At 71.0% G+C, this 56,885-nt stretch carries 55 protein-coding genes (1 of these 55 running past the window's edge); 3 read left to right on the forward strand and 52 right to left on the reverse strand.

Annotation, left to right across the window (positions count from 1 at the left end; genetic code table 11):
- Positions 1–125 precede the first annotated feature (125 nt).
- The 30 genes from rplQ to rpsJ all read right to left on the reverse strand — a co-directional run bounded on the left by rplQ (position 126) and on the right by rpsJ (position 16,401).
- A complete protein-coding gene (gene rplQ / locus ACODR5_RS00005) occupies positions 126–722 on the reverse strand; it encodes a 50S ribosomal protein L17 (protein WP_460816967.1) in 597 nt (198 codons plus the stop codon).
- Between the two features lie 38 nt (positions 723–760).
- Positions 761–1,750 carry a DNA-directed RNA polymerase subunit alpha gene (locus tag ACODR5_RS00010; RefSeq protein ID WP_449854606.1) on the reverse strand — a complete coding sequence of 330 codons (990 nt, stop codon included), beginning with the start codon at positions 1,748–1,750 and terminating at the stop codon, positions 761–763.
- Positions 1,751–1,901: 151 nt separating this feature from the next.
- The gene (gene rpsK, locus ACODR5_RS00015) at positions 1,902–2,300 is read right to left on the reverse strand and encodes a 30S ribosomal protein S11 (RefSeq protein WP_261167082.1); all 399 of its coding nucleotides are present in this window, start codon (positions 2,298–2,300) and stop codon (positions 1,902–1,904) included.
- A 27-nt stretch (positions 2,301–2,327) separates the two neighbouring features.
- Positions 2,328–2,702: a 30S ribosomal protein S13 gene (rpsM, locus tag ACODR5_RS00020; RefSeq protein ID WP_449854605.1), complete on the reverse strand. Its 375-nt coding sequence runs from the start codon at positions 2,700–2,702 to the stop codon at positions 2,328–2,330.
- A gap of 144 nt (positions 2,703–2,846) precedes the next feature.
- Positions 2,847–2,963: a 50S ribosomal protein L36 gene (rpmJ, locus tag ACODR5_RS00025; protein ID WP_055821300.1), complete on the reverse strand. Its 117-nt coding sequence runs from the start codon at positions 2,961–2,963 to the stop codon at positions 2,847–2,849.
- 59 nt (positions 2,964–3,022) lie between these two features.
- Positions 3,023–3,241, reverse strand: coding sequence for a translation initiation factor IF-1 (gene infA / locus ACODR5_RS00030; protein WP_029151296.1), 219 nt, complete (start codon positions 3,239–3,241; stop codon positions 3,023–3,025).
- Between the two features lie 152 nt (positions 3,242–3,393).
- Positions 3,394–4,071: a DsbA family protein gene (locus tag ACODR5_RS00035; RefSeq protein ID WP_488982354.1), complete on the reverse strand. Its 678-nt coding sequence runs from the start codon at positions 4,069–4,071 to the stop codon at positions 3,394–3,396.
- A gap of 26 nt (positions 4,072–4,097) precedes the next feature.
- On the reverse strand, positions 4,098–4,940 hold the full coding sequence (gene map / locus ACODR5_RS00040) for a type I methionyl aminopeptidase (RefSeq protein ID WP_488982355.1): 843 nt from the start codon (positions 4,938–4,940) through the stop codon (positions 4,098–4,100).
- A gap of 1 nt (position 4,941) precedes the next feature.
- Complete coding sequence (locus ACODR5_RS00045; RefSeq protein WP_460816974.1) at positions 4,942–5,535, reverse strand: adenylate kinase; 594 nt, start codon at positions 5,533–5,535, stop codon at positions 4,942–4,944.
- On the reverse strand, positions 5,532–6,857 hold the full coding sequence (gene secY, locus ACODR5_RS00050) for a preprotein translocase subunit SecY (protein WP_449854601.1): 1,326 nt from the start codon (positions 6,855–6,857) through the stop codon (positions 5,532–5,534). The genes ACODR5_RS00045 and secY overlap by 4 nt, the downstream gene beginning before the upstream one ends.
- Before the next feature lie 106 nt (positions 6,858–6,963).
- On the reverse strand, positions 6,964–7,425 hold the full coding sequence (gene rplO / locus ACODR5_RS00055) for a 50S ribosomal protein L15 (RefSeq protein WP_449854600.1): 462 nt from the start codon (positions 7,423–7,425) through the stop codon (positions 6,964–6,966).
- On the reverse strand, positions 7,425–7,610 hold the full coding sequence (rpmD, locus tag ACODR5_RS00060) for a 50S ribosomal protein L30 (RefSeq protein ID WP_449854599.1): 186 nt from the start codon (positions 7,608–7,610) through the stop codon (positions 7,425–7,427). Before rpmD ends, rplO begins: the two co-directional genes overlap by 1 nt.
- Positions 7,610–8,317 carry a 30S ribosomal protein S5 gene (rpsE, locus tag ACODR5_RS00065; protein WP_449854598.1) on the reverse strand — a complete coding sequence of 236 codons (708 nt, stop codon included), beginning with the start codon at positions 8,315–8,317 and terminating at the stop codon, positions 7,610–7,612. Before rpsE ends, rpmD begins: the two co-directional genes overlap by 1 nt.
- Positions 8,314–8,673, reverse strand: coding sequence for a 50S ribosomal protein L18 (gene rplR, locus ACODR5_RS00070; protein ID WP_449854597.1), 360 nt, complete (start codon positions 8,671–8,673; stop codon positions 8,314–8,316). Before rplR ends, rpsE begins: the two co-directional genes overlap by 4 nt.
- 2 nt (positions 8,674–8,675) lie before the next feature.
- Entirely contained in the window at positions 8,676–9,212 is a 537-nt protein-coding gene (gene rplF / locus ACODR5_RS00075) for a 50S ribosomal protein L6 (RefSeq protein ID WP_449854596.1), read from the reverse strand.
- 6 nt (positions 9,213–9,218) lie between these two features.
- Complete coding sequence (rpsH, locus tag ACODR5_RS00080) at positions 9,219–9,617, reverse strand: 30S ribosomal protein S8 (RefSeq protein ID WP_449854595.1); 399 nt, start codon at positions 9,615–9,617, stop codon at positions 9,219–9,221.
- Positions 9,618–9,771: 154 nt separating this feature from the next.
- Complete coding sequence (gene rplE, locus ACODR5_RS00085; RefSeq protein WP_488982356.1) at positions 9,772–10,365, reverse strand: 50S ribosomal protein L5; 594 nt, start codon at positions 10,363–10,365, stop codon at positions 9,772–9,774.
- A gap of 2 nt (positions 10,366–10,367) precedes the next feature.
- Positions 10,368–10,727: a 50S ribosomal protein L24 gene (rplX, locus tag ACODR5_RS00090; RefSeq protein WP_449854593.1), complete on the reverse strand. Its 360-nt coding sequence runs from the start codon at positions 10,725–10,727 to the stop codon at positions 10,368–10,370.
- Positions 10,728–10,730: 3 nt separating this feature from the next.
- A complete protein-coding gene (gene rplN, locus ACODR5_RS00095; protein ID WP_449854592.1) occupies positions 10,731–11,099 on the reverse strand; it encodes a 50S ribosomal protein L14 in 369 nt (122 codons plus the stop codon).
- A 3-nt stretch (positions 11,100–11,102) separates the two neighbouring features.
- A complete protein-coding gene (rpsQ, locus tag ACODR5_RS00100) occupies positions 11,103–11,405 on the reverse strand; it encodes a 30S ribosomal protein S17 (protein ID WP_449854591.1) in 303 nt (100 codons plus the stop codon).
- A complete protein-coding gene (rpmC, locus tag ACODR5_RS00105) occupies positions 11,405–11,710 on the reverse strand; it encodes a 50S ribosomal protein L29 (protein ID WP_449854590.1) in 306 nt (101 codons plus the stop codon). Before rpmC ends, rpsQ begins: the two co-directional genes overlap by 1 nt.
- The gene (rplP, locus tag ACODR5_RS00110) at positions 11,710–12,129 is read right to left on the reverse strand and encodes a 50S ribosomal protein L16 (RefSeq protein WP_197220281.1); all 420 of its coding nucleotides are present in this window, start codon (positions 12,127–12,129) and stop codon (positions 11,710–11,712) included. The genes rpmC and rplP overlap by 1 nt, the downstream gene beginning before the upstream one ends.
- Positions 12,129–12,881, reverse strand: coding sequence for a 30S ribosomal protein S3 (gene rpsC, locus ACODR5_RS00115; RefSeq protein ID WP_261167064.1), 753 nt, complete (start codon positions 12,879–12,881; stop codon positions 12,129–12,131). Before rpsC ends, rplP begins: the two co-directional genes overlap by 1 nt.
- Positions 12,881–13,279: a 50S ribosomal protein L22 gene (gene rplV, locus ACODR5_RS00120; RefSeq protein ID WP_449854589.1), complete on the reverse strand. Its 399-nt coding sequence runs from the start codon at positions 13,277–13,279 to the stop codon at positions 12,881–12,883. The genes rpsC and rplV overlap by 1 nt, the downstream gene beginning before the upstream one ends.
- 23 nt (positions 13,280–13,302) lie before the next feature.
- Positions 13,303–13,584 (reverse strand): 30S ribosomal protein S19, encoded by a 282-nt coding sequence (gene rpsS, locus ACODR5_RS00125; RefSeq protein ID WP_067024749.1) that lies wholly within the window; start codon positions 13,582–13,584, stop codon positions 13,303–13,305.
- 11 nt (positions 13,585–13,595) lie between these two features.
- Positions 13,596–14,435: a 50S ribosomal protein L2 gene (rplB, locus tag ACODR5_RS00130; RefSeq protein WP_449854588.1), complete on the reverse strand. Its 840-nt coding sequence runs from the start codon at positions 14,433–14,435 to the stop codon at positions 13,596–13,598.
- A 28-nt stretch (positions 14,436–14,463) separates the two neighbouring features.
- Complete coding sequence (rplW, locus tag ACODR5_RS00135; protein WP_488982357.1) at positions 14,464–14,763, reverse strand: 50S ribosomal protein L23; 300 nt, start codon at positions 14,761–14,763, stop codon at positions 14,464–14,466.
- The gene (gene rplD / locus ACODR5_RS00140; RefSeq protein WP_449854586.1) at positions 14,760–15,419 is read right to left on the reverse strand and encodes a 50S ribosomal protein L4; all 660 of its coding nucleotides are present in this window, start codon (positions 15,417–15,419) and stop codon (positions 14,760–14,762) included. Before rplD ends, rplW begins: the two co-directional genes overlap by 4 nt.
- A gap of 5 nt (positions 15,420–15,424) precedes the next feature.
- Entirely contained in the window at positions 15,425–16,084 is a 660-nt protein-coding gene (gene rplC, locus ACODR5_RS00145; RefSeq protein ID WP_449854585.1) for a 50S ribosomal protein L3, read from the reverse strand.
- Between the two features lie 8 nt (positions 16,085–16,092).
- The gene (gene rpsJ, locus ACODR5_RS00150; RefSeq protein ID WP_449854584.1) at positions 16,093–16,401 is read right to left on the reverse strand and encodes a 30S ribosomal protein S10; all 309 of its coding nucleotides are present in this window, start codon (positions 16,399–16,401) and stop codon (positions 16,093–16,095) included.
- A gap of 1,131 nt (positions 16,402–17,532) precedes the next feature.
- On the opposite strand from rpsJ, the gene ACODR5_RS00155 reads away from it, so the two are divergent.
- Positions 17,533–18,363 (forward strand): DUF559 domain-containing protein, encoded by an 831-nt coding sequence (locus ACODR5_RS00155; RefSeq protein ID WP_488982358.1) that lies wholly within the window; start codon positions 17,533–17,535, stop codon positions 18,361–18,363.
- Positions 18,364–18,678: 315 nt separating this feature from the next.
- On the opposite strand, the gene ACODR5_RS00160 is transcribed toward ACODR5_RS00155, so the two are convergent.
- Positions 18,679–18,894: a hypothetical protein gene (locus ACODR5_RS00160; RefSeq protein WP_449854582.1), complete on the reverse strand. Its 216-nt coding sequence runs from the start codon at positions 18,892–18,894 to the stop codon at positions 18,679–18,681.
- 187 nt (positions 18,895–19,081) lie between these two features.
- Between ACODR5_RS00160 and ACODR5_RS00165 the strand changes: the two genes are divergently transcribed.
- Both ACODR5_RS00165 and ACODR5_RS00170 read left to right on the forward strand, forming a co-directional pair.
- Positions 19,082–20,386 carry a UDP-glucose dehydrogenase family protein gene (locus ACODR5_RS00165; RefSeq protein ID WP_488982359.1) on the forward strand — a complete coding sequence of 435 codons (1,305 nt, stop codon included), beginning with the start codon at positions 19,082–19,084 and terminating at the stop codon, positions 20,384–20,386.
- Between the two features lie 40 nt (positions 20,387–20,426).
- Positions 20,427–22,367 carry an acyltransferase family protein gene (locus tag ACODR5_RS00170; RefSeq protein WP_488982360.1) on the forward strand — a complete coding sequence of 647 codons (1,941 nt, stop codon included), beginning with the start codon at positions 20,427–20,429 and terminating at the stop codon, positions 22,365–22,367.
- 132 nt (positions 22,368–22,499) lie between these two features.
- Here ACODR5_RS00170 and tuf read toward each other — a convergent pair whose 3' ends face one another.
- From tuf to rpoB, 21 genes are all read right to left on the reverse strand, one after another.
- Complete coding sequence (gene tuf, locus ACODR5_RS00175; protein ID WP_449854579.1) at positions 22,500–23,693, reverse strand: elongation factor Tu; 1,194 nt, start codon at positions 23,691–23,693, stop codon at positions 22,500–22,502.
- 162 nt (positions 23,694–23,855) lie between these two features.
- A complete protein-coding gene (fusA, locus tag ACODR5_RS00180; RefSeq protein ID WP_488982361.1) occupies positions 23,856–25,970 on the reverse strand; it encodes an elongation factor G in 2,115 nt (704 codons plus the stop codon).
- A gap of 90 nt (positions 25,971–26,060) precedes the next feature.
- A complete protein-coding gene (rpsG, locus tag ACODR5_RS00185) occupies positions 26,061–26,531 on the reverse strand; it encodes a 30S ribosomal protein S7 (protein WP_067024837.1) in 471 nt (156 codons plus the stop codon).
- 5 nt (positions 26,532–26,536) lie between these two features.
- Positions 26,537–26,905: a 30S ribosomal protein S12 gene (gene rpsL, locus ACODR5_RS00190; RefSeq protein ID WP_449854577.1), complete on the reverse strand. Its 369-nt coding sequence runs from the start codon at positions 26,903–26,905 to the stop codon at positions 26,537–26,539.
- Positions 26,906–27,166: 261 nt separating this feature from the next.
- On the reverse strand, positions 27,167–27,997 hold the full coding sequence (locus tag ACODR5_RS00195) for an SDR family oxidoreductase (RefSeq protein WP_449854576.1): 831 nt from the start codon (positions 27,995–27,997) through the stop codon (positions 27,167–27,169).
- Positions 27,998–28,075: 78 nt separating this feature from the next.
- Positions 28,076–29,773: a chymotrypsin family serine protease gene (locus ACODR5_RS00200; protein ID WP_488982362.1), complete on the reverse strand. Its 1,698-nt coding sequence runs from the start codon at positions 29,771–29,773 to the stop codon at positions 28,076–28,078.
- An 82-nt stretch (positions 29,774–29,855) separates the two neighbouring features.
- On the reverse strand, positions 29,856–31,037 hold the full coding sequence (locus ACODR5_RS00205) for a hypothetical protein (RefSeq protein WP_488982363.1): 1,182 nt from the start codon (positions 31,035–31,037) through the stop codon (positions 29,856–29,858).
- Complete coding sequence (locus ACODR5_RS00210; RefSeq protein WP_488982364.1) at positions 31,034–32,428, reverse strand: DUF5684 domain-containing protein; 1,395 nt, start codon at positions 32,426–32,428, stop codon at positions 31,034–31,036. The genes ACODR5_RS00205 and ACODR5_RS00210 overlap by 4 nt, the downstream gene beginning before the upstream one ends.
- Positions 32,429–32,451: 23 nt before the next feature.
- Positions 32,452–34,932, reverse strand: a complete 2,481-nt coding sequence (locus tag ACODR5_RS00215; protein ID WP_488982365.1) for a transglutaminase domain-containing protein — start codon at positions 34,930–34,932, stop codon at positions 32,452–32,454.
- On the reverse strand, positions 34,929–36,323 hold the full coding sequence (locus tag ACODR5_RS00220) for a DUF58 domain-containing protein (RefSeq protein WP_449854571.1): 1,395 nt from the start codon (positions 36,321–36,323) through the stop codon (positions 34,929–34,931). Before ACODR5_RS00220 ends, ACODR5_RS00215 begins: the two co-directional genes overlap by 4 nt.
- Positions 36,324–36,333: 10 nt before the next feature.
- Positions 36,334–37,299 (reverse strand): AAA family ATPase, encoded by a 966-nt coding sequence (locus tag ACODR5_RS00225; protein ID WP_488982366.1) that lies wholly within the window; start codon positions 37,297–37,299, stop codon positions 36,334–36,336.
- A gap of 40 nt (positions 37,300–37,339) precedes the next feature.
- A complete protein-coding gene (locus ACODR5_RS00230; RefSeq protein ID WP_488982367.1) occupies positions 37,340–43,330 on the reverse strand; it encodes an Ig-like domain-containing protein in 5,991 nt (1,996 codons plus the stop codon).
- Position 43,331: 1 nt separating this feature from the next.
- A complete protein-coding gene (locus ACODR5_RS00235) occupies positions 43,332–44,447 on the reverse strand; it encodes a serine/threonine-protein kinase (RefSeq protein ID WP_488982368.1) in 1,116 nt (371 codons plus the stop codon).
- Positions 44,448–44,595: 148 nt separating this feature from the next.
- On the reverse strand, positions 44,596–45,246 hold the full coding sequence (locus ACODR5_RS00240) for a spermidine/putrescine ABC transporter substrate-binding protein (RefSeq protein WP_488982369.1): 651 nt from the start codon (positions 45,244–45,246) through the stop codon (positions 44,596–44,598).
- Between the two features lie 73 nt (positions 45,247–45,319).
- Positions 45,320–45,799 carry a DUF6121 family protein gene (locus tag ACODR5_RS00245; protein WP_488982370.1) on the reverse strand — a complete coding sequence of 160 codons (480 nt, stop codon included), beginning with the start codon at positions 45,797–45,799 and terminating at the stop codon, positions 45,320–45,322.
- A 65-nt stretch (positions 45,800–45,864) separates the two neighbouring features.
- The gene (locus tag ACODR5_RS00250; protein WP_488982371.1) at positions 45,865–47,091 is read right to left on the reverse strand and encodes an ABC transporter; all 1,227 of its coding nucleotides are present in this window, start codon (positions 47,089–47,091) and stop codon (positions 45,865–45,867) included.
- Between the two features lie 160 nt (positions 47,092–47,251).
- Entirely contained in the window at positions 47,252–48,079 is an 828-nt protein-coding gene (locus ACODR5_RS00255; protein WP_449854564.1) for an ABC transporter permease, read from the reverse strand.
- The gene (locus tag ACODR5_RS00260) at positions 48,076–48,954 is read right to left on the reverse strand and encodes an ABC transporter permease (protein ID WP_449854563.1); all 879 of its coding nucleotides are present in this window, start codon (positions 48,952–48,954) and stop codon (positions 48,076–48,078) included. Before ACODR5_RS00260 ends, ACODR5_RS00255 begins: the two co-directional genes overlap by 4 nt.
- Complete coding sequence (locus tag ACODR5_RS00265) at positions 48,951–49,892, reverse strand: ABC transporter ATP-binding protein (protein WP_449854562.1); 942 nt, start codon at positions 49,890–49,892, stop codon at positions 48,951–48,953. The genes ACODR5_RS00260 and ACODR5_RS00265 overlap by 4 nt, the downstream gene beginning before the upstream one ends.
- Positions 49,893–50,058: 166 nt before the next feature.
- On the reverse strand, positions 50,059–53,934 hold the full coding sequence (rpoC, locus tag ACODR5_RS00270) for a DNA-directed RNA polymerase subunit beta' (RefSeq protein ID WP_449854561.1): 3,876 nt from the start codon (positions 53,932–53,934) through the stop codon (positions 50,059–50,061).
- A gap of 42 nt (positions 53,935–53,976) precedes the next feature.
- On the reverse strand, positions 53,977–56,885 hold the 3' portion of the coding sequence (rpoB, locus tag ACODR5_RS00275) for a DNA-directed RNA polymerase subunit beta (protein WP_449854560.1). The gene runs 601 nt beyond the window's last position; the window shows 2,909 of its 3,510 coding nt (coding positions 602–3,510); the start codon falls outside the window, past its right edge — the gene reads right to left on this strand; it ends in the stop codon at positions 53,977–53,979.

Here is a 56,885-nt window from a genome sequence, read left to right on the forward strand (position 1 = left end):
CGCCGGCGCGGGAGCGCCGGCGCGAGCACGCGAGCGGCACCCGCGCAGCGGGTGCCCGAGCGGCGCAGACGCTTCTGAAAAGAAAAGCCCCGCACCCAAACGGGTGCGGGGCTTTCCCTAGCGGATCACTCCGACTTCTTGTCCTCGTCCTCGACGACGGCGTCCTCGGCTGCCTCCTCGGCGGCCTGGCCCTCCTCGGGCGACTCGGAGCCGGCCTCGGCGGAGGTGTCCTCGGCCGGAGCCTCGGTGGTCTCCTCGACCGTGGTCTCCTCGGCGGGGGTCTCCTCCGCGGGGGTCTCCTCCGCGGCGGGAGCGGCCTTCGGAGCCGACTTCTTCGCGGCGGGCTTCGACGACTTCTTCTCGACCGGCTCGAGCACGAGCTCGATCACGGCCATGGGCGCGTTGTCGCCCTTGCGGTTGCCGACCTTCGTGATGCGGGTGTAGCCGCCCTCACGCTCGGCGACCAGCGGCGCGATCTCGGTGAAGAGGACGTGCACGACTTCCTTGTCACCGATGACCGACAGCACGCGACGGCGGGCGTGCAGGTCGCCGCGCTTCGCGAACGTGATGAGGCGCTCGGCGAGCGGACGCAGGCGCTTGGCCTTCGTCTCGGTCGTCTTGATCGACTTGTGCGTGAAGAGCGACGCCGCGAGGTTGGCGAGGATCAGACGCTCGTGGGCGGGGCCGCCGCCGAGGCGGGCACCCTTGGTGGGCTTAGGCATTTCTTGTTACTCCAGGATTTTCGTCGAGTCGAAGAGGATCAGACGGTCTCGTCGTCGTAGCCGCCGTAGAAGTTGGCGCCGTCGAAGCCGGGCACCGAGTCCTTCAGCGACAGCCCGAGCGAGGTGAGCTTGTCGCGCACCTCGTCGACCGACTTCTGTCCGAAGTTGCGGATGTTCATGAGCTGCGTCTCCGAGAGCGCGACCAGCTCGCTGACCGTGTTGATCCCCTCGCGCTTGAGGCAGTTGTACGAGCGGACCGACAGGTCGAGATCCTCGATCGGCATCGAGAGCTCGTTCGAGAGCACCTCGGCGACCGGCGCGGGGCCGATCTCGATGCCCTCGGCCTCGACGTTCAGCTCGCGGGCGAGGCCGAACAGCTCGACCAGCGTGCGGCCGGCCGATGCGACGGCGTCGCGCGGGGCGATCGACGACTTGGTCTCGACGTCGAGCACGAGCTTGTCGAAGTCGGTGCGCTCACCGGCACGCGTGGCGTCCACGCGGTAGGCGACCTTCAGCACCGGCGAGTAGATCGAGTCGATCGGGATCTGGCCCGCCTCGGCGTACTCGTTGCGGTTCTGCACGGCCGACACGTAGCCGCGGCCGCGCTCGATCGTGAGCTCCAGCTCGAACTTCGCGGTGTCGTTCAGCGTGGCGATGACCAGCTCGGGGTTGTGCACCTCGACGCCCGCGGGGGCCGAGATGTCGGCCGCCGTGACCTCGCCGGCGCCGGTCTTGCGCAGGTACGCCGTGATCGGCTCGTCGCGCTCGCTCGACACCACGAGCTGCTTGATGTTGAGGATGATCTCGGTGACATCCTCCTTCACACCGGGGATCGTGCTGAACTCGTGCAGCACGCCGTCGATGCGGATGCTCGTGACGGCCGCACCCGGGATGGACGAGAGCAGGCTGCGACGCAGCGAGTTGCCGATCGTGTAGCCGAAACCGGGCTCGAGCGGCTCGATGACGAACCGGCTGCGGAACTCCGAGATCTTCTCCTCGGTGAGGGTCGGACGCTGTGCGATGAGCACTATGTGTTCCTTTCGATCAAGTGCCCGCTATATGACACTTGGTTGTTCGAGGTCTTGAGTTGTACTCGACGGGCGCGACGCCCGCGGTGGAACGACGAAGCCCCCGGAACGGTGGCGCCTCGAAAGGCGCGCACCGCTCCGGGGCGACGGGTCAGACGCGGCGGCGCTTCGGCGGACGGCAGCCGTTGTGCGCCTGCGGCGTCACGTCCTGGATCGAGCCGACCTCGAGGCCGGCGGCCTGCAGCGAGCGGATCGCGGTCTCGCGACCCGAGCCCGGGCCCTTCACGAACACGTCGACCTTCTTGACACCGTGCTCCTGCGCCTGGCGGGCGGCCGACTCCGCGGCCATGCCGGCGGCGTACGGCGTCGACTTGCGCGAGCCCTTGAAGCCCACGCCACCCGACGACGCCCAGCTGATGACGGCGCCCGACGGGTCGGTGATCGAGACGATCGTGTTGTTGAACGTCGACTTGATGTGGGCCTGGCCCAGCGCGATGTTCTTCTTCTCCTTGCGGCGCGGCTTGCGCGCAGCAGTCTTGGGGGTAGCCATTATTTAGTCTCCTGAGCCAATCCGCGCTTAGCGGGCCTTCTTCTTACCGGCGACGGTGCGCTTCGGACCCTTGCGGGTACGCGCGTTCGTCTTGGTGCGCTGACCGCGCACGGGAAGGCCGCGACGGTGACGGAGACCCTCGTACGAGCCGATCTCGACCTTGCGGCGGATGTCTGCGGCGACCTCGCGACGCAGGTCACCCTCGACCTTGTAGTTGCCCTCGATGTAGTCACGCAGCGCGACCAGCTGGTCGTCGCTGAGGTCCTTGACGCGGACGTTCTCGTCGATGCCGGTGGCAGCGAGAATCTCGTTCGAGCGGGTACGGCCCACGCCGTAGATGTACGTGAGGGCGATCACCACGCGCTTGTCGCGCGGGATGTCGACGCCGGCAAGACGTGCCATGCGACTTCTCCTGTTGTTCGGTGGAGGTGTGGAGCAGGATCGGTGCCCGGGCCTCCGCCCCGAGGTGTCCCCCGCGTGATGCGGGTTCTGATCCTGCCGGTGTGTGTTGAGTTGTGAGCCTGCGGTCCGCCGAAGCGGAAGACGTCAGCCCTGGCGCTGCTTGTGACGCGGGTTGCTCTTGCAGATGACCATCACGCGCCCGTTGCGGCGGATGACCTTGCAGTGGTCGCAGATGGGCTTGACGGAGGGGTTGACCTTCATGATGTTTCCTGTCGCTGTCTTCGTACCCCGCGGACGGGGCCGTTACTTCTCGGCCGGACTCAGCGGTAGCGGTAGACGATGCGGCCGCGGGTGAGGTCGTAGGGGCTGAGCTCCACGACCACGCGGTCCTCGGGGATGATGCGGATGTAGTTCTGCCGCATCTTTCCCGAGATCGTGGCGAGCACCTTGTGACCGTTCGTCAGCTCCACGCGGAACATCGCGTTCGGCAGCGCCTCGGACACCGTGCCCTCGATCTCGATGACACCGTCTTTAGCCATAAACTCGCTATCGCTCTCTTGCAGACCGGCCGGTCTGCGGTGGTTGGGGATCGGTGCCGGATGACACGCCGAAAAAAGGCGCAAGGCACCAAAGATCCATGGTAGACGACCCGACCGGCTTCGGCAAACCGGCGCCCACCCGATCGCGGGTCTTACTGCAGCTTCGAGACGATGTCGGCCTGGGGGTCCCAGGTCAGGCTCACGAACTCGTCGTTCAGCAGCACGGTCGGCGTGCTGATCCCCCGCGCGCCGGGGGCGACCGGCGTCTCGGGCGTCATCTTCGTGACGTAGTCCATGTACTCGCCGTCGGCGATGCACGCCTCGGCGTCGGCTGCGCCTGCCTCCGAGGCCAGGTCCGCGAGCTGCTCGTCCGTCAGCCCGTCCGTGCCCTCGCCCGGCTGATCGCGGAAGAGCGCGTCGATGAAGGGGTACACCGCGTCGGGGCTCGTCTCGGCGACGCAGTACGTCGCACCGGCCGCGCGCGTGGAGTACTGCGTGCCGTTCGACTGCGAGTCGAGGATGGCGATCGGATGCACGTTCAGGGTCACCTCGCCGTTCTCCACCAGCTCGGCCACGTCCTCGCCGTACGTCTCGTGGTAGCGCTCGCAGAACGGGCACATGAAGTCGAGGTACTCCTCGAGCACGTTCGGCCCGTCGCCGAGGGCGATGGCCCCGGTCTCCTCGTCGACGACCGCCGACGCGGGCGACTCGGCGAGCGACACGGCCTGCCGGTTCATCTGCACGACGAGCACCGCGATGACCGCGACGGCGACCACGACGGCCGCCGAGATCCAGATTGCGACCCAGTTGGTCTTGCGGGCAGCGGCCATTGTTCCTCCGTCGGTCTTGCGCGGGTTCAGTCGAGGGGCACGGGCGTGACGCCGAACGGTGCGAGGCCCTCGGCCCCGCCGTCGGGCGCGGTCAGCACCCACACTCCCCCATCATGCACGGCGACGCTGTGCTCCCAGTGAGCACCGTCCGAGCCGTCCTCCGTGGTCACGGTCCAGTCGTCGTCCTCGACGAACACCGCCTCCGACCCGGAGGTCATCATCGGCTCGACGCAGATGGCCAGGCCCGGCTTCACGCGCGCCCCGGCCTGCGGGGTGCGGTAGTGGAACAGCGTGGGCGGCTCGTGCATGCTGCGCCCGATGCCGTGCCCCACGTAGTCGCGCAGGATGCCGGCGGGCGCGCCGGACGAGAGCGGGTTCGCCTCGATGTGGTCCTGGATGGCGGCGCCGACGTCGCCGAGGTGGCGCGCGGTCGCGAGCGCGGCGATCCCCGCCCACATCGAGCCGCGCGTGACGTCGCTCAGCTCCTGCCGGCGCGCAGTGACCTCGGCGTCGCCGCCGGGCAGCACGATCGTGACGGCGGAGTCGCCGTTCCAGCCGTCCGGCGTCTCGGCGCCGCAGTCGACCGAGACGATGTCGCCCGGCTCGAGCACGCGCCCGCCGGGGATGCCGTGCACGACCTCGTCGTTCACCGACACGCAGATCGTGTGCTGGTAGCCCGGCACGAGCTGGAAGTTGGAGTGCGCCCCGCGCTCGGTGATCGCGGCCTCGGCGATCGCGTCGAGCTCGAGGGTGGTCATGCCCGGGCGGATCGCGGCGCGCACGGCCTCGAGCGCCGCGTGGGTGATGAGCCCGGGCTCGACCATGGCGCGCAGCTGCGCGGGCGTCTTGTAGGCGGAGCGGCGGAACACGTCAGGCCGCGGCGCGCGCCAGCCCGCGCGCCTCGAGCGCCGCGAAGATGCGCTCCGTGATCTCGTCGAGCGAGCCCACGCCGTCGATCCGATCCACGATGCCGCGCGGCTCGTACAGGTCGATGATCGGAGCGGTCTCCGACTCGTAGATGTCCAGGCGCCGCGCGATGACCTCGGCCGTGTCGTCCGAGCGGCCCTCCTGCTCGGCGCGCAGCGTGAGGCGCTTCAGGCTCTCGTCGCGCGGCACGTCGAGCAGGATGACGGCGTCGAGCGCCTCGCCGCGGCCCGACAGGAACTCGTCGAGGTGGCCCACCTGCGCGGTGTTGCGCGGGTAGCCGTCGAGCAGGAAGCCCTCGCGCGCGTCGTCCTGCGCGAGGCGGTCGCGCACGATCTCGCTCGTGACCTCGTCCGGCACGAGGTCGCCGGCGTCGGTGATCGCCTTCACCTTCTGGCCGAGCGGCGTGTTGTTCTTGATGTTCGCGCGGAAGATGTCGCCCGTCGAGACCACGGGGATCCCGAACGCCTCGGCGATCCGCACGCCCTGCGTGCCCTTGCCCGACCCCTGCGGGCCGACGATGAGGAGTCGTGTGGTCATCGGAGGAGTCCTTCGTAGTGGCGCTGCTGCAGCTGCGCGTCGATCTGCTTCACCGTCTCCAGGCCGACGCCCACCATGATCAGCAGCGACGCGCCGCCGAACGGGAAGTTCTGGTTCGCCTGCACGGTGGCCAGTGCGATCAGCGGGATGAGCGCGATCAGGCCGAGGTAGATCGCGCCGGGGAACGTGATGCGCGTGATCACGAAGTCGAGGTACTCGGCGGTCGGGCGGCCGGCGCGGATGCCGGGGATGAACCCGCCGTACTTCTTCATGTTGTCGGCGACGTCCACCGGGTTGAACGTGATCGCCACGTAGAAGTACGTGAACCCGATGATCAGCAGGAAGTACACGAGCATGTACAGCCAGTGGTCGCCGTTCGTGAAGTACGTGTTGATCCACGTGACCCACTCGGGCACGTTCCCCTCGGCGTCGGGCGTCGCGTTGAACTGCGCGATGAGGGCCGGGATGTACAGCAGCGACGACGCGAAGATGACCGGCACGACGCCCGCCATGTTCACCTTGATCGGGATGTACGTGTTGGTGCCGCCGTACGTGCGGCGGCCGACCATGCGCTTGGCGTACTGCACGGGCACGCGGCGCTGCGACTGCTCGACGAACACCACGAGTCCGATCAGCAGCACGCCCACGGCGAGCACGAGCAGGAAGATCTCGAAGCCCTGCGCCTGCCAGATGGCGCTCATGGCGCCGGGGAAGGTCGCGGCGATCGACGTGAAGATGAGCAGCGACATGCCGTTGCCCACGCCGCGCTCGGTGACGAGCTCGGCGAACCACATGATGAGGCCGGTGCCGGCCGTCATGCAGATGATGACGAGCAGCTGCGCCCACCACACGTCGTTCACGAGAAGCTGGTTGCACTCCGCGATGCCGGTGACGCCGAACAGCTGCCCCGTGCGGGCGACCGTGACGAGCGTGGTCGACTGCAGCAGCGCGAGCGCGATCGTGATGTAGCGCGTGTACTGCGTGAGCTTGGCCTGGCCCGACTGGCCCTCCTTGTAGAGGGTCTCGAAGTGCGGGATGACCACGCGCAGCAGCTGCACGATGATCGTCGCGGTGATGTACGGCATGACGCCGAGAGCGAAGATCGACAGCTGCAGCAGGGCACCGCCGGAGAAGAGGTTGACCAGGGAGAGCAGGCCCTCGGCGCCCGACGTCTGATCGATGCAGCTCTGGACGTTCGGGAAGTGCACGAAGGGCGCGGGCACGTGGGCACCGAGCCGGTAGAGCACGATGATCCCGATGGTGAAACCGATCTTCCGCCGCAGATCCGGCGTGCGGAAGATCCGCGCGATGGCGCTGAACAAGGGGTTGCCTCCCTGGAAACTTGCGGCCCCGCCCGCGGCGGAGCCTGCACCAGCCTAACGCAAGAGGGGCCGGGACCCTTCCGGATCCCGACCCCTCTGCGATGCGTTACTTGACGCTGCCGCCGGCGGCGACGATCTTCTGCTCTGCCGAGCCGGAGACCTTGTCGACCGACACGTTCAGCGCGACCGTGATGTCGCCGTTCCCGAGAACCTTGACCTTCTCGTTCTTGCGGACCGCGCCCTTGGCCACGAGGTCGGCGACGGTCACGTCGCCGCCCTGCGGGTAGAGCTCCGCGAGCTTGTCCAGGTTCACGACCTGGTACTCGACGCGGAACGGGTTCTTGAACCCGCGCAGCTTCGGGGTGCGCATGTGCAGCGGCATCTGGCCACCCTCGAAGCCGACGCGCACGGTGTTGCGGGCCTTCGTGCCCTTGGTACCGCGGCCGGCCGTCTTGCCCTTCGAGCCCTCACCGCGACCCTTGCGGGTCTTCGCGGTGTTGGCGCCCGGGACGGGACGGAGGTGGTGGACCTTCAGAACGCTGCCGCGCTCGGAGTTGTTCTCAGCCATCAGTCGATCTCCTCAACCTGGACGAGGTGAGCGACCGCGCGGACGTATCCGCGCGTCTGCTGGTCGTCGGGACGGACGACCGAGTCGCCGATCCGCTTGAGACCGAGCGAGCGCAGCGTGTCGCGCTGGTTCTGCTTCTCGCTCACCTTGGACTTGATCTGCGTCACCTTCAGACGCGCAGCCATCAGGCACCTACCTTCGCAGCGGCGGCGGCCTCGGCCTCCGCACGGACCAGACGCGCCGGGGCGACCTGATCGAAGTCGAGGCCACGGCGCGCGGCGACCGCGCGCGGCTCCTCGAGCTGCTTCAGGGCCTCGACGGTCGCGTGCACGATGTTGATCGTGTTCGACGAGCCGAGCGACTTCGACAGCACGTCGTGGATGCCGGCGCACTCGAGCACGGCGCGCACCGGGCCACCGGCGATGACACCGGTACCGGCGGCGGCCGGACGAAGCAGCACGACGCCCGCGGCGGCCTCACCCTGCACCGGGTGCGGGATGGTGCTGCCCACGCGGGGCACGCGGAAGAAGTTGCGCTTGGCGTCCTCGACGCCCTTCGAGATGGCCAGGGGCACCTCGCGGGCCTTGCCGTAGCCGACGCCCACGACGCCGTTGCCGTCGCCCACGACCACGAGTGCCGTGAAGCTGAAGCGGCGACCGCCCTTGACGACCTTCGAGACGCGGTTGATGGTCACCACGCGCTCGAGGAACTGGCTGTCGGCGCCGCGGCCACCGCGGTCGTTGTCACGACGACGGTTGTCGCGGCCACCGCGGCCACCACGACGGTCGTCGCGCGGCTCGGTGCCGGCGGCCTGCTCGGCCACGGCCGGAGCGGCTGCTTCGGCGGTCGCTGCCTGATCGGCGGTCACTGGGGTCTCCTTGTTGTCACTCACAGGTTCAGCCCTCCTTCGCGGGCGCCCTCGGCGATCGCGGCGACGCGACCGGCGTAGCGGTTGCCGCCGCGGTCGAACACCGCGTCGGTGATACCGGCCGACTTCGCGCGCTCGGCGAGAAGCTCGCCGACCTTGCGGGCCTTGGCCGTCTTGTCACCGTCGAGCGAGCGCAGCTCGGTCTCGAGGGTGGAGGCGCTGGCCAGCGTGTGGCCCTTGCTGTCGTCGACGAGCTGCACGAAAACGTGACGCGCCGAACGGGTCACGACCAGCCGGGGACGGACGGGCGTGCCTGCGACCTTCTTGCGAAGGCGAATGTGACGGCGCTTGCGCGCGACGGACTTCGACTTCACAGCCATGATTACTTACCAGCCTTTCCGGCCTTGCGGCGGACCTGCTCGCCCGCGTAGCGCACACCCTTGCCCTTGTAGGGCTCGGGCTTGCGGATCTTGCGGATGTTGGCGGCGACCTCGCCCACGGCCTGCTTGTCGATGCCGCTCACCGTGAGCTTGTTGTTGCCCTCGACGGTGAACGTGATGCCGGCAGGCGGCTCGACGGTCACGGGGTGCGAGAAGCCCAGGGCGAACTCGACGGCCGAGCCCTTCTGCGCCACGCGGTAACCGGTGCCGACGACCTCGAGGCCCTTCGTGTAGCCCTCGGTCACGCCGATGATGTTGTTGTTGATCAGGGTGCGCGTCAGGCCGTGCAGCGAGCGCGACTCGCGCTCGTCGTCGGGGCGGGTGACGAGAACCTGGTTCTCCTCGACCTTGACCTCGATGGGCTTGGCCACGGTGAGGGCGAGCTCGCCCTTCGGGCCCTTGACGGCCACCTGCTGCCCGTCGACCGTCACGGTGACGCCGGCGGGGATGTCGATGGGAAGACGTCCGATTCGCGACATGTCAGATCACCACACGTAGGCGAGGACTTCCCCACCCACGCCCTTCTGCTCGGCCTGGCGGTCCGTGAGGAGGCCAGACGAGGTGGACAGGATCGCGACGCCGAGTCCGCCGAGCACGCGGGGGAGCTCGTTCGACTTGGCGTACACGCGGAGGCCGGGCTTCGAGACGCGCTTGATGCCGGCGATGGAGCGCTCGCGGTTGGGACCGTACTTGAGCGTGAGCGTGAGGTTCTTGCCGACGCGCGCGTCGGTCTCCTCCCACGCGGCGATGTAACCCTCCTGCTTGAGGATCTCCGCGATGTGCGTCTTCAGCTTGCTCGACGGCAGGGTCACGGAGTCGTGGTGCGCCGAGTTCGCGTTGCGCAGCCGGGTCAGCATGTCTGCGACCGGGTCTGTCATGGTCATAAGAGTGTTCCTTTGTTCATGAGGTTTCGGCTGCCGTTACACGACAGACGACCTTCCACGACGTGAGAAATGCGATCTTCAATTGTCCGCGAGAATGCCGGGCCCGGCAAAACCGGAGCCCGGCATTCACAGCGGTTTACCCGAGACCGAGGTCTCAGGCGGCCTGCGTCGCCTTGTTGACGAAGGGGAAGCCGAGGTGGCGCAGCAGGGCGCGGCCCTCGTCGTCCGTCTTCGCCGTGGTGACGACGGTGATGTCGAAGCCGCGGACGCGATCGATCTTGTCCTGGTCGATCTCGTGGAAGATCGACTGCTCCTGCACACCGAAGGTGTAGTTGCCGTTCCCGTCGAACTGCGCGTCCGAGAGGCCGCGGAAGTCGCGGATGCGGGGCAGGGCGAGCGAGATCAGGCGGTCCAGGAACTCCCACGCGCGGTCACCGCGGAGGGTGACGTGCGCGCCGATGGCCTGGCCCTCGCGCAGCTTGAACTGCGCGATCGACTTGCGGGCCTTCGTGACGTACGGCTTCTGGCCGGTGATCTGCTCGAGGTCGCGGATGGCGCCCTCGATCACCTTGCTGTCGCGCGCGGCCTCGCCGACACCCGTGTTCACGACGACCTTGACCAGGCCGGGGGTCTGCATGACGTTCGCGTAGCCGAACTCGTCCTGCAGCTTCTGGCGGATCTCCTCGCGGTAGACCCGCTTCAGGCGCGGCTGGATCTTGCCAGCCTGCGCAGCGGTGTCCGTGCTCATTGTCAGATGTCCTTACCAGACTTCTTCGCGTAGCGAACGCGAACAGTCTTCTTGACGCCGTCCTTGACCTGCTCCTCGAGGCGGAAGCCCACGCGGGTCGGCTTCTTGGTCTCGGGGTCGACGAGCGCGACGTTCGACACGTGGATCGGGGCCTCGTAGGTCTCGATGCCACCGGTCTTGGTGCCACGCTGCGTCTGGCCGACGCGGTTGTGCTTGGTGATGAAGTTCACGCCCTCGACGACGATGCGGTTGCCGCCGTCGATGACCTCGAGGACCTTGCCCTGCTTGCCGCGGTCGCCGCCGCGGTCCTGCTTGGCGCCCGTGATGACCTGGACCAGGTCGCCCTTCTTGATGTTCGCCATGGCTTACAGCACCTCCGGGGCGAGCGAGACGATCTTCATGAACTTGCGGTCACGAAGCTCGCGGCCGACCGGTCCGAAGATGCGGGTGCCGCGGGGCTCCCCGTCGTTCTTCAGGATCACGGCGGCGTTCTCGTCGAACTTGATGTACGAGCCGTCGGGACGACGCGTCTCCTTGACAGTGCGGACGACGACCGCCTTGACGACGTCGCCCTTCTTCACGTTGCCGCCGGGGATCGCGTCCTTGACGGTGGCGACGATGGTGTCGCCCACGCCCGCGTAGCGGCGGTTCGAACCGCCGAGCACGCGGATGGTGAGCAGCTCCTTCGCGCCGGTGTTGTCGGCGACCTTGAGGCGGGATTCATTCTGAATCATGGATTACTTCGCCTTCTCGAGGATCTCGACCAGGCGCCAGTTCTTCGTGGCGCTCAGCGGACGGGTCTCGTGGATCAGAACGAGGTCGCCGATGCCGGCGCTGTTCTGCTCGTCGTGCGCCTTGAGCTTCTTCGTGCGGCGGATGACCTTGCCGTAGAGCGCGTGCTTCACGCGGTCCTCGACCTCGACGACGATCGTCTTGTCCATCTTGTCGCTCACGACGTAACCACGGGCCGACTTGCGGTAGCCGCGGGCGTCGGCGTCGCGCACGTCGTGCTCGGCGCCAGCCTTCTTCTGGGTGGCCATCACTCAGCCTCTCCTTCAGCGACAGCCGGCTCTGCGGCCTTCTTCGCCTTGCTCTTCTTGGCCTTCGCCTCGACCGGAGCGGGCGTGGCACGGATGCCCAGCTCGCGCTCACGGATGACGGTGTAGAGCCGCGCGATGTCGCGCTTCACGGCGCGGATGCGACCGTGGCTCTCGAGCTGCCCGGTGGCCGACTGGAAGCGCAGGTTGAACAGCTCCTCCTTGGCCTTGCGCAGCTCCTCGACGAGGCGCTGGTCCTCGAACGTGTCGAGCTCGCTGACGGCGAGCTCCTTGGTGCCGATCGCCATTACGCGTCGCCCTCCTCGCGCTTGATGATGCGTGCCTTGAGAGGCAGCTTGTGAATGGCACGGGTCAGGGCCTCACGAGCGAGCTGCTCGTTGACGCCCGCGACCTCGAAGAGGACGCGACCCGGCTTGACGTTCGCGACCCACCACTCCGGCGAGCCCTTACCGGAACCCATGCGGGTCTCGGCGGGCTTCTTCGTGAGCGGACGGTCGGGGTAGATGTTGATCCACACCTTGCCGCCGCGCTTGATGTGACGCGTCATGGCGATACGAGCTGCCTCGATCTGACGGTTCGTCACGTACGCGGGCGTCAAGGCCTGGATGCCGAACTCACCGAACGAGACCTTGGTGCCGCCGGTCGCCTGACCATCCCGCTTGGGGTGGTGCTGCTTGCGGTACTTGACCTTGCGGGGGATGAGCATTACGCCGAAGCTCCTTCCGCGACCTTCGGGGCAGCGTCGTCACGACGCGGGCCACGACGGCCGCCACGGTCGCGAGCGGGCTTCATGTTCGCCTGCTCACGCGCGAGTTCCTTGTTGGTGAGGTCGCCCTTGTAGATCCAGACCTTCACGCCGATGCGGCCGAAGGTGGTCTTCGCCTCGTAGAAGCCGTAGTCGATGTTCGCGCGCAGCGTGTGCAGCGGCACACGACCCTCGCGGTAGAACTCCGAGCGGCTCATCTCCGCGCCGCCGAGGCGGCCCGAGACCTGGATCCGGACGCCCTTGGCGCCGGCGCGCTGCGCACCCTGCAGGCCCTTGCGCATCGCGCGGCGGAACGCCACGCGGGCGCTCAGCTGCTCGGCGATGCCCTGGGCGACCAGCTGCGCGTCGGCCTCGGGGTTCTTCACCTCGAGGATGTTCAGCTGGATCTGCTTCTTGGTGAGCTTCTCGAGCTCGCCGCGCAGGCGCTCGGCCTCCTGACCGCGGCGGCCGATGACGATGCCCGGACGCGCGGTGTGGATGTCGACGCGCACGCGGTCGCGGGTGCGCTCGATCTCGATGCTGCTCACGCCGGCGCGGTCGAGCGTCGTCGTGAGGAGCTTGCGGATCTTGATGTCCTCGGCCACGTAGTCGGCGTACCGCTGACCCGGCTTGGTCGAGTCAGAGAACCAGCGCGAGACGTGGTCCGTGGTGATGCCGAGGCGGAAGCCGTACGGGTTGACCTTCTGGCCCATTACTTGCTCGCCTTCTTGTCAGCGCCGGCAGCGGCCGTGTCCGCGACCTCCGGCGTCGAGAGCACGACCGTGATGTGGCTCGTGCGCTTCTTGATCTGGAACGCGCGACCCTGGGCGCGGGGACGGAAGCGCTTGAGCGTCGTCCCCTCGTCCACGAAGGCGTTCGCAACGTACAGATCGCGCTGGTCCAGGTACTCGCCGTCGCGGTCGGCCTTCACCTGCGCGTTGGCCATAGCGGACTCAACGAGCTTGAAGATCGGCTCCGACGCCGCCTGCGGCGCGAACTTCAGGATGGCGAGGGCCTCTTCGGCCTGCTTGCCCTTGATGAGAGCGACGACACGACGAGCCTTCTGAGGGGTCACGCGGATGTGTCGCACGCGTGCGATGGACTCCACCATTTCTTCTCCTCTGCGTCACCGCGTCAGCGGCGACGGCCCTTCTTGTCGTCCTTCTCGTGGCCGCGGAAGGTGCGGGTGGGCGAGAACTCGCCCAGCTTGTGGCCGACCATGGCCTCGGTCACGAACACGGGGATGTGCTTGCGACCGTCGTGCACGGCGATCGTGTGGCCCAGCATGGCCGGGACGATCATCGAGCGACGCGACCAGGTCTTGATGACGTTCTTGGTACCCGCCTCGTTCTGCGAGACAACCTTGCGAAGCAGGTGCTCGTCGACGAAGGGGCCCTTCTTCAGACTGCGTGGCATCTTCTTGACTCCTACTTGCGCTTCTTACCGGCGGTGCGGCGACGCACGATGAGCTTGTCGCTTTCCTTGTTGGCGTGACGGGTACGACCCTCGGACTGGCCCCAGGGCGAGACGGGGTGACGACCACCGGACGTCTTGCCCTCACCACCACCGTGCGGGTGGTCGACCGGGTTCATGGCGACACCGCGCACGGTCGGGCGGACGCCCTTCCAGCGCTTGCGGCCGGCCTTGCCCCAGTTGATGTTCGACTGCTCGGCGTTGCCGACCTCGCCGATCGTGGCGCGGCAGCGCGCGTCGACGTTGCGGACCTCGCCCGACGGCAGACGGAGCTGCGCGTAGGGGCCGTCCTTGGCGACGAGACGCACCGAGGCGCCGGCCGAGCGAGCCATCTTCGCACCGCCGCCGGGACGGAGCTCGATCGCGTGGATCACCGTACCGGTCGGGATGTTGCGCAGCGGCAGGTTGTTGCCGGGCTTGATGTCGGCGTTCGGGCCCGACTCGACGATGTCGCCCTGCTGCAGCTTGTTCGGCGCGAGGATGTAGCGCTTCGTGCCGTCGACGAAGTGCAGCAGCGCGATGCGCGCCGTGCGGTTGGGGTCGTACTCGATGTGAGCGACCTTGGCGTTGACGCCGTCCTTGTCGTCACGACGGAAGTCGATGACGCGGTACTGGCGCTTGTGTCCACCGCCGATGTGGCGGGTGGTGATGCGGCCCTGGTTGTTGCGGCCGCCCGTCTTGGCGAGCGGACGCAGCAGCGACTTCTCCGGCGTCGACCGGGTGATCTCCGCGAAGTCGGCCACCGACGAGCCGCGACGACCGGGCGTCGTGGGCTTGTAGTTGCGAATAGCCATATTCGTTCTCTCTAATCCTTCGTGGGCGTCAGGCGACGGCCGTGAAGATGTCGATGGTGCCCGACTTGAGCGTGACGATCGCGCGCTTGGTGTCCTTGCGCTTGCCGACGCCGAAGCGGGTGCGGCGCGCCTTGCCGACGCGGTTGATCGTGTTCACCGAGGCGACCTGGACATCGAAGATCTTCTCGATCGCGAGCTTGATCTCGGTCTTGTTCGCACGGGGGTCCACGAGGAAGGTGTACTTGCCCTCGTCGATGAGCCCGTAGCTCTTCTCCGACACCACCGGCTTCAGGATGATGTCACGCGGGTCCTTCTGGACGGCGGTCATGCCGAGACCTCCTTCGTGGCGACCGTCTTGAACGCGACGAACGTGTCGAAGGCGGCCTTGGTGAAGACGATGTCGTCGGCGACGAGCACGTCGTAGGCGTTGAGCTGGTCCGGCGTGAGCACGTGCACGTTCTCGAGGTTGCGCACGCTCAGCCAGCCGTAGTCGTCCGAACGGTCGAGCACGACGAGGACCTTCTTCGACGGCGCGACCTGGGCGAGGTACTTCGCCGCGGCCTTCGTCGAGGGTGCCTCCGTGCCGAACGACTCGACCACGTGCAGGCGGCCGCCGCGCAGACGGTCGCTCAGTGCGCCCGCGAGGGCGGCGGCGATCATCTTCTTGGGGGTGCGCTGCGAGTAGTCGCGCGGCTTCGGGCCGTGGACGATGCCACCGCCGCGGTGCTCGGGCTGGCGGATCGAGCCCTGGCGCGAGCGGCCGGTGCCCTTCTGCTTGAACGGCTTGGCGCCGGTACCCGAGACCTCGCCGCGACGCTTGGTCGAGTGCGTGCCCTGGCGAGCCGCCGCGAGCTGCGCGACGACGACCTGGTGGATGAGCGGGATGTTCGTCTTGACGTCGAACACCGAGGCGGGCAGCTCGACCGAGCCGGCCTTCTTGCCGTCGGTGCCCTGGACGTCCAGAGCGAGAGTCGAGTCAGTCATCTAACTCAGGCCCCCTTCACAGCGTTGCGGACGTACACGGTGCGGCCGCGCGCGCCGGGGACGGCGCCCTTGACGAGCAGCAGACCCTTCTCGGCGTCGACGGCGTGGACCGTGAGATTGAGGACGGTCACGCGCTCCTGGCCCATACGGCCGGCCATGCGCATGCCCTTGAAGACGCGGCTCGGGGTCGACGAGGCGCCGATCGAACCGGGCTTGCGGTGGTTGCGGTGCGCACCGTGCGAGGCGCCGACGCCCTTGAAGTTGTGGCGCTTCATGACACCCGCGGTGCCCTTGCCCTTGCTCGTGCCGACGACGTCGACGAGCTGGCCGGCCTCGAAGGTCCCATCCACCGTGAGCTCCTGACCGAGTGAGTAGTCAGCGGCGTCGGCGGTGCGGATCTCCGTGAGGTGACGGCGCGGGGTGACGCCCGCGGCCTCGAAGTGGGCCGTGAGGGGCTTGTTCACCTTGCGGGGGTCGATCGCGCCCGCGGCGATCTGGATGGCGTTGTAGCCGTCCTTCTCGGGCGTGCGGACCTGGGTGACGACGTTCGGCTGGATCTCGATCACCGTGACGGGGATGAGCTTGCCGTTCTCGTTCCACACCTGGGTCATGCCGAGCTTCTTGCCGAGCAGACCCTTGGAAGTCTTCGTGTTGATGTCAGCCATGTCGAACCTCAGAGCTTGATCTCGATGTTGACGTCGGCCGGGAGGTCCAGACGCATGAGCGAGTCGACCGCCTTCGGGGTGGGGTCGACGATGTCGATGAGGCGCTTGTGCGTGCGCATCTCGAAGTGCTCGCGGCTGTCCTTGTACTTGTGGGGCGAACGGATCACGGTGACCACGTTCTTCTCCGTCGGAAGGGGCACGGGGCCCACGACCTGGGCGCCCGCGCGCGTGACCGTGTCGACGATCTTGCGCGCCGAGGAGTCGATGACCTCGTGGTCATACGACTTCAGGCGAATGCGGATCTTCTGTCCCGCCATCTATCTCTCACTCTCTTCAGCGTCGTACCTCACGGGCATTGGACGCACGTACCCTCCGGATACCCTTCGGGCCTCTGTTCACATGTCAGTCCCACGGGCGCGCGGCAAGAAACCGAGCAAGTGGGGTGTGTGATCGTTTCCCTGCCCGCGGCCCAGAACCCTGCATCCCGGATCCGGAGATCCCGTGCCGTCTGTGCACTGTCGTGACAGTGATCCCGCCGCGCATGGCGCACGCGGGAATGTGGAACCTGTCTATTCTGCCATCGCACGGGACTTTCCTGCAACCCGGGCGTGTCGCGCCGCGATCCGCGTCGTTCCGCGGCTCCCCGGCCCCCGCCCCCACCCGATCAGCCCACTCCCAGCCGGGCGATCCGCGGCGTGGGTGGGCCGGGCAGGGGTGGGGCCCGGGCGGGCGGGGTGGGCGTGGAGCCCGGGCGAGGTGAGTCCGGGCCCCGTTCCCGAGGACATCCCCGTTCCAGAGGACCGAACTCGCCCGAAACGTCCTCCCGAACCGGGATCACCTCTCGGCCGGTGGCCGCGATCCCCCGGGGCCGCCGCCTACCCGTCCAGCCGAGGCCCAGGGCCCCGTCCACGCCCCACCGTTCCTGAGGAGATCCCCGTTCCAGAGGACCGGATTCGCCCGAAACGTCCTCCCGAACCGGGATCACCTCTCGGCCCGTGGCCTCGATCCCCGGGGACCGACCGCCGCCCACCCGACCGGCCGCGGCTCGGGCGATCCCGTTCAGGTTCCGCCGCTGCCGAGGAGATCCCCGTTCCCGAGGATCGGCGGCCCCCAAGACGCCCTCCCGAACGGGGATCTCCTCTCGACCGGTGCCGATCCGGGATCCCCGGCACCGACTTCCGCCGGCCGGCCGGCAGTCCCCCTGACCGGCGGACACAAACGGCCCCGACCCACCGGCCACCGTTCCCGAGGAGATCCCCGCTCCGGAGGACCGGGCGCCCACAAAACGCCCTCGGGAACGGGGATCTCCTCTCGAGCGGTGGCGAGCCGCAACATCGGCTGCGGCTCTCTCGCCCCTGGGCCCGCTCACAGGCGGCCGATCCGGCTCGCGCGGCGATCCGCCTGTGGACAACATCCGCCGGGAGCGCCACGGGACGCAGGATCGGGACATGGATCCGGTGGAGTTCGTGCGATCGGCGGGCGGCGTCGCCCTCACGCGGCATGCGCGCGAAGCGGGCGTCGGCGATCACGCGATCCGCCGCGCCCTCGCGAGCGGCGCGCTTACGCGGCCCCGACGAGGCTGGCTCGCCGCGCCCGGGGCGGATCCGATGCTCGTCGACGCCGCGCGGGCGGGCGTCGTGATCACCTGCGTGACCCAGGCGAGGCGGCTCGGCATCTGGGCGGGCAACGACCGCACGCCGCACGCCGCCGCGCCGGCGCACTCCGGAGCCGTGCGTGCCTCCGGCTGGCGCGTGCACTGGAGCCGCCCCGTCGTGCTGCGCCAGCCCGGTCGGCTGAACGATCCGATCGAGAACGTCCTCGCTGCCGTGGCGGAGTGCCAGCCGCGGGAGCAGGCGCTCGCGACCTGGGAGGGCGCGCTGCACGCTCAGCTCGTCGACATCCACGCCCTGCGGCGGCTGCCGTGGCGCCCCGCCGCCCGCGAGGTGCTGGCTCGCGCGACGCCGTTCGCGGACTCCGGGCCGGAGACGATCATCATCCACCGTCTGAGGTGGTTGCCCGTGCGAATCGTCCAGCAGGTGTGGCTCTACGGAAGCCGCGTGGATCTTCTCATCGGCGAGCGCCTCGTCCTGCAGTTCGACGGCGGCCATCACGTCGGCGCGCAGCGCGAGCGCGACATCCGGCACGATGCGCTCCTGCGCCTGCACGGCTACACCGTCATCCGCATGGGCATCGGCCAGCTCAACGACGACTGGCCCGGCGTGCTCGATGTGATCCTCCGCGCCATCGCGCAGGGACTTCACCTGGCGCCGTCGGCCTGATCGGCCCAGCCGCCGCCCGGTTCGAGCGCCGGGACCCGGCCCACCCGGATAGAGAGGGGATCCCCGTTCCCGAGGATCCATCCCGCCCAACCCGTCCTCTCGAGCCGGGATCTCCTCGCGAGCCGTGGAGACGGGCCGAAGCCCCAGAGGATCCCCCGCCACCCGGCCGGGCCGGATCGAGAGGGGATCCCCGTTCCCGAGGATCCGTTCCGCCCTATCCGTCCTCTCAAGCCGGGATCTCCTCGCGAGCCGCGCGGCCACACCCCTGGCACGACGAAGCCCCCGGCGTCGGCGCCGGGGGCTTCGGGCGGGTCGCTACTGGTTGCCGATGCGGCCGTCGAGGTTCGCGCGAACCTCGTCGATCTTCGAGTCGGCAGAGTCCGGGAGGACCTTCTTCGCGAGATCCGAGACGCCGTCGAGCACCTTGTCGCTGATGCCCTCGGCCTGCTCGCTCTTCAGCGCGTCGTCGATCTTGTCCTTGTTCTGCTCGAACAGGCCCTTGCCCTTGTTCACGAGGTCGTCGAGACCCATGGTTCCCCCTCCAGGAGTTGTGCGCGCCCGTACCGAGAGCGCGTCCGTCTCAGCATGGCAGGCGCGCGCCGCCGCCGCCAGCGCCGTGCACCGAGCGGTCACGGGAACCGACTAGCGTAGTTGGAGGCGATCGATCGTTCCCCGCGTGCGACGGCGTCGCGCGGGACGGCTGACGAAGGAGAGCGTTGTGAGGATCTCGGTCATCGGGTGCGGTTACCTCGGTGCGGTGCACGCCGCGGCCATGGCATCGCTGGGGCACGACGTGATCGGCATCGACGTGGACGAGGCGAAGGTGGCGAAGCTCTCGGCGGGCGAGACGCCGTTCTTCGAGCCCGGACTGGCCGACATCCTGAAGGCGGGCATCGACTCCGGTCGGCTCAGCTTCTCGACGAGCTTCGCTGCGGCCGCCGACGCGCGCGTGCACTTCCTCGGCGTCGGCACGCCGCAGCGCAAGGACACCGGCGCCGCCGACCTCACCTACGTCGACGCCGCCATCGCCTCGCTGAAGCCGCATCTGGCCCCCGGATCGCTCGTGGCCGGCAAGTCGACCGTGCCGGTCGGCACGGCCGCGCGGCTGACCGAGGAGATCCGCGAGACCGGCGCGCACCTGGCGTGGAACCCCGAGTTCCTGCGTGAAGGCCATGCCGTCAGTGACACGGTGGATCCGGATCGCCTCGTGTACGGCGTCACCGAGGAGACCGGGGAGGCGGATGTGGCCCTCCTCGACGAGGTGTACGCCTCGATCCTCGCCAAGGGCACCCCGCGGCTCGTGATGAACCAGCCGACGGCCGAGCTCGTGAAGATCTCCGCGAACTCCTTCCTGGCCACCAAGATCTCGTTCATCAACGCGATGGCGGAGATCGCCGAGGTCACGGGCGCCGACGTGACGCAGCTCGCCGACGCAATCGGCTACGACGCGCGCATCGGCCGGAAGTTCCTCAACGCCGGCGTGGGCTTCGGCGGCGGCTGCCTGCCCAAGGACATCCGCGCGTTCGCCGCGCGCGCCGACGAGCTGGGGCGCGGCGAGTCGCTCGCGTTCCTGCGCGAGATCGACGAGATCAACCTGCGTCGCCGTCAGCACCTCGTCGACCTCGTGATCGACTCGTTCGACGGCCAGGTCTTCGGCCGGCGCGTCGCCGTGCTCGGCCTGGCATTCAAGCCCGACAGCGACGACATCCGCGACTCCCCCGCCCTCGACGTGGCGGTGCGCCTCAAGGGTCTTGGCGCCGACGTCGTCTCGTACGACCCGGAGGCGATGGACAACGCGAGGCGGATGCACCCGCAGCTGGCCTACGCCGACTCGCTCGACGCGGCGCTGCAGGGCGCGGAGGCCGTGACGGTCGTCACGGAGTGGCAGCAGTTCCGGTCCCTCGACCCCGCCGAGACCGCGGCGAAGGTGACGCGGCCGTTCGTGTTCGACGGGCGGAACGTGCTCGATCCCGAGGCGTGGCGCGCGGCGGGCTGGACGTACACCGGGATGGGTCGCAGCTGACGGCGACCGGCGGGAGCGCGGGCTGACGACGACCGGGGCGATGGCCACAGACGCACGACAGGCATCGGGCTACCGGCCCGACATCGAGGGGCTGCGGGCCGTCGCGGTCGCCGCGGTCGTGCTCTTCCACGCCGGCGCCACCGCCCTGCCGGGCGGCTACGTCGGCGTCGATGTGTTCTTCGTCATCTCCGGCTACCTCATCACGCGGCAGGTGGTCGACGGCACGCGGCGGGGCTCGTTCTCGTTCGTGGAGTTCTATCTGCGGCGCGTGCGGCGGCTGCTCCCGGCGGCCCTCGCGACGGCGGTCCTCACGACCGTCGCCGCCGCGGTCTTCCTGCCGCCGTTCCGGATCGCCGAGATCGCGGAGTCGGCGGCGGCGTCGGCGGTCTCGGTGGCGAACATCCACTTCTGGCTGGGATCCGGCTACTGGGCGCCCGAGTCCGAGAACCAGCCGCTGCTGCACATGTGGTCGCTCAGCGCCGAGGAGCAGTTCTACCTCGTGTGGCCGCTCCTGCTCGTGGCGCTCGTCGCCACGCGGCTGCGGCGCTTCGCCCTGCCGATCGTCGTCGCCCTCACCATCGTCTCCGTCGCCGTGACGGCGTGGGCCACGGACGAATGGCCCGAGGCGGCGTTCTACCTCACGCCTTTCCGCACCTTCGAGTTCGCCCTGGGCGCGATGTGCGTGTGGCTGGACCGCGTCGAGTGGCGGCCCACGCGCGCGGTGGGAGCGGCGCGGGCGGGAGCGTGGCTGGCCGGCATCGCGCTCATCGTGTGGGCCGTGCTCGCCTTCGACGAGGCGGGCACGGACTTCCCCGGGCTCGCGGCGCTCGTGCCGACCGTGGGCACCGCTCTCGTGATCGCGGCCCGGCGGCCGGCGATCCTCGACGGCGCCCTCAGCAACCCCGTGATGCGCTACATCGGCCTGCGCTCGTACAGCCTCTACCTCGTGCACTGGCCCGTGCTCGTCTACGCCAGGGAGCTCACGGACAGGGTGACGCTGCCGGTGACCCTCGGCCTGCTGGCGCTCATGGTGCTGCTCGCCGAGGCGATGTACCGCTTCATCGAGCGCCCCCTGCGCGTGCACGGCACGGGCGCGCGCGAGAGCGCCGCGGCCGCGTGGCGCCGGTTCGGCCGGCTCGCGGCGCCGGTGCTCGGCGTCGCCGTGGTCGTGGCCGGAGCCGGTCTCGGCACCGCGGGGTACGCCTCGTCGCCCGCCGTGTACGCGCCCGACGTGCGCCCGGTCGCCGCCCTCACGAGCGAGGAGGTCGACGACGGGCGGTTCGCCCTGTCGCGCGAGCTGTGCCGCGGGCATGACGGGCCGGTGTGCGGCGAGCCGCAGGACGGTCGGCGGAACGTGCTCGTCATCGGGGACTCCTTCGGTCCGGACGGGCTCAACGTCGCGGCGCGCATCGCCCCCGAGGCGAACTTCCTCATCGCCTCGCACCCGGGCTGCCCGCCCCTGCGCGAGATGCCCGAGTCGGACTACGTCTATGAGCAGTGCCCCGAGCTGAACGGCGAGCGCTTCGCGGAGCTCGAGCGGATGGCGCCCGAGCTCGACGTGATCGTCGTGGCGATGCGCCTCGATCCCGGCGCCGAGGAGCGATTCGGCCGGACCGTGGCGTGGCTGAGCGACCTGGGCCCCGAGGTCGTCGTGCTGGGCGCGGGCCCGCAGTTCCGCGACCCGGTGTGGCAGATCGTGCTGCGCCACAACAGCGCCGACGACCTCGGGCGCGTGCTGCACGACGAGCTCAGGATCGAGCACGATGTCGACGACGCGTACGCCCGGGTGACCGAGGCGGCCGGCGGCCGGTACCTGGAGCGCTGGGACGCGATGTGCTCGGCGGGCGAGTGCCGGCCGTCGGCGAGCGGGGACCTCGCCGACCTCATGATGTACGACTCCACGCACCTCACGGGGCCCGGCGCCGCCGCCATCGGCGACGAGCTGGCCCGCGATCCCGACGTCGTCGCGCTGTTCCGCTGATCCCCGCCTCCGCGAGCCCGCCCGCCGGCCACGCACGGCGGCCCGTCGCTCCCGAGCGCACGCACGGCCGCCCGGGAACGCGAAAGCGGGGCCGCACCCGAAGGTGCGACCCCGCCTGCGTGTAAGCGGTGCTTACTTGATGATCTTGGTCACCGTGCCGGCGCCGACGGTGCGGCCACCCTCACGGATCGCGAAGCCGAGGCCCTCCTCCATGGCGATCGGCTGGATGAGCTCGACCGTCATGTCCGTGGTGTCGCCGGGCATGACCATCTCGGTGCCCTCGGGCAGCGTGATGACGCCGGTGACGTCCGTGGTGCGGAAGTAGAACTGCGGGCGGTAGTTCGTGTAGAAGGGGTTGTGACGGCCACCCTCGTCCTTCGAGAGGATGTACGCGGTGCCCTCGAAGTTCGTGTGCGGCGTGACCGAACCCGGCTTCACGACGACCTGGCCGCGCTCGACGTCCTCGCGCTTGAGGCCGCGGAGCAGCAGACCGCAGTTCTCGCCGGCCCAGGCCTCGTCGAGCTGCTTGTGGAACATCTCGATACCCGTGACCGTGGTCTTCTGCGTCGGGCGGATGCCGACGATCTCGACCTCGGAGTTGATCGCGAGCGTGCCGCGCTCGGCGCGGCCCGTCACGACCGTGCCACGGCCGGTGATGGTGAAGACGTCCTCGATCGGCATGAGGAACGGCTTGTCCTTGTCACGCACCGGGTCGGGGATGTTCTCGTCGACCGCGTCCATCAGGTCGAGGATCGACTGCGTCCACTTCTCGTCGCCCTCGAGAGCCTTCAGGCCCGAGACGCGCACGACGGGAGCGTTGTCGCCGTCGAAGTCCTGCGACGAGAGCAGCTCACGGACCTCGAGCTCGACGAGCTCCAGGATCTCCTCGTCGTCGACCATGTCGGCCTTGTTCAGCGCGACGAGCAGGTAGGGCACGCCGACCTGCTTGGCGAGCAGCACGTGCTCACGCGTCTGGGCCATGGGACCGTCGGTCGCCGCGACCACGAGGATCGCGCCGTCCATCTGCGCGGCACCCGTGATCATGTTCTTGATGTAGTCGGCGTGACCCGGGGCGTCGACGTGCGCGTAGTGGCGCTTGGGCGTCTCGTACTCGACGTGCGAGATGTTGATCGTGATGCCGCGCTGACGCTCCTCGGGGGCCGAGTCGATCGAGCCGAAGTCGCGCACGACGTTCACGTCCGACGGGTACTTGTCCGCGAGCACCTTCGAGATCGCGGCGGTGAGCGTCGTCTTGCCGTGGTCGACGTGACCGATCGTTCCGATGTTCACGTGCGGCTTGGTCCGCTCGAACTTGGCCTTAGCCACTGGGTCCTCCTCAGGACGGTCGTTGTCACAGCGCCGGGCACCGGTTTGCGACCGGCCTGCAACGGGGATGGTTCTCAGTCTAGTAGAGAGATTCTGTGTGTTGTTTGGGGGGGGGGGGGGGGGGGGGGGGCGCCCCCGCCGAACCGTGGGGGCTCGGGCGCGTTACTCGCCCTTGCCCTTCTGGATGATCTCGTCGGCCACGGCCTTGGGGACCTCGGCGTAGCTGTCGAACTCCATCGAGTAGACGGCGCGGCCCGAGGTCTTCGAGCGCAGGTCGCCGATGTAGCCGAACATGCTCGACAGCGGCACGAGGGCCTTGACGACCTTGACGCCCTGGGCGTCCTCCATCGACTGCACCTGACCGCGGCGCGAGTTCAGGTCGCCGATGACGTCGCCCATGTACTCCTCGGGCGTGCGGACCTCGACGGCCATGAGCGGCTCGAGGAGGACCGGGTTCGCCTTGCGGACGGCCTCCTTGAAGCCCATCGAACCGGCGATCTTGAACGCCATCTCCGACGAGTCGACGTCGTGCGAGGCGCCGTCGACCAGGGTGGCCTTCACGCCCACCATGGGGTAGCCGGCGAGCACGCCGACGTTCATGGCGTCCTGGAAGCCCTGGTTGGTCGGCTCGATGTACTCGCGCGGGATGCGCCCACCGGTGACCTCGTTGACGAACTCGTAGGTCTTGTCCGCCGTGACCTCGAGGGGCTCCAGCTTGAACTGGATCTTGGCGAACTGACCCGATCCACCCGTCTGCTTCTTGTGGGTGTAGTCGTGGCGCTCGACGACCTTGCGGATCGTCTCGCGGTACGCGACCTGCGGCTTGCCGACGTTCGCCTCGACCTTGAACTCGCGCTTCATGCGGTCCACGAGGATGTCGAGGTGCAGCTCGCCCATGCCCTTGACGGTGGTCTGACCGGTCTCGGGGTTGTTCTCGACGCGGAACGTCGGGTCCTCCTCCGCGAGCTTCTGGATCGCGAGACCCAGCTTCTCCTGGTCGGCCTTCGTCTTGGGCTCGATCGCGACCTCGATGACCGGCTCCGGGAACGTCATCGACTCGAGCACGACCTGGTGGTCGGGGTTCGAGAGCGTGTCGCCCGTCGTCGTGTCCTTGAGGCCGATGACCGCGTAGATGTGACCGGCGGTGACCGAGTCGACCGGGTTCTCCTTGTTGGCGTGCATCTGGAAGATCTTCCCGATGCGCTCCTTCTTGCCCTTGGTCGAGTTCACGACCTGCGCGCCCGAGTCGAGGTGACCCGAGTACACGCGGATGTAGGTGAGGCGGCCGAAGAAGGGGTGCGAGACGACCTTGAACGCGAGGGCCGCGAAGGGCTCCTCGGCGCTCGCGTGACGCTCGATGATCTTCTCCTCGTCCTTCGGGTCGTGCGCCTCGATGGCGGGCACGTCCAGGGGCGAGGGGAGGTAGTCGACGACCGCGTCGAGCATGGGCTGCACGCCGCGGTTCTTGAACGCCGAGCCGCAGAGCACGGGGTACGCGTCGCCCGCGATCGTGAGCTTGCGGATGCCGCTCTTGATCTCGTCGATCGTGAGCTCCTCGCCGCCGAAGTACTTCTCGAGCAGCGCGTCGTCGGTCTCGGCGACGGCCTCGAGCAGCTTGGTGCGGTACTCGGCAGCACGGTCGGCGAGCTCGGCCGGGATCTCGGTCGTCTCGTACTTGGCGCCCATGGTCACGTCGCCCTTGGCGTCGCCGGGCCACACCTTGGCGTTCATCTCGACGAGGTCGATCACGCCGACGAAGTCGTTCTCGGCGCCGATCGGCAGCTGGAGGACCAGCGGCGTCGCCTTCAGGCGGTTGATGATGGTGTCGACCGTGAAGTAGAAGTCGGCGCCCAGCTTGTCCATCTTGTTGACGAAGCAGATGCGGGGCACGTTGTACTTGTCGGCCTGGCGCCACACCGTCTCGGACTGCGGCTCCACCCCCTCCTTGCCGTCGAAGACCGCGACGGCGCCGTCGAGCACGCGAAGCGAGCGCTCGACCTCGACCGTGAAGTCCACGTGACCGGGGGTGTCGATGATGTTGATCTGGTTCTTGTCCCAGAAGCACGTCACAGCAGCGGACGTGATCGTGATGCCACGCTCCTGCTCCTGCTCCATCCAGTCGGTCGTCGCGCCACCGTCGTGGGTCTCGCCGATCTTGTGGTTGACGCCCGTGTAGAACAGGATGCGCTCGGTCGTCGTCGTCTTGCCGGCATCGATGTGCGCCATGATGCCGATGTTGCGGACCTTCTTGAGGTCGGTGAGCACTTCCTGTGCCACGGGCGTTTCCTTACGTTGTCGCAGGTGAATCTGAGAGCCGGTTCCGGATGACCGACGTTCCGATCATCCGGAACCGGCGTGAATAGCTGGTTACCAGCGGTAGTGCGCGAAGGCCTTGTTCGACTCGGCCATCTTGTGCGTGTCCTCGCGGCGCTTCACGGCGGCGCCGAGGCCGTTGGAGGCGTCGAGGATCTCGTTCATCAGACGCTCGGTCATCGTCTTCTCGCGACGGCCCTTGGCGTAGCTCACGAGCCAGCGCAGCGCGAGGGTGTTCGCGCGGTGCGGCTTGACCTCGACCGGCACCTGGTAGGTCGAGCCGCCGACGCGGCGGCTGCGGACCTCGAGGGTGGGGCGGACGTTGTCGAGCGCCTTCTTGAGCGTGGCGACGGCGTCCTGGCCGTTCTTCGCCTCGACGCCGCGGAGGGCGTTGTAGACGATGGCCTCGGCGATCGACTTCTTGCCGTCGACGAGGATCTTGTTCACGAGCTGCGTGACGATGGGTGCGCCGTAGACCGGGTCGTTGACGACGGGGCGCTTCGGGGCGGGTCCCTTACGAGGCATTGGTCTCAGCCCTTCTTCGCGCCGTAGCGGCTGCGAGCCTGCTTACGGTTCTTGACGGCCTGGGTGTCGAGCGCACCGCGGACGATCTTGTAGCGGACACCGGGGAGGTCCTTCACACGACCACCGCGGACGAGCACGAGCGAGTGCTCCTGCAGGTTGTGGCCCTCGCCGGGGATGTAGGCGGTGACCTCGGTGCCGTTGCGGAGCTTGACACGGGCGACCTTGCGCATGGCCGAGTTCGGCTTCTTGGGCGTGGTCGTGTAGACGCGGGTGCAGACACCCGCCTGCTGCGGGTTCGCCTTGAGCGCGGGAGCCTTGGTCTTGGTGACCTTCGGCTTGCGGCCCTTGCGAACCAACTGCTGAATGGTTGGCACGTTCTCTCCTGTTTCAGTGCTGCACGGTGACAGCGCGTGAGTTTCACGCAGACCCACCGAGACACCGGATGACCGGAGGAATCGTGATGGTGGGTATGCCGTGGGGGTGGACTGTTCGCAGTCCTGTCCCTGTGCGACGCTCCGCCCGTCTCGCTGTGCCGAGACACGACACGAGGGCGCGCGGAAACACGCACTTCACCATGGTACGCGCCCCGACGTGATAAGGGCAAACGCGGGCGGGTCGGCGCCTGATCCGCCTCGTCAGTCGAGGAAGATGTCGGGGAACAGCGCCTCGTCGGGCGTGCCGGGCACGGCCGCATAGCCCGAGAAGTCGGTGACGCCGGCGGCCTCCAGCACGTCCTCGACGATGAGCGTCTGACCCGTGTACTCCCGCGCAGGGCGGGTGAGCACCTCGTGCGCCGCGTCCGCGTAGATCTCGGGCGTGCGGCTGGCCGCCATCATCCGGTCACCGCCCAGCCCGTACTGCACGGCCGCGGTGGCGATCGTCGTGCGGGGCCACAGGCAGTTCGCCGCCACGCCGTCGGGCGCGAACTCCGCGGCGATGCCGAGCGTGGCCATCGTCATGCCGTACTTCGCCATCGTGTACGCCGTGTGGGCGCCGAGCCACCGCGGCGTGAGCGTGAGCGGCGGCGACAGCGACAGGATGTGCGGGTTCGGCGCCTCCTTCAGGATCGGCAGCGCGGCCCGCGAGAGCATGAAGGTGCCGCGCACGTTCACGTCCTGCATGAGGTCGTACTTCTTCGCCGTGACGTCGAGCGTGCGCGACAGGTCGAGCACCGAGGCGTTGTTCACGACGATGTCGATGCCACCGAACTCGCCCTGGGTCTTCAGCACCGCCTCGGCGATGTCGTCGTCGTTGCGCACGTCGCCGACGATCGGCAGCGCCTGTCCGCCCGCCTCGCGGATCCGCTCGGCCGCCGTGTGCACGGTGCCCTCGAGCTTCGGGTGCGGCTGGTCGGTCTTCGCGAGCAGCGCCACGTTGGCTCCGTCGCGCGCGGCGCGCAGCGCGATCGCGAGGCCGATGCCTCGGCTCCCGCCCGACATCAGAATGGTCTTGCCTGCCAGGGTCATCCTCGTCCCTTCGTCGTGAAACGCCTTCAGCCTACGGGGCGCCGCCAGGGGCGAGTGCCGCGGGTTGGGGTGGTCGCTTCATCGGGCGGCGCGGCGGCGGGAGGCCCACAGCAGCGGCACGGCGAGCGCGAAGAGCGCTCCGGCGGCGGCCAGCGGGCCCGTCACGGCGGCGCCCGTGGTGGCCAGGCAGTCCTCCCCCGGCGTGCAGTCGTCGAGCGCGGCCACCTCCGCCGCGGCGTAGACGGCGATGCGCACCTGGGTGGGGTCCGAGGCGTTGTAGCCGTCGCGCGAGGTGAGCCGCAGCGTGTAGCTGCCCGGCTCGCTCGGGGCCATCCAGCTCCAGGCGCCGTCGGCGCCCACGGGCACCTCCTGCACTGCCGGCGCCGGCCCGCCTGCGGCCGTCTCGGCGGCGGCGAACTCGATCCGCAGCATCGCGCCCGGGTGCGCGGTGCCCGTCAGCGCGGATCCGGCGGGCACGGCGCCCAGGTCGGCGGGTGCGGACACCGCCGGCTCGGCCAGGTCGAGCCGCAGCGTGTACCCGCCGGTCTGCTCCAGCGCGTTGCCGAGGTCGGCCACCCACGTGTACTCGGTGTTGCCGCCCGAGACCACGCCGAGCGCGGCGTCGCCGGCGTAGACGGCCCCGCCGGAGTCGCCGTCGCCGGCGGGGAGGGTCGTCATGAATCCGTGCACGATCGACGAGCCGACCCGCGCCCAGCCGATCCCGCCCTGCACCGTGCCGGTCGTCACGCCCGTCGTGCGCCCGCTCTTCGCGACGGCGAGCCCGTCGTGCGCCTGCCCGATGCGCGTGATCGGCGTCGTGGACGCCGCGAGATCGTCGGCGGCGGCCGTGGTCCAGTCGGTCACGGCGGGGCGGAGCGTGAGCCCCGCGGCGGGGTCGACGTCGATCGCGGCGATGTCGACGCTGTCGAGCGCTCCGGTGCGCCCCGCCGGATCGCCCGGCAGGCCGAACTGCGCGAACGCGACCGTGCCGAGCGGGAGCCACCGCTCGTAGGTCGCGCCGCCGTCCTGCGAGGGGCGCGTGAGCCAGGCGTCCTGCCCCGCGACCCCGCCGGCGCAGTGCCCGGCGGTGATCACGGCGTCGCCGCCCTCCGGCGTCCACGCGCTGAAGCCGATGGAGCACGCCAGGCTTCCGCCGGCCAGCTCGAGCGCGTAGCCGGCGCCGCCGACCACGTCCCCCGCCGCCTCGGCGCGCAGCGGCGCGCCGATGTCGCTCAGCGCGAGGCCCTCGCTCTCGATGACGGCCCGGGTGTGCGCCGCGAGCTCGGCGGCCGTGGCGAAGACGATCGTGCCGCCGGCGCCGTCGGGGACCACGGCGTGCACGGCGGGATCGGCGGCGAGCAGCGACGACGCGAGCGCGTCGGCACCCGCGGGCCCTGCGTCGCCCGCGTCGGGGGCGGACGGCGTCGCCTCGGCAGCGCCGGCGTCCGTGGCCGGATCCGCGCGGCCCGGATCGGAAGGTTCCGGATCGGAAGGTTCCGGATCGGAAGGTTCCGGATCGGAGGGGACGGCACGATCCGCGTCGCCGGCACCCGGCGCCTCCGCGGGGCCGACGCCGGCATCCGGATCGGCGGCTCCGGCGGGCGCCTCGTCCGCGCCGCTCGCCGACGGGGTCGTCGGACCAGGGGTTGCCGTGGCGACGGGCGCGGACGGCGCGGATGAGCCCGGCGCGACCGCCGCGGCCGGCACGGAGAGGCACGCCAGGGCGAGCGTCAGCACGGCCGCCGCGGCGGCACCCGTCGCGCGTCGAGCGATCATCGGCTCTCCCCTCACCCCGCGCACATGCGCCGCACCGAGCGTAATCGATCGCCGCCGGCGGCCCGCACGCGGGCCCGCCGCCTCAGAGGGTGGCGATCAGCGCCGCGAGCCCCGCGGCCGACGCCGCGACGACGATCGCCATGGCGCTCACCACGATCGAGGCGCGGCGGCGGCGCACGCGCCGGGCCGCGCGCAGCTGCGCATCGGCGTCGATGTCGCGGACGGTGGCGACGTCGCGATCCCAGCCGCTCGCGCGCAGCGGCGCCGGCACGTCCTCGATCATGCGCGAGGGATCGGCGGCCTCGTCGCGCAGGTCGAGCTCGAGCACGGGCGCCCACTCCGGCGCGATCACCCCGGGCGTGGTGCGCGTGGCCCACGTCGTGGGCGCCTCGAAGGCCGTGTGCTCCCCCGCGCCCGCGGGCCGCACGAGCAGGCGGGTGTCGTCGGCGGATGCGGCGTCCGGCACCCGCACCGACTCGCGGTGCGGCGACGGGGGCACCACCGGCTCGCCGTCATCGTCGCGTCGCGGCGACGGACGCGTGAGGCGCGTGGCCTCGTCCTCCGGCGGCCGCCGCACGATCCGCGTCGCCTCGTCGGCAGGCGCGCCCTTCACCACGATGCGCGTGCCCTCGTCGGGCAGCGGATCGTCGGCGGGCAGCGGGTCGTCGGCGGTGCGCCTGGCCACCATGCGCGTGGCCTCGTCGAGCCCCTCGGGCGCGGTCGCCGCGTCGGGCTCGACGGCCGGGCGCGGGGCCCTCTGCACGAGCCGCGTGGCATCGTCGACCGGCTCCTGCGGCGGGGCGACCGGCTCCTGCGGCGCGTCGCCGCCCTGCGCGAGCGCCCGGCGCCGGCGCGCGGCGCGGGTCTCGTCGGCGGCGGGATCGCGGCGCGCGACGACCCGCGTCGCATCGTCCACCGGCGACTCCGCGGTGCCGCGGGCCACCACCCGCGTCGCCTCGTCCGCCGGCGACTCCGCGACCGGCGCGGCGTCGCGCCTCGGCACCATGCGTGTCGCCTCGTCGATGTCCGGCTCCGCCGCCACGGGCCCACGCGTCACCACGCGGGTCGCCTCGTCCACGCCCGGATCCGCCGCCACGGGCCCACGCGTCACCACCCGAGTCGCCTCATCCACGCCCGGATCCGTGGGCCGGCGCGTCACCGCACGCGTCGCCTCGTCCACGGCCGGCTGCGGGTCCGCGGGCCGGCGCACCAGCCGCGTCTGCTCGTCCGCGCCGTCGTCCGGCCGCTCGTCGCGCGCGCTCACGCCGCCCCCGCCACGCGCAGCTCGACGGTGCCCAGCACGAGACGCTCCGGCACGCGGGCGGGCGCGCCCGGGGTCGTGTCGTACTCGCTGCCGTCGATGTCGACGACGAACACGCCGTTCGTCGAGCCCAGGTCCACCACGATCCATCCGTCCTCGCGCCGTTCGATGCGCGCGTGCGTCTTCGACAGCGTGCGCGTGCCGTCCTGCAGGCGCACGAGCTGCGCCTCCGGGTACTCGGGATCGGACGCCGGATTGCGTCCCACGATCACGACGCTGCGGTTCAGGTCGATCGTCTCACCGCCGTCGAGGACGAGGCGGAACCGCACGCCGCGCTCCGTGGTGTCGGCGTGCAGCATCGCCTCGACCGTGAGGGGCTCTCCGGCGGGCGCGGGCAGCGGCGGGCGCGGCGGCAGCGCCACGAGGTTGGACGTGGGTGCGCCGGACGGCGCCGCGGGGATCGGGGGGCGCGGCGGGAGCGGCGCGGCGTCGGCGGGATCGCCGGGCGTACGCCCGGCGGGGGTGCGCCCCTCCAGCCGGGCCCAGATGGCCGCGGGCACCTCGGGATCCCGCGATCCGGATCGCATCGCCGGGCGCACGACGTCGCGCGGCAGCACATCGCCCGCCGTGGTCTCGCGCGGGATGTCGGCCGCGGGGGCCGCGCGCCCGGCGAACGACGAGGCGGGGCGCAGCGGCTCGCGCTCGGGGCGCGGCGCGAAGCCCGGAGCGACGAGGGACAGCGCGCGCACCGAGGGCGCGGGCGCGGCGGCGACCGGCGCCGGAGGCGCGGCGACAGGCATCGGTGGCGCGACGGACGGCGCGGGAGGCGCGGCGGCCGGCATCGCGCGTGAGGCGCTCGGGACCGGGCGAGGCGCGGCGCTCGGGCCGGAGGAGGAGGGCATGACCACACCGGGCCTCGGCGCGCCGACGCGCACGCCCGACGGGGTGTCGCCGAACGGCCACGGCCCGTCCGGCTCGGCGGAGCGGCGGCGCGAGGCCACACGCGCGCGCAGGCGCCGCACGGCGGGATGCTCGCTCCCCGCGTACCGGGCGGCGCCCCAGCCCGCGATGCTCAGCCACACGGGGGGCACGAGCACGGCGAGCACGGTCATGCCGGCGCGGAAGCCGAGGACGCGCCCGATGCGGTGCGCGGCGACGGCGGTGAGCGCGCCGAGGGCGATCCAGCCCAGCACGGGCACGAGCGCGAGCAGCAGCCACCACGCGCGGAAGCCGCCCAGCCGCAGGAAGACGGCCGCGCCGCGCACCGGCACCCACGCCTGCCATCCGGCCTCTCCGGCCTTCTCGAACAGCTGGGCGAGCGCGGCGCAGAACCAGACGAGCGCGATGAGCACAAGCGGAACCGCCGCGATGACCCACGGCGTGACGTCGCCCATTCCGACCTCCCGTACCCCGAGGCTCACGCTACGTCGCCGCGCCCGGCGCCGCCACGGGGAGAACTGCCCGTCCCGCCGAAGAACGACCGCAGCGAGACCGCGGCGAGCAGCCGGGCCCACCACGACCTGCCGGCGCCGAGCGCCTTGCGCTCCTCGTGCACGATCTGCCAGAACCGGTCGGCCTCGTCCGGGGCGATGTCGCCGCGCGAGAACACCGCGCGGTCGGCGACGGCGGCGAGCGCGCCGGCGTTCGGCGTGGCGTACAGCGCCGCCAGCTCGGAGCGCGTGCGCGCGCCCTGCCCCGGCAGCCCGTGGTCCACGGCGGTGTCGACGTACTCCTCCCAGCCGCCCTCGATGCGCTGCACCGGCGCGGCTGCGGCCCGGCGACCGGAGCGCCGCACCGCCTTCGCGATGATCACGACGAGGAACGGCCCGAGCGCCAGCAGCGCCGCGAGCAGGCCGATGCCCACGCCGCGCGCGACGGCCCAGAGCGCCTCGTCGCCCGCGCCGCGATCCTGCTCGTCGCTGTCCTGCGCCCTCTGCTGCATCGGATCGGGAGGCTGGATCTCGCTCGCATCGTCGGGGCGCACCTGCGTCGGCACCTTCGGATCCTGGAGCTGCTGCTCCTCGATGTCGAGCTGCTCCTCCCACTGCGGCGTGGCGTCGATCGCCGCCCACGCGCCCGACGCGCCCTGCACCTCGAGCCACACGGCCAGATCGGCGCCCCGGCACACGCCCTCCTCGCACGCCGGCAGCCCCTCCTCGGCCTGCAGGCGGGTGCCGACGACCACGCGGGTGGGGTAGCCGAGCTGCTGCGCCACGAGCGACGCGGCCACGGCGAACTGCTCGTCGTCGCCGACCGCCGCGGCGGTGGACTCGCGCAGGGTCGACTCGGCCTCGATGAGGTCGTTGAAGAGCGCGTCGATGCGGGCGAGCGAGTGCCCGGACTCGCTGGGGCGGAAGCGGTACCCGTCGCCGAGGTCGGCCATCCACTGCGGCTGGTCCGCGTCCTCGTCCAGGCGCAGGGCGTGGCTGAGGTAGCCGCGCTCGCGCAGCAGGCTCACCGCGTTCTCGAGCCCGGCGCCGTCGGCCGTGATGTCGTTGCGCTCCACCCACGTGGCGACCGAGTCGGGGATCGGCACGGCGGGGCTGCGCCGCGGCGACGTCAGCTCGGCCAGCGGCGCCCACGACTCCTGCGCCACGACCGTGTACGCGGTGCCCTGCTCGATGCGGGCCGTCTGCACCGCGCCCGCCGACGCCTTGCTGTAGTAGAGCCCGTCGGCCAGCGTCGAGGCGCGCTCCCCCTCGAACTCGATCCGCGAGACCTCGCCGAAGGTGGGCAGCCAGATGCCGTGGAGCGCGCCGACCTCGATCCGCGCGCTCGTGCCGCCGGCGGCGCCCCACGAGGGCACGCGGACGAACAGGTCGTCGTCCGCCTCGGACTGGGGATCGAGCGCCCGGTACGTCTCGCCGTCGTACGAGGTGAGCGAGGCGATCCGGATGCGCTCGGGCAGCTCCGATCCGGTGACGCGGAACAGCTCCTGCTCGTACGCCCCGTCGGCGAACACCGCGCGGTACTCCGAGAGCGGGCTCACCGCCTCGCGCATCGCCAGCTCCGGACCGGTCCCCGCGCGCGGCACCATCCGCTCGCGGCTCTCGACGGCCGCGGGCGCGGCGACGCCGGCGGTGCCGAACGCGAGGGCGACGAGGGCGGCGGTCACGGCGATGCGCCGGACGGCGCTCCACGGCGAGCGCCTGCGCAGCCGCACCCCGCTGCGCTCGGCGGCCTGCGACAGGGCACGGCGGCGCGCGCTGCCCGCCCGCCACGACAGCCACGCCACCGACAGCAGGAGGGCGAGCAGGCCGAGGGTGAGCTCGCGCGGGGCGGGCACCGTGATCGTGCCGAGCGGCAGCGGCGGGCTCGCGACGGTGTGGCCGAACAGCAGGCCGAACGAGGCGGTGCCGACCGCCGCGGCGACGGCCATTCCCGCCCGCCCGGCGAGCGCGGCGAGCGCGGCCAGCAGCGGCCCGACGACGAACACGACGACGGCGGGCATGAGCAGGTTGCGGTACTCGGCGACGGGCAGCTCGACGGTGAGCAGGTCCTTCCAGCCCAGCACCGCGCCCTGCACGGCGTCGGTGAGCACGCCGGGGAACGGCGTGGGCGAGGCCCACCGGCCGGGCACGGCGAAGGCCACGCCGAGGGCGATCACCGCGCCGACGGCCGCGAGGGCCGTGGCCCAGCCCGGCAGGCGCCACGCGCGGGCGGCCACGGCGAGGGCGAGCGCGACGACGAAGCCGACGGCGACGACGGCGAGGTACCCGCCGCCCTCGTAGATCGGCCAGGCGGCGAAGCCCGCCAGCGCCGTCATCGCGGTGAGCCAGGCGAGCGCCGCGACGCTCTCGGCCGAGGCCAGCTCGCGCATCCGGCCGCCGAGGGAGCGGTCGGCGCCGCCCCACGTGACGGCGCCCGGCGCCTGGGGCGCCCCGGGGCCGGCGCTCACGACTGCCCGCCCTTCACGAGGAGGCCGCCGAGGTCCTGGATCGCGGCGATCGTGACGGTGGTGAGGCCGGTCACGCCCTGCACGCGCGGGCGGGCGTGCTCGTCGCACAGCACGGCGATCACGGCCGTGTCGGCGCGGAACGCGAGCGCCGCGCGCTGCAGGCGCCGCAGCGGCATGACGGATCCGACCACGAGGAAGGCGAGCGAGACGGCCTCGTCGTCCTCCGCGACGACGTCGCCGATCTGCTCGACGGGCGTCGCGCGCGGGCGGGCGTCGACGCCCGAGAAGCCGTCGAGCATCGTGCGCGGGCTGACCGCCGGGATCCGCTCCACGAGCGTCATGCCGCGCGGCACCACGGGCGGCAGCTCCACGCCGGTGACGACCTCGAGGTCGCGGCCGTCGTGCAGCACGCGCACGCCGAGCGAGGCGGCGGCGCTCACGGCCAGCTCGAACTCGTCGGCGTCGAGGTAGTCGGCGGGGTCGACGCTGAGGATCACGGCCGTGCGCGAGCGCAGCGTCTCCTCGTACTGGCGCACCATGAGCCGGCCCGTCTTCGCCGTCGACTTCCAGTGCACGTGGCGGCGGCTGTCGCCCGGCACGTACTCGCGGATGGCGTGGAACGAGATGTCGGAGTCGACGATGCGCCGCGACGGCTGGCCCTCGAGGTCGCGGATGAGGCCGGCGCTCGTCGTGGGCACCACCTCGATGCGGGGGTGCACGTACAGCTCGTGCCGGTCCTCCCACGCCCGCTCGCGGCGGAACAGGCCGACGGGATCCGAGCGGACCTCGACGGCGGGACCGATCTGGATGATGCCGCGGCGCGGCGTGGGGATCTCGAGGTTCTGCGTCGACTCGTGGCCGGCGCGCAGGAACGGCACGTCCACCTCGATGAGGCCGTCGCCGACGGGCAGCTCGATGCGGCCCGGCAGGGTCGCGCGCGCTCCCGAGTTGCGCACGATCACCTCGGCCGAGGCCGAGCCGCCCGCCACCACGCGGTCGCGATCGACCTTCACGCTCACGTCGTGCGCGCGGCTGCCGAACAGGAAGGGCACCGTCACGACGATGAGGGCGACGCCGGCGAGGCCGGCGACGAGCCACTCGACCCAGCCCAGCGCCCAGCCGACCGCCGTGCCGGCGAGGGCCGCGACGACGACGAGCCATCCGGCCGGCGTGATGACCTCGAGGCACCAGTCGCGCGCGCTGCGCAGCACGGCCCCCGCGCGGCGCGCGCTGACCGCCGACCACGACACGGCGGTGACGATCGGGTTGGACCGGCCCCTCGTCGTCGCGGTCGTGCGGCCGATCGTGCGCGTGCGCGTGCGGCCCCAGCTCGTCGACGTGCGCGAGGCGGTCGACGAGGGGGCGCGGGTGCGGCTGCGGGTCTGTGCCATGTGCTCGGGATCAGGCCGCGGGCTGGTCCACCGGCGGCGCCACCGAGAGCAGCACCTGGCCGATCACGGCCTCGGCCGTGACGCCGTCGAACTCGGCCTCGGGCTGCAGGATGAGGCGGTGCGCGAGCACCGGGCCGGCGAGCGCCTTGACGTCGTCGGGCACCGCGTAGGTGCGGCCCTGCGAGGCGGCGCGCGTGCGGACCGCGCGCGTGAGCGCGAGCGCGCCGCGGATACTGACGCCCAGTCGCACCTGCTCGGCCGTGCGGGTGGCCTCGACCACGCGCGCGATGTAGTCGAGCACGAGCGCGTCGACGTACACCGTGCGGGCCAGCGCCGCCATGCCCACCATCGCCTGCGGCGCGATGATCGCCGCGAGGTCGGCCGTCGCCGTCGCGGCGCCGCCGATGATGCGCACGGTGGCGGCGTGATCGGGGTAGCCGAGCGACGTCTTCATGAGGAAGCGGTCCAGCTGCGCCTCGGGCAGGCGGTACGTGCCCGCCTGCTCCACGGGGTTCTGCGTGGCGATGACGAGGAACGGCTCGCCGACGGGGCGGGTGATGCCGTCGACCGTGACCTTGCCCTCCTCCATCACCTCGAGCAGCGCCGACTGCGTCTTGGGCGAGGCGCGGTTGATCTCGTCGGCGAGCACGATGTTCGCGAAGATCGGGCCGGGGTGGAAGTCGAACTCGCCCGTCTTCTGGTCGTACACCGTCATGCCCGTGATGTCGCCGGGCAGCAGGTCGGGGGTGAACTGGATGCGCGTGTTCGTGCCGCTCACCGTCTGCCCCAGCGCCCGCGCGAGCGAGGTCTTGCCCGTGCCCGGCACATCCTCGAGCAGCACGTGGCCGTCGCTCAGCATCGCGGTGAGCACCAGCTCCACGACGTGGCGCTTGCCCAGCAAGGACCGCTCGACGTTGTCGGCGAGCTGCGCGAACGTCTGGGCGAACCAGGTCGCCTGCTCCTGCGTGATCGTCATGCGTGTCCTTCTTCTCGGGTGGTGCTCACGGGGTGGATTCTCATCCGCCGGGCGGGGTTTCGGGATCCGTCGGATCGGGGTCCGCAGGTGCGGGGGCGCACGGCGCGGTGACCTCGAGCCTGGCGTCTTGCAGACCGTACTTCCCGCCCCAGCTGACCTTCGGGGTGAAGAGGACCCGCTCGGCGCCCGGCGGGACGGGCTCGCCCGCCTGCCAGGAGACCGTCTGCCACCCGAAGATGCCGACGCGCTTCTGGAACGTCGGCGCGACCTCGGTCACCGTGGGCTGTGCGCGATCCAGGCTGTCCGCCGTGACGGTCACCGTCGGCACCGCAGCGCCGACCTGGCACTCTCCGAGGACGCTGCCCGTCGCGCTGAGCTGATAGGGCGCCGAGCCGCTCGCGGGTACGGCGTACCCTTCCGGCGAGCGCACGTCATCCCACTGCTTGTGCTGCCACCAGAAGGCGATGCCCGGGTCGCGCCCGAACACGGTGCTGCTCTGCGGCGGCTCACCGGGGACGAGCTCGGCGCCGTTCGGCTCGCGGCTCGTCGGGCGGCTGACCCACTGGAGGGTCCACTGCGCCACGTTGCCCTGGACGTCCGGCGACTCGCGCACCTTGAATTCCGCGCCCGTGGGGGCGGGCATCTCGGGCACGACCCGCACCTCGGTGTCCGCGGACGAGGTCCCGTACTCGTCGCCGTCGTGCATGGAGCGCGCGCACGCGAAGATCGTGTAGCTCTGCCCGTCGGTCACCTGGAAGGAGGTCGTCGACGCGGACGAGAAGCCCCGGCAGTCCTCGTCGCGCCCGAACGCGTACTCCACCTGCGTGTTCGGGCCCCCAGGGCTGGCCGTTGCGGTGACGTCGAGACGCACCTGGTCGCCGCCGAGGCGCGTCTGCGACACGGTGATGTCCGGCTTGCTCGGACTGCTCACGCCGTAGGCCGTGATCTCGAGGACCTCGCCCGACTCGCTGCCGTTGCCGATCCCCGGAGGGATGTCGTGGCTGGAGAGCGGCGTGATGAGGATCTGCGTCGACGCGTTCTGCCCGACCACGAAGTCGTCGATCACCATGCGTTCGCCATACACGGGGTAGGTCTCGGTCTGTCCGGTGGCGGCGCTGTACACGGTGAGCGCCCGCGTCTCGCGCGCCGCGATCCCCGTCACCGTGATGTCGGCGCGTCCGCCCGTGCCGTCCCAGGTCTGGCTCGGCCGCGCGCTGGCGGACTGCGGACGGGGCGGAGGGTTGTACGCCCACGCCACCGTGCTCGCGGTGTCCTCCGAGACGCCGGTGGCGTTGAACGCGCGCACCACATACTCGCGGCGCTCGCCGTTCGGCGCGCTGATCACCGGGCACGAGCCGTCCGGGCCGCACGTGGCCACCTCGCGGCCGTTCCACGTCACGCGGAACCCCTGGAGGGCGGGGTAGGCGGCGCGCGCCGGGCCCGGGTCGACGCGCAGCATGACCTGGCCGTCGTCGTAGCCGATCTGCGACACCCCGCCCGGCGCATCCGGCAGGCCGTGCAGGTCGAGCAGCACCGTGCCCATCGCCTCGCCGCCCGAGACGCGACCCTGCGCGTCCTGCACCGCGAAGCGGGCGCGGCACGTGGCACCCGGCGTGCCGGGGGCCCACGAGGCGCGCACGTGCGTCTCGGAGGCGACCGAGAACGACACGCCCGCGCACGCCTGCGAGGCCTGCACCGACGCGAGGCGCAGCGGCGTGCCGGGCAGCGGGTTCGTCTCGCCGGGGATGCCGACCACCTGGATGTCGCACGACCCGCCCTGCGTCGTGCGGCACAGCTGCTCGGCCGTGCCGCCGCGCGGCAGCTGCGACGGCGCGTCGCCCACCGTGAACGTGAGCGAGGCGGGCGAGACGTCGTCGTGGCTCGTGCTCGTCACGGTGGCGCGCTCCTGCGTGCCCGGGCGCGCGGTGTCGTGCGCCGTGACGGTCACGATGCTGCCGGACGCACTCGCCGACAGCGCGGATCCGCCGAACTCGAAGCCGAAGCTCACGGGGTCGCCCACGCGGCCGCCCGGCCACGTGACCATCTGCTGCAGGTCGAACGTCGCCGTGTCGCCCGGCGACACGGTCACGGCCGCGGCCTTCAGGTCGGGCTGCGGGGCGTTCGGGATGACGCGGATGCCGACCGAGAGCACCGTCCAGGCCTCGTCGCCGTCGAGGCGCACCGGCACGGCGCAGGCGTCGCTCCAGGGCGCGCCGTCGCCGGCGGCGTACGTGATGACCGATCCGCGCACACTGCAGGTGGCGGCCGTGCGGGCGCCGCTCGTGGCCACCTCGCTGCCGACCTCGAGGGTGCGCCCGCGCGGCGTGGCGACCCGGTCGCGCATGTCGAACTCGACCGACTCGCCCTCCTGCACCTCGATCGGCGGCGCGTCGGCCTTCTCGGCCAGCGCGGCGCGATCGCCCGGCACGCGCAGGAAGCCGTAGCCCGCGACGTCGTCGCCGCTCGTGCTCTGGCCCGTGAGCTGGAAGGGGATCACTCGGGCCTCGGGCGTGAGCTCGCCGGAGATGCGGTTGCCCGAGACCTCGGCGCCCTCCTGCTCGCCCCACAGCGCCAGCTCGAGGTCGTCGACCGAGCCGCCGCTCCACGCCACCGATCCGTCGACCACGTCGACGCCGTTCTCGAAGCGGTCGCGCGTCTCGAGCGTGAGGCGCGTGTCGCTGACGACCGGGTAGTCGGGCACGCGCTCGCGCGTGACGTACACGACGATCCGGCCGCGGGCGGAGTTGCCGCCCGAGGTCTCGACGTCGTACAGGTACGAGATCGTGCCGAACTCGGCCCCCGGCCGCACCCGCACGGTGTCGCCCTCCACGCTCAGCCGGTCCATCAGCTCGACGTGGCGCGGGTTCTCCGTGCCGTCCGAGAGCGTGGCGGGCACGTCCGGCACGACGTTCTCGAGGCTCAGCTCGCCGCCGAGCGGGTCGATGTCGTTCGCGAGCGGGGTCACCGTCACCTCGGCGTCCTCGGCGCCCTGCACCTGCACGTAGTCGGTGTACAGCACGGGTCGCGGGTCGGCCTCGGCGTCCATGACGCCCACGCGCACGCGGCCCGTCCCCGGCAGCCCCTGGCCGTCGACCACCTGGTACGTGAACGAGACCTGCCCGAAGGAGCCGGGCGCGCTCCGGTACACGATCGACTCGCCGTCGGCCGAGATCGACGCCGAGCCGACATCGGGCTGGGTGAGGATGCGATCCAGCTCCACCGTGTCGCCGTCCGGATCGGCGCCGAAGCGCTGCAGCGGGATCTCCACGCTCTGTCCGGCGAGCACGCGGCCCTCGAGCCGGTGCGGCTGCGGCGGCCGGTTCTCCTCCTCGCCGACGACGCGGACCGTCACCGCCGCGGAGTCGGCGAGCGAGGGCGCGCCGGCGGCGTAGACGGAGTAGTCGATGCGGTAGTCGCCCGGTTGCTTCGGCGCGAGGTAGCGGATCACGGAGCCGGCGGCGAAGGCGAGCGCGCGATCCGTCGACGACTGCACGGCCGACGGGTCGAGCATGAGCGAGCGACCGGCCGGCGCCACGTCGTTGTCGAGCACGGGGATGTCGATCTGCGCGCCGGCGCGCACGACGACCGAGTCGTCGACGGCGATCGGCGAGAGATCGGACGCCGGCGGGAGCAGGAAGACGCTCGCCTCCCCCGCCACCTGCGCGCCGTCGTCGAGCGTGCCGTCGCTCACGGTGTACCGCACCGTGCCGAGCAGTCCCGCCTCGCCGTCGGCCGTGGTCCCCGTGAGCCGCAGCGCGCTCTGGCCGACCACGTCGACCTGCAGCGTCGCGCCGTCGGCGGGCGACACCTGCGGCTCGCTGAGCATGAGCACGCGGCGCGTGGGGTTGGTGACCGTCGGCATGACGTCGATCGTGACGTCCGCGCCCTGATGCACGAACGCGGTGACGGGAGCTGCCGAGAGCTGCGCGGGCGCGTCCTCGGGCAGCAGCGTGATGCGCGCCGTCGCCTCGGCCGAGCTCGTGCCGTCGCTCACGGTGTAGCGGACGAGATAGATGCCCTCCTCGTCGGCCGTGAAGTCGAACCCGATGCCGAACGCCGACGGCACGGCCGTCGCGTCGGCGTTGTCGAGCACGCGCGCCGACTCCACGGAGAGGCGCCCCTCGGTGCCCGTGACGTGCGGCTCGACGTCGACCGCGATGGTGCCGACGGAGTCGAGCACGGCGAACGACTCGGCGTGCAGCTGCGGGTTCGGGTCGACCTTCACGGCGAGCGAGCGCGTGGTCTGGGCGCCCTGCGTGTCCGCGACCGTGACGTGCAGCTCGACCGTGCTCGATCCGCTCGACGAGTTGCTGTGCTGGTAGACGACGTCGCCGTCGGGCGTCACCGACGCCGCGCCCTCGCCCGAGGGGTTCGCGACGTCGAGCAGGACGACCGGGTCGCCGTCGGGGTCGACCCAGCCGTCGAGCACGGGGACGGTGACCGTGCCGCCCGGCGCCACCTCGGGGCTCGGCCACTCGGCCAGGCACCCCTCCACGCCGCACCAGACGGGTGCGCGGTTGCCCTCGCTCATGGTGAGGGTGACGGTGGCGGGCTCCGACGCCCTGCCGCCCTCCTGCGTGCCGTCGATCACCTGGTACTGGAAGGTCGCCGATCCGGTCGCATCCGGTGCGACGTCCACGGTGATCCGCCCGCCGTCGTCGGTGATCGCGAGCCGCCCGAAATCCTCGGGCAGTCCCGAGACGGAGCCCTCCATGATCGTGAGCACGTCCTGGTTGGGATCGTGGTCGTTCAGCATCACCGGCAGGCTCACGAGCGTGCCAGGGCGCACGCCGAAGGCGTCGTCCTCCGCCACAGGCGGCCGCGGGTCGGTCACGACCTCGGCCTGCTCCTGCGTCTCGACGGTCTCCTCCTCGAGATCGTCCTCCGGCTCCCACTCCTGGCTGGAGGGCACGAGCGTGCCGTCCGGCATCGTCCACACCCAGCCGGATCGCGTCTCGTTCAGGATCATGCGCGACCCCGACGACGTGAAGACGGGCTCGCGCTCCTCCGGCAGCTCGAGGCCCCCGTAGTCCAGCGAGATCTGCGTGCCGTCCGACCCGCCCGACACGGGCATGCGCCACATCGTGCCGCCCGCGATGTCGAGCCAGGCAGCGTACACGTCGCCGTTGAACACCCGCGGCGCGGCCGGTGCGCCGCCCGGGGCGTCGAACACGCGGCGGGGTTCGCCGCCCTTGGGGAGCTCGACGAGGCCGAGGTCGTCGGCGAGGTACGCCGACTCACCGCGCGCCGTGGCCGTGCCCGCCACCACGACGCCGCCCAGGCCCGGCTGGAAGGCGTCGGCCTGGCCGCGCCGCCAGATCTCACCGCTCGTCGCGTCCACGAGGAACCACGTGCCGTCGACCGCGGTCAGCTCGAGTCCCTCGCTCGTCAGCCCGCTCGGCGCGGCGTCCTCGCCGACGAGCCGCCGCTGCGCGACGTCGTAGCGCGTCACGATCGAGTCGTCGGCGGTGTAGGCGTACAGCACGCCCGCGTCGTCGATCGCGATCGCGTCGGCCGTCCACGACGGCGCGGTGGAGCCCTCGTCGTCGGATCCCTCCTCCGACTCGTCCTCCTCGGCCGGGTGCGGCTCGATGAGCAGCGTGGCCTCGCCGAGCACGCCGGCGAACACCGTGCCGGTGTCGGTGAGGTAGGCCACGTACTCGCCGGCCGTCGCCACCGCGACGGTGCCGCCGGGGGTGCGGTCGGCGGTCGCCTGCGCCTCGTCGTCGTAGTCGATCGGCATCGCCGTGTCGATCTCGAGCAGCCGCGAGTCGCTCTCCGCGAAGAGGAACGCGCCCCGCTCGGACTGGACGATGCCGGACGGGTTCGAGACGGTCCGCACGGTGTCGAGCTCGAGGACCTCGGTGTTGATGCGCGCGTAGCGCACGTTCTCGCCCGTCTGCAGCGCCCACACGCCCGGCTCGGTGCTCGGCGTGCGCTGGGCGTCGAGCCCCGGCCACACGACGGCGAGCGTCACGATCAGCGCGGTGACGACCCCCGCGGTGATCCAGCCCCAGAGCGCGCGGCGCATGTCAGATCACCGTCCCGAACCACACGGCGGCCGCGGCGCCCAGCGCCATGAGGGCGACGCCGCCGACGAGCAGCCACGGCCACGTGCGACGGCGACGGCGCGAGGGCGCCGTGAACGTGTCGTCCTCGTCGCGGTGCTGCGGCGCCCGCGGCTGGTACTTCCGCGTGGACGGGTAGGCCACGTTCGGCCGCGGCGCCCAGCGCGCCCCGTCGTCCTCGAGGTCCAGCGGCGCCGATGGGTGGTACTCGTCCACGCGCACCTCGAGCGGTGTCGGGATGAGGCGCGCCCCGGCCTGCACCACGCGGATCTCCTCGGCGAACTGCAGCGCGCTCGGCTGCCGGCGGCCGGGCTCGCGGCTCATGGCGCGCTGCAGCACGGCCTCGAGGCCGACGGGCAGGTCGTCGCGGCCGACGGGGACGTACTTCGCCCGCGCGATGCGCCGCGTGAGCTGCTCGCGCGAGTTCTCGGAGCGCTCCGCGTGCTCGAACGGGCTGCGCCCGGCCAGCAGGGAGTAGATCGTGGCGCCGAGCCCCCACACCTCGCTCGCGATCGTGCCGTTGCTCTGCTCCAGCACGACCTCGGGGGCCGACCACGGCACCGACAGCGCCATGCTCTCGCGCGCCGCGGCGGTGAGCGAGGCCGAGATGCCGAAATCGGCGAGCACGGGCGAGCCGAACGCCGTGACGAGGATGTTGCTCGGCTTGATATCGCGGTGGATCACGCCCGTGCGGTGAGCGGTCTCGAGGGCGCTGGCGGTCTTCACCGCGACCTCGAGCACCTCCGGCACGGGGATCCGCTCCTGGCGGTAGCGCTTGGCGTACGAGGCGGGGCAGTACTCCATGGAGATGTACGGCCGGCCGTCGGGCGCGAGGCCCGCATCGTAGATCGTGACGATCGACGGGTGCGTGGCCAGGCGCGCGAGCACGTCGATCTCGGCGTTGAACATGCGCACGAGCTCGGAGGTGTGCAGCGAATCCGGCAGCACCTTGACGGCGACCTCGCGGCGCGGCATGTCCTGGCCGTAGAGGTAGACGTCGGCGAAGCCACCGGACCCGAGCGGGCGCACGTAGTTCAGGCCCGGCAGCACGGGCGGCTGGGCCGGCAGACGCTCAGCCAATCGTCCTCCCCCGTGGCGGCGTGCGTGATCCGCGACCCGCCGAGCAGGGCGGGCAGCGCTCGACCATCGTAGCAACGCGCCGGGCGTGTCCCCGCCACCGCCGATCCCCTGGTCTCCCCGCGTTCCCGGGGCGGCTCGCTTCGCTCGCTCAGGCGAAATCGCGGGGGTCCAGCGGGGCGTCGAGCGACTTCGTGAGGTCCGCGAGCATCGCCTCGATCTGCGGCTCGACGAACTCCGCCACGCCGGCCTGGATGCGCAGCCGGTGCTGCAGCAGCAGCCCGCACACCTCGCGCCCCACGAGGTTGGCGTACTCGTCGGCGAGTCCGACCTCCTGCCGGAGCGCGGCCTTGGCCTCCTCGCTGAGCGGGGGCAGGCTCGGCACCTCCTGCTCGGCCTCGTTCGCGAGCCCCTCGATCGTGAAGAGGAACGGCGCGCCGGGAACGGGATCCGGATCGAGCGGGAGCCCCTCGAACTCGGGCTCGAGGCCCTCGGCGGGGCGGTAGCTGCGCGCGCGGTTGCGGGCGGCCTGCTGGTCGAGCTCGGTCTGCAGCCGGGGCAGGTTGCGCGACGTGTACTCGGCCACGGCCCGGTCGACGATTGTCTTGATGCGCGTCGACAGCCCGTGCTGCACGCCGTGCGGCACGTCCGATCCGAGGCCCGCCGCCGACAGCACGGGCGACCCCAGGCAGCGGCGGCACGGGGCGACCCTGCCGCGGTGCGTCGCCGGCTGCCAGCGCGGCAGCCACCGCAGCCAGGCGTCGACCGCCTGGCTCACCTGGGTCTCGAGCGAACGCTCCACGGTCCCAGAGTAGGCGCGATCCCGCGATTCCCCGAGATTCCGCCGCCTCGATCGCCCGCGCGCCCCGGCCGCGCTACTCGTCGTCGGGCTCGCGCTCCCACGGCCAGCGCGGCGGGCGCGCCTCGGTGCGGCGGACCGCGATCGCTCCCCACGCGGCCACGGCCGCGGCGAGCAGGAACGTGACCGAGGTCCAGCCCGTCACGGCGCCGCCCACCGCGGCGGTCGCCGCCGCGGCGCCCGCGCCGAACGCGAGCGCGAGCAGCCACAGCGCCACCAGGTGCGACAGCGCCGCCGCGAGCGCCACGGGCACCACGCCCGTGAAGGCGGGGCGCTCCAGCCGCACGACCGGCCACAGCGTGCCCGCGAACGCGAGCACCGAGACGAGCACGGCGAGCACGCCGGGCACCGGGCCGAGACCGGGCACGGGAAGGACGTCGGTGTCGGTGAGCAGCGCCGCGAAGCCCGTCGCGCAGATCACGAGCGCGCCGTACGAGACCGCGGCGAGAGCGAGCAGCAGCGGGCCCGCTCCGCCCCCGCTCCGCGCGTCCGCCATGTCACAAGTCTCCGCCCCGCCCCGGGAGGTTTCCTGGGACGGGGCGGAGAGGCGGCGAGCGGAGGTCAGGCGGACGGGCCGGCCTCGAGCGTCCGCTCGTACTCCTCCTGCGCCTCGGCGTTGAGCCGGTTCATCTTGGCCCCGCGCCTGGCCGCCCACGCACCGAACCAGATCGTCACCTCGCGCGCGATCACGAACGCCGCGATCGCCAGCGGCGCGAGCACGCCCTCCTGCACCACGTCGGCCGCCTCGCTCGGCGTGATCATCCAGAACGGCCCCGCGATCACGGGCGCGAACACCTGCGCCGCGTAGGTGAGGACGGCGACGAAGAACCCGAGCAGCACCCACGCGCCCCAGCGGGCGCGGTTGACGATCGCCCCGAGCAGCCAGAAGCCCAGGAAGAACGCGACCACCGGGATCCAGAACGTCACCGACGCGACGGTCTCGAGCGCGAACGTCGACAGCTCGTCCATCGAGGCGAAGCCGTCGGTGAGGGCCGTGTAGCCGGCCACGGCCGCGAAGTAGAGGACGGCGAACACGACCGCCGCCAGCAGTCCGATCAGCCCGGCGGCGCCGCGGTTGCCGCGCTTGGTCGGCGGCTCGGGGGCCTCGACGAACACGGGCTGCGGCGCGGGCGCGGCGACCGTCTCGGCGGCGGGCTCGCTCGCGGTGACCGCCGGCGCGCCCTCGGGCTCGGTGGCCCGGAACGTCTGCGTCTCGTCGGCCCGCTCGAACCACGGGCTGCCCGACGACGCGGTGCCGGCCTCGCGACGCGGCGTCGGCTCGGCGCCCTCGGTGCCGTGACGCGCGTCGAGTGCGTCGAGCTCGGCGGCGAGGGCGGCGTAGTCGGGAGCGGGCCGCGCGGCCGGCTCGGCGTCGGTCGGCTCGGCCGCGGCCGGCTCGGCGGCACCGGCACGCGCGGGCGCGGGCTCGACGGGGTCGGACGGCGCGTCCGGCTCGCCGGCGAAACGGCGCGCGGAGCGCGTGGGCGCCTCGGCGACCGGCTCCGAGGGCGCCTCGGCCGCCGGCCCCTGCTCGGCGACGGGCTCGGCCTGCGACGCGGCGGGCTCCGCCTGCTCGGCGGCCGCGGGCCGCGCGCCCTCGCCCGTCACGTCGGGGTCCTCGCCGATCGCATCGGCGAGGGCGGAGGGGCGCTCGTCCACCGGCGCCTCCGCGACGGGCGCCTCGGCGGCCCTGGTCTCCGGGGCCTGGGTCTCGGCGGGGGCCTCGGCGGCGCGCTCCTCGATGGGCTCGCCGGTGGCCGGGTCGTTCTTCCCCTGGGCGTCACTCATCCGTTGCACTCCTCACGGCGGGGCGGATCCCCTCCGCGCGAGCGTACCGCGGCACATCCGCGCCGCCGGGGAGCCTCGCCGTCGCCGGCGCACGGCCCGGGCGTGTCGCCGCCTTCGTCGGCGAACAGCTCATCGGGCAGCGACTCCGTCGGGCAGCGGATCAGTCGAGGAACAGGCTCCGCAGCCGCCGGGTCGTGAACACGAGCCCGACCGCGATCATCACGAGGTAGTACGCGACGTGCCACAGCATGCCCGCGCTCAGCATGCCCGTCGTGAGCCCGCGCACCAGCTCGACGCCGTGCCACAGGGGGAAGGCCATGATGATGCCCTGGATCGCCTCGGGGTAGATGTCGATCGGGTACAGGGTGGCGCTGAAGAGGAACATCGGCAGCAGCACGAAGTTGATCCAGTCCATGTGCTGGAACGTCTTCATGTAGCTCGTGATCGCCATGCCGAGGCTCGCGAAGCCGAAGGCCACGAGCAGCACGGCGGGCAGGGCCAGGATCGCGGTGGGGGCCAGGTTGAGCCCGAGCAGCTGCATGATCACCATGAAGCCGGTGGCGTAGAGCAGGCCGCGCAGCAGCGCGTACAGGATCTCGCCGAGCGCCACGTCGAGCGGGCCGAGCGAGGTCGCGAGCATGCCCTCGTAGAGGCGGCCGTAGTTGAGCTTGAAGAAGACGTTCCACGTGGAGTCGTAGATCGCGCCGTTCATCGCCGACACGGTCAGCAGCGCGGGCGCGATGAACGCCGCGTACGGCACCTCGCCGCCCTGCGAGGTCTGCACGTCGCCGATCAGCGCGCCCAGCCCGATCCCCATCGACGCGAGGTAGAACACGGGCTCGAAGAAGCCCGACAGCACGATCGCCCAGCTCGACGAGCGGGCCGCGATGAGGCCGCGCTGCACGACCGCGAGCGGGTTGCCCGCCCACAGCGCCCGCACGCCGCCGCCGGTGCGCCGGCGCTCCTCGGTCTGCACCGCCGCGCTCACGAGGCGAGCCTCCGACGGAACATGCGCCACGCCAGCGCGGCGCCGAGCCCGGCGAGCAGCACGAGGAAGCCCGCGTGCAGCGCGACGCCCGCCGCGTCCATCGGCTTGCCGTACGCCACGACCCGCCCCAGCTCCGACGCGTGCCACAGCGGCGAGATCCAGCCGATCCACTGCAGCCACACCGGCAGCGTCGCGAGCGGATAGAACGTGCCGGAGAAGAGGAACATCGGCATGAAGACGAAGCGCTGCACGAGCTGCAGCTGCCCGCGGTCGTCCTCGAGCGAAGCGGCGAAGGCGAGCATCGGGCCGCCGTACGCGAGCCCGGCGAGCACGCCGATCGGCGCCATCAGCCATGCCGTCGCCATGCGCGTGGCATCGGGGTGCAGCCACGCGAAGAAGACGAGCACGAAGAGCAGGTAGAACGCCACCGTCACGGCCATGCGCGCGACGGCCGCCACGATGACGCCGTTCGCGATCTGCCGCGGCGACAGGGGCGCCGCGCTGAAGCCGTAGAAGAACCGGCGCCACTTGAAGCCCGCCAGCACGGGGTAGGTGAACTCCTCGGCCGCCACGTTGAGCGCGGCCGTCATGAGGAGCGCCGGCGCGACGAACAGCAGGTACGGCACGGGCTCGCCGCCGTCGTCGATCGGCACCTGGATGAGCGCCGCGAGCCCCACGGCCAGGCCCAGCAGGTACAGGATCGGCTGGCCGACCGATCCGACGAGGATCGTCCAGCCGTACGCGCGCATCGCGCGGATCATGTGCTCGGCGACGTACCAGGTGCCGCGGGTGCGCGGTGCCCTGCCCCACGCCATCGCCTCGGCGCGGAGCTCGTCGATGTCGGCCGCGGCGGGCGCGGCGGGCCGGGCGGTCATTCGATCAGCGACCTTCCCGTGAGACGCAGGAAGACGTCCTCCAGGCTCGAGCGGCGCACGAGGCTCGTGATCGGCTCCAGTCCGCGCGCCGTCACCTGCTCGAGCGCGGCCTCGCCGTCGGCGGCGTAGACGAGCACGCGGTCGGGCAGCACCTCCACCCGCTCGCCGATGCCCTCGATCCGCTCCGCCGCGGCCGCGTTCTGCGCGGAGCCGAAGCGCACCTCGAGTACCTCGCGGCTGGAGTGCGTGCGGATGAGCGAGGCGGGCGTGCCCTCGGCCATGATCCGCCCCTTGTCGACGACGACGAGCCGGTCGCACAGCTGCTCGGCCTCGTCCATGTAGTGCGTCGTGAGCACGAGGGTGGTGCCGCGCTCCTTGAGCCGGAACAGGCGATCCCACAGCACGTGCCGCGCCTGCGGGTCGAGGCCCGTGGTCGGCTCGTCGAGCAGCAGGATGCGCGGGTCGTTGATGAGGCCGCGCGCGATCGTGAGCCGGCGCTTCATGCCGCCGGAGAGCTGATCGACCTTCGACTTCGCCTTCTCCTCGAGCTGCGCGAACGCCAGCAGCTCGTCGGCCTTCTCGCGGCAGACGCGGCCGGGCAGGCCGAAGTAGCGGCCGTAGATGTAGAGGTTCTCGCGAGCGTTGAGCTCGCCGTCGAGGTTGTCCTGCTGCGGCACCACTCCCAGACGGGAGCGGATCTCCGGGCCGTGGCGATCCGGATCGAGCCCGAGGATCGACAGCTCGCCGCCCGTGCGCGACGAGACGGCGCCGATCATGCGCATCGTGGTGGACTTGCCGGCGCCGTTCGGCCCGAGCAGCCCGAACGACTCCCCCGGCGCGACCTCGAACGACAGCCCGTCCACGGCGACGAAGTCGGGCTTCCCCTTGACGCGGTACGTCTTGCGCAGCCCCTCGGCGGCGATCACGGCTGAACTCACCCGCCTCACAGTAGCGGCAGTGTCCCCGCCGACCCCGCGCTCGTTCGCCGAACCCGCGCGGGATCCGGCGCGGGCTCGCGGATCGAGCGCGGGTTCGCGGAGGGAGCGGACGCGAAAGCGGCCCCCGGCCGAAGCCGGGGGCCGCTTTCAGGGCCTCACCGCTGGGTCAGTTGTACGAACCCGGGGTGAAGTCGTCCGACGAGAACGCGTCGAAGTCGACGAAGCCGTAGTCGCCCTCCGCGAACGCGCCGTCCGAGGCGAAGATGCGGTTGGGGTACCGCTCGCTCTTGGCCTCGTCCGTCGCCTCGACCACGACGTTGCGGTACTTCGCAAGGCCGGTGCCGGCGGGGATCAGCTTTCCGATGATCACGTTCTCCTTGAGGCCGACGAGCGGGTCGCGCTTGCCCTGGAGCGCCGCCTCGGTGAGGACGCGCGTGGTCTCCTGGAACGACGCGGCCGACAGCCACGACTCCGTCGCGAGCGACGCCTTCGTGATGCCCATCAGCTCCGGACGACCCGACGCGGGGCGCTTGCCCTCGGCCACGGTCGCGCGGTTGATCTCCTGGTAGCGCTTGATGTCCACCAGCTCGCCGGGCAGCAGGTCGGTCTCGCCGTGGTCGACGACGGTGACCTTGCGCAGCATCTGGCGCACGATGACCTCGATGTGCTTGTCGTGGATCGGCACACCCTGCGAGCGGTACACACCCTGCACGCCGCCGACGAGGTACTTCTGCACCTCACGGGCGCCCTGCACGCGCATGATCTCCTTCGGGTCGAGCGTGCCGACCTGGAGGGGCTGACCGACCGTGACGTGCTGGCCGTCCTCGACGAGGAGCGTCGCGCGCTTCAGCACCGGGTAGACCTTGACCTCGTCGCCGTTGTCGGGCGTGAGGAGCACCTTGCGGGACTTCTCGGTCTCCTCGATCGTGATGCGACCGTCCGCCTCCGCGATGGGCGTGGCGCCCTTCGGGGTGCGGGCCTCGAACAGCTCCTGCACGCGGGGCAGACCCTGCGTGATGTCGTCCGCCGAGGCCGATCCACCGGTGTGGAACGTGCGCATCGTCAGCTGCGTGCCGGGCTCACCGATCGACTGGGCCGCGATGATGCCCACGGCCTCGCCGATGTCGACGAGCTTGCCGGTGGCCAGCGAGCGGCCGTAGCACTGCGCGCAGACGCCGACGGCCGAGTCGCAGGTGAGCACCGAGCGCACCTTGATGGACTCGACACCCGCCTCGACGAGCTGGTTGATCAGCACGTCGCCCACGTCCGAGCCGGCGGCGGCCAGGACGGTGCCGTCCTCGGCCACGACGTCGGTCGCGAGCGTGCGGGCGAACACCGAGTTCTCGACGTTCGCGTCCTTGACGAGCGTGCCGCTCGCGTCGAACGCGGCGATCGGGTACTCGAGGCCCTTCGAGGTGCCGCAGTCGTCCTCGCGGATGATGACGTCCTGCGAGACGTCGACGAGACGACGCGTGAGGTAGCCCGAGTCGGCCGTACGGAGGGCCGTGTCGGCCAGACCCTTGCGGGCACCGTGCGTGGCGGTGAAGTACTCCGCCGCCGACAGCCCCTCGCGGTACGAGGAGATGATCGGACGCGGGATGATCTCGCCCTTCGGGTTGTTCACCAGGCCGCGCATACCCGCGATGTTGCGGATCTGCAGCCAGTTGCCTCGCGCGCCCGAGGTCACCATGCGGTTGATGGTGTTGTCCTCCGGGAAGTTGTCGCGCATGGCCTTCTGGACCTCGTCCGTGGCCTCGGTCCAGACCTGGATGAGCTCCTGGCGACGCTCGGCGTCGGTGATGAGGCCCTTCGCGTACTGCGCGTTGACCTTCTCGGCGAGCTTCTCGTGCTTGGCGACGATCTCGCGCTTGTTCGGCGGGGTGAGCACGTCGCTCAGCGCCACCGTGACACCCGAGCGGGTGGCCCAGTAGAAGCCGGCGTCCTTGATCTTGTCGAGCGTCTCGGCCGTGACGACCTTCGGGTACTCCTCGGCCAGCTTGTTCACGATCTGCGAGAGCTTGCCCTTGTCGGCCTGCTCGCGCACGAAGGGGTAGCCCTTCGGCAGCTGGTCGTTGAAGATCGCCTGACCGAGCGAGGTGTCCACGAGACCGTGGGTCTCGTAGCCCTCGGGCGCCTGGCCCTCGAGGAACGTCAGGCCCGGGATGCGGATGCGCACCTTGGCCTGCAGGTCGAGGGTGCCCTCGTCCTTGGCCAGCTGCGCCTCGGCGACCGATCCGAACACGCGGCCCTCGCCCTTCGCGCCCTCCTTGAGGGTGGTCAGGTGGTGCAGGCCGATGATCATGTCCTGCGAGGGCAGGGTGACCGGGCGGCCGTCCGACGGCTTCAGGATGTTGTTCGAGGCGAGCATGAGGATGCGCGCCTCGGCCTGGGCCTCCACCGACAGCGGCAGGTGCACGGCCATCTGGTCGCCGTCGAAGTCGGCGTTGAACGCCGCGCAGACGAGCGGGTGCAGCTGGATGGCCTTGCCCTCCACGAGCTGCGGCTCGAACGCCTGGATGCCCAGGCGGTGCAGCGTGGGGGCGCGGTTCAGCAGCACGGGGCGCTCGCGGATGATCTCCTCGAGCACGTCCCACACCTCGGGGCGCGTGCGCTCCACGGCGCGCTTGGCGGCCTTGATGTTCTGCGAGTGACCGAGGTCGATCAGGCGCTTGATGACGAACGGCTTGAACAGCTCGAGCGCCATCTGCTTGGGCAGACCGCACTGGTGCAGCTTGAGCTGCGGGCCGACGACGATGACCGAACGGCCCGAGTAGTCCACGCGCTTGCCGAGCAGGTTCTGGCGGAACCGGCCCTGCTTGCCCTTGAGCATGTCGCTCAGGGACTTCAGGGCGCGGTTGCCGGTGCCCGTGACGGGACGACCGCGGCGGCCGTTGTCGAACAGCGCGTCGACGGCCTCCTGCAGCATGCGCTTCTCGTTGTTCACGATGATCTCGGGGGCACCGAGGTCGATGAGGCGACGCAGGCGGTTGTTGCGGTTGATGACGCGGCGGTACAGGTCGTTCAGGTCGGAGGTCGCGAAGCGGCCGCCGTCGAGCTGGACCATCGGGCGCAGCTCCGGCGGGATCACCGGCACCACGTCGAGGACCATCGACGCCGGGCTCATGCCCGTCGTCAGGAACGACTGCACGACCTTGAGGCGCTTGATCGCGCGGATCTTGCGCTGGCCCTTGCCCTCGGCGATCTGCGTGCGCAGCGACTCGGCCTCGGCGGCCAGGTCGAACTCCGCCAGGCGGCGCTGGATCGACTCGGCGCCCATGAGTGCCTCGAAGTACTGGCCGAAGCGGTCCTGCAGCTCCTGGAAGACGTCGTCCTCCGCCTTGAGCTGCCCGACCTCGAGACCGCGGAACTCCTCCCACACGCGCTCGAGACGAGCGATGTTCTCGTCCGCGCGCTTGCGGATCGTCGCCATCTCCTTCTCGGCGGCGTCCTTCAGCTTCTTCTTCTGGTCGGCCTTCGCGCCCTCGGCCTCCAGTGCCGCGAGCTCGTCCTCCAGCTTCTGCAGGCGGTCGGCGATCTTCGCGTCGCGACGGTCCCCGAGGTTCTTGATCTCGAGGCGCAGGTTGTTCTCGTGCGTGGGGAGGTCGCGGTGGCGCGCCTCCTCGTCGACCGAGATCACCATGTAGGCGGCGAAGTAGATGACCTTCTCGAGGTCCTTCGGCGCCATGTCGAGCAGGTAGCCCAGGCGCGAGGGCACGCCCTTGAAGTACCAGATGTGCGTGACGGGCGCGGCGAGCTCGATGTGGCCCATGCGCTCGCGGCGGACGGAGCTCTTGGTGACCTCCACGCCGCAGCGCTCGCACACGATGCCCTTGAAGCGCACGCGCTTGTACTTGCCGCACGCGCACTCCCAGTCGCGCGAGGGTCCGAAGATCTGCTCACCGAACAGACCGTCCTTCTCGGGCTTCAGGGTGCGGTAGTTGATGGTCTCGGGCTTCTTGACCTCGCCGAAGGACCAGCGACGGATGTCATCCGCGGTGGCCAGGCCGATGCGAAGCTCATCGAAAGTGGTTGCGTCGAGCAATTGATGTCTCCTGTAGGGAAATCTTTGAATCGGCTGGCTGGATCAGATCTCGTCGATCGAGGCGGACTCGAATCGGCTGGAGATGTTGATGCCGAGCTCCTCGGCGGCGCGGAAGGCCTCGTCGTCGGTGTCGCGCAGGTTGATCGTCGTGCCGTCGGCCGAGAGGACCTCGACGTTCAGGCACAGCGACTGCATCTCCTTCATGAGCACCTTGAAGGACTCGGGGATGCCGGGCTCCGGGATGTTCTCGCCCTTGACGATCGCCTCGTACACCTTGACGCGGCCGAGGATGTCGTCCGACTTGACGGTCAGGAGCTCCTGCAGCGCGTACGCGGCACCGTAGGCCTCGAGGGCCCACACCTCCATCTCGCCGAAGCGCTGGCCGCCGAACTGCGCCTTACCACCGAGCGGCTGCTGCGTGATCATCGAGTACGGACCCGTCGAGCGCGCGTGGATCTTGTCGTCCACGAGGTGGTGCAGCTTCAGGATGTACATGTAGCCGACGGAGATCGGAGCCGGGTAGGGCTCGCCCGTGCGGCCGTCGAACAGCTGCGCCTTGCCCGAGCGGTCGATCAGGCGGTCGCCGTCGCGCGTGGGGAGCGTCGAGTCGAGCAGACCCGCGATCTCGTCCTCCGTCGCGCCGTCGAACACCGGCGTCGCCACCTTCGTGCCGGGCGCGACCTCGCGGGCCTCCTCCGGCAGGCGCATGGCCCACTCGGGCTCGCCCTCGATCTTCCAGCCCTGCTTGGCGATCCAGCCCAGGTGGGTCTCGAGCACCTGACCGAAGTTCATGCGGCCCGGGATGCCCATCGGGTTGAGGATGACGTCGAGCGGCGTGCCGTCGGCGAGGAAGGGCATGTCCTCGACGGGGAGGATCTTCGCGATGACGCCCTTGTTGCCGTGGCGGCCGGCGAGCTTGTCGCCCTCTGTGATCTTGCGCTTCTGGGCGATGTAGACCACGACGCGGCGGTTGACACCCGAGCCGAGCTCGTCGTCGCCCTCCTCGGCGTTGAACTCCTTGACCGCGATGACGGTTCCCTGCTCACCGTGGGGCACCTTCAGCGACGTGTCGCGGACCTCGCGGCTCTTCTCGTTGAAGATCGCACGCAGCAGGCGCTCCTCGGCGCTCAGCTCGGTCTCGCCCTTCGGCGTGACCTTGCCGACGAGGATGTCGCCGGGGCGGACCTCGGCGCCGATGCGGATGATGCCGCGCTCGTCCAGGTCCTTCAGCAGCTCGGGGCTGACGTTGGGCAGGTCACGCGTGATCTCCTCCTTGCCCAGCTTGGTGTCGCGGGCGTCGACCTCGTACTCCTCGATGTGGATCGAGGTGAGGGTGTCGTCCTTCACCAGGTTCTGGCTGAGGATGATCGCGTCCTCGAAGTTGTGACCCTCCCACGACATGAACCCGACGAGCAGGTTCTTGCCGAGCGCCAGCTCGCCGCTCTCGGTCGACGGGCCGTCGGCGATGACCTGGCCGACCTCGACCCGGTCGCCCGCCGCGACGATGACGCGCTGGTTGTAGCTGTTGCCCTGGTTGGAGCGGTCGAACTTGCGCAGGAAGTAGTCCTGCGTGCCGCCCTCGTCGAGCTGGACCGTGATGTAGTCGGCCGAGACCTCGGTGACCACGCCGGCCTTGTCGGCGATGATCGAGTCGCCGGCGTCGACCGCCGCGTACGACTCCATGCCGGTGCCGACCACGGGCGCCTCGGACTCGATCAGCGGCACGGCCTGACGCTGCATGTTCGCGCCCATGAGCGCGCGGTTCGCGTCGTCGTGCTCGAGGAACGGGATCAGCGACGTTCCGACCGACACCATCTGGCGCGGCGAGACGTCGATGTAGCCGATGTCCTCGACGTCGACGAGGTCGACCTCGCCGCCGCGCTGGCGGGCGAGCACGCGCTTCTCGGCGAACGTGCCGTCGGCGTTGATCACCGCGCTCGCGTTCGCGATGTTGAAGCTCTCCTCGTCGGCCGCCGTGAGGTAGTCGATCTGCTCGGTGACCCGGCCGTCGACGACGCGGCGGTACGGCGTCTCGATGAAGCCGAAGGAGTTGATGCGGCCGAAGGTCGCGAGGCGGCCGATCAGGCCGATGTTCGGGCCTTCCGGCGTCTCGATCGGGCACATGCGGCCGTAGTGCGAGGGGTGCACGTCTCGCACCTCGACGCCCGCGCGCTCGCGCGACAGGCCGCCGGGGCCGAGCGCCGACAGCGTGCGCTTGTGCGTGATCGACGACAGCGGGTTGTTCTGGTCGAGGAACTGCGACAGCTGCGAGGTGCCGAAGAACTCCTTGATCGCGGCGACGACGGGGCGCACGTTGATCAGGGTCTGCGGCGTGATCGCCTCGATGTCCTGCGTGGTCATGCGCTCGCGGACGACGCGCTCCATGCGCGACAGACCGGTGCGGACCTGGTTCTGGATCAGCTCGCCGACCGCGCGGATGCGACGGTTGCCGAAGTTGTCGATGTCGTCGACGTCGAGACGGATCTCGGCCTTCTCGCCGCGGCGGATGCCCTCGAAGGTCTCGTCGCCGCGGTGCAGGCGGACGAGGTACTTGATCGTCGCGACGATGTCGTCGACGGTGAGCACCGACTCGCTCAGCGGCAGGTCGAGGCCCAGCTTCTGGTTGATCTTGTAGCGACCCACCTTGGCCAGGTCGTAGCGCTTGGCGTTGAAGTAGAAGTTGTCGAGCAGCGAGCGCGCGGCCTCGGCGGCCACCTGCTCGCCCGGGCGCAGCTTGCGGTAGATGTCGCGCAGCGCCTCTTCCTGCGTGAGGATCGTGTCCTTCGCGAGGGTCTCCTCGATCGAGGCGATGCCGGCGAACTCGCGCTGGATGTCCTCGGTGGTCAGGCCGAGGGCCTTGAGGAAGACGGTGACCGACTGCTTGCGCTTGCGGTCGATGCGCACGCCGACCTGGTCGCGCTTGTCGATCTCGAACTCGAGCCACGCGCCGC

The organism is Microbacterium sp. FG3 (assembly GCF_057809335.1).

Bases quoted from the DNA above. Each gene is read 5' to 3' on its own strand.
- ACODR5_RS00260 (WP_449854563.1), bottom strand. From the start codon at position 48,954: ATGACCGCCCGGCCCGCCGCGCCCGCCGCGGCCGACATCGACGAGCTC.
- ACODR5_RS00155 (WP_488982358.1), top strand. From the start codon at position 17,533: ATGGATCCGGTGGAGTTCGTGCGATCGGCGGGCGGCGTCGCCCTCACG.
- rpsM (WP_449854605.1), bottom strand. From the start codon at position 2,702: ATGGCACGTCTTGCCGGCGTCGACATCCCGCGCGACAAGCGCGTGGTG.
- rpsH (WP_449854595.1), bottom strand. From the start codon at position 9,617: ATGACCATGACAGACCCGGTCGCAGACATGCTGACCCGGCTGCGCAAC.
- ACODR5_RS00170 (WP_488982360.1), top strand. From the start codon at position 20,427: ATGGCCACAGACGCACGACAGGCATCGGGCTACCGGCCCGACATCGAG.
- rpmC (WP_449854590.1), bottom strand. From the start codon at position 11,710: ATGGCGATCGGCACCAAGGAGCTCGCCGTCAGCGAGCTCGACACGTTC.
- rplB (WP_449854588.1), bottom strand. From the start codon at position 14,435: ATGGCTATTCGCAACTACAAGCCCACGACGCCCGGTCGTCGCGGCTCG.
- rpsC (WP_261167064.1), bottom strand. From the start codon at position 12,881: ATGGGCCAGAAGGTCAACCCGTACGGCTTCCGCCTCGGCATCACCACG.
- ACODR5_RS00035 (WP_488982354.1), bottom strand. From the start codon at position 4,071: ATGGCCGCTGCCCGCAAGACCAACTGGGTCGCAATCTGGATCTCGGCG.
- rplN (WP_449854592.1), bottom strand. From the start codon at position 11,099: ATGATTCAGAATGAATCCCGCCTCAAGGTCGCCGACAACACCGGCGCG.
- rpsG (WP_067024837.1), bottom strand. From the start codon at position 26,531: ATGCCTCGTAAGGGACCCGCCCCGAAGCGCCCCGTCGTCAACGACCCG.
- ACODR5_RS00200 (WP_488982362.1), bottom strand. From the start codon at position 29,773: ATGATCGCTCGACGCGCGACGGGTGCCGCCGCGGCGGCCGTGCTGACG.
- rplW (WP_488982357.1), bottom strand. From the start codon at position 14,763: ATGACCGCCGTCCAGAAGGACCCGCGTGACATCATCCTGAAGCCGGTG.
- ACODR5_RS00195 (WP_449854576.1), bottom strand. From the start codon at position 27,997: ATGACCCTGGCAGGCAAGACCATTCTGATGTCGGGCGGGAGCCGAGGC.
- rpsK (WP_261167082.1), bottom strand. From the start codon at position 2,300: ATGGCTACCCCCAAGACTGCTGCGCGCAAGCCGCGCCGCAAGGAGAAG.
- rpsJ (WP_449854584.1), bottom strand. From the start codon at position 16,401: ATGGCGGGACAGAAGATCCGCATTCGCCTGAAGTCGTATGACCACGAG.
- ACODR5_RS00210 (WP_488982364.1), bottom strand. From the start codon at position 32,428: ATGGGCGACGTCACGCCGTGGGTCATCGCGGCGGTTCCGCTTGTGCTC.
- ACODR5_RS00245 (WP_488982370.1), bottom strand. From the start codon at position 45,799: ATGGCGGACGCGCGGAGCGGGGGCGGAGCGGGCCCGCTGCTGCTCGCT.
- rplP (WP_197220281.1), bottom strand. From the start codon at position 12,129: ATGCTCATCCCCCGCAAGGTCAAGTACCGCAAGCAGCACCACCCCAAG.
- rplR (WP_449854597.1), bottom strand. From the start codon at position 8,673: ATGGCTGTGAAGTCGAAGTCCGTCGCGCGCAAGCGCCGTCACATTCGC.
- rpmJ (WP_055821300.1), bottom strand. From the start codon at position 2,963: ATGAAGGTCAACCCCTCCGTCAAGCCCATCTGCGACCACTGCAAGGTC.
- rplQ (WP_460816967.1), bottom strand. From the start codon at position 722: ATGCCTAAGCCCACCAAGGGTGCCCGCCTCGGCGGCGGCCCCGCCCAC.
- ACODR5_RS00225 (WP_488982366.1), bottom strand. From the start codon at position 37,299: ATGACGATCACGCAGGAGCAGGCGACCTGGTTCGCCCAGACGTTCGCG.
- rplC (WP_449854585.1), bottom strand. From the start codon at position 16,084: ATGGCTGACATCAACACGAAGACTTCCAAGGGTCTGCTCGGCAAGAAG.
- rplE (WP_488982356.1), bottom strand. From the start codon at position 10,365: ATGAGCACGGACACCGCTGCGCAGGCTGGCAAGATCCAGCCGCGCCTG.
- ACODR5_RS00230 (WP_488982367.1), bottom strand. From the start codon at position 43,330: ATGCGCCGCGCGCTCTGGGGCTGGATCACCGCGGGGGTCGTCACCGCG.
- rpsQ (WP_449854591.1), bottom strand. From the start codon at position 11,405: ATGGCCACCCAGAAGAAGGCTGGCGCCGAGCACGACGTGCGCGACGCC.
- rplD (WP_449854586.1), bottom strand. From the start codon at position 15,419: ATGACTGACTCGACTCTCGCTCTGGACGTCCAGGGCACCGACGGCAAG.
- ACODR5_RS00220 (WP_449854571.1), bottom strand. From the start codon at position 36,323: ATGGCACAGACCCGCAGCCGCACCCGCGCCCCCTCGTCGACCGCCTCG.
- rplF (WP_449854596.1), bottom strand. From the start codon at position 9,212: ATGTCGCGAATCGGACGTCTTCCCATCGACATCCCCGCCGGCGTCACC.
- ACODR5_RS00045 (WP_460816974.1), bottom strand. From the start codon at position 5,535: ATGACCACACGACTCCTCATCGTCGGCCCGCAGGGGTCGGGCAAGGGC.
- infA (WP_029151296.1), bottom strand. From the start codon at position 3,241: ATGGCTAAAGACGGTGTCATCGAGATCGAGGGCACGGTGTCCGAGGCG.
- ACODR5_RS00160 (WP_449854582.1), bottom strand. From the start codon at position 18,894: ATGGGTCTCGACGACCTCGTGAACAAGGGCAAGGGCCTGTTCGAGCAG.
- rpsS (WP_067024749.1), bottom strand. From the start codon at position 13,584: ATGCCACGCAGTCTGAAGAAGGGCCCCTTCGTCGACGAGCACCTGCTT.
- ACODR5_RS00250 (WP_488982371.1), bottom strand. From the start codon at position 47,091: ATGAGTGACGCCCAGGGGAAGAACGACCCGGCCACCGGCGAGCCCATC.
- rplX (WP_449854593.1), bottom strand. From the start codon at position 10,727: ATGGCGAACATCAAGAAGGGCGACCTGGTCCAGGTCATCACGGGCGCC.
- rpmD (WP_449854599.1), bottom strand. From the start codon at position 7,610: ATGGCTGCGCGTCTGAAGGTGACGCAGATCAAGTCCAAGGTGAGCGAG.
- rplV (WP_449854589.1), bottom strand. From the start codon at position 13,279: ATGGTGGAGTCCATCGCACGCGTGCGACACATCCGCGTGACCCCTCAG.
- rplO (WP_449854600.1), bottom strand. From the start codon at position 7,425: ATGGCTGAGAACAACTCCGAGCGCGGCAGCGTTCTGAAGGTCCACCAC.